The organism is Micromonospora sp. NPDC049801, assembly GCF_040656575.1.
Lineage (GTDB): Bacteria > Actinomycetota > Actinomycetes > Mycobacteriales > Micromonosporaceae > Micromonospora.
The window spans coordinates 1-56,083 of the sequence record NZ_JBFAMS010000027.1 but is presented as its reverse complement, the minus strand read 5'-3'; the positions used below and the strand labels follow the sequence as shown (position 1 = coordinate 56,083).

The 56,083-nt window shown below is 72.2% G+C and carries 54 protein-coding genes and 2 pseudogenes (1 of these 56 cut by a window edge); 18 read left to right on the top strand and 38 right to left on the bottom strand.

Annotated features, from left to right (window positions below; translation table 11 throughout):
- From AB0I89_RS31870 to AB0I89_RS31855, 4 genes are all read right to left on the bottom strand, one after another.
- Positions 1-2,242 carry the 5' portion of a nitrate- and nitrite sensing domain-containing protein gene (locus tag AB0I89_RS31870; RefSeq protein ID WP_357134349.1) on the bottom strand. 311 nt of this gene lie to the left of the window's left edge, so only the first 2,242 of its 2,553 coding nucleotides appear in the window; the start codon lies at positions 2,240-2,242; its stop codon lies beyond the left edge, outside the window.
- A gap of 124 nt (positions 2,243-2,366) precedes the next feature.
- Complete coding sequence (locus AB0I89_RS31865; protein ID WP_357134348.1) at positions 2,367-3,971, bottom strand: prenyltransferase; 1,605 nt, start codon at positions 3,969-3,971, stop codon at positions 2,367-2,369.
- Positions 3,964-4,881: a terpene synthase family protein gene (locus AB0I89_RS31860; protein WP_357134347.1), complete on the bottom strand. Its 918-nt coding sequence runs from the start codon at positions 4,879-4,881 to the stop codon at positions 3,964-3,966. Before AB0I89_RS31860 ends, AB0I89_RS31865 begins: the two co-directional genes overlap by 8 nt.
- Positions 4,878-6,215 carry a cytochrome P450 gene (locus AB0I89_RS31855; RefSeq protein ID WP_357134376.1) on the bottom strand — a complete coding sequence of 446 codons (1,338 nt, stop codon included), beginning with the start codon at positions 6,213-6,215 and terminating at the stop codon, positions 4,878-4,880. The genes AB0I89_RS31860 and AB0I89_RS31855 overlap by 4 nt, the downstream gene beginning before the upstream one ends.
- Before the next feature lie 463 nt (positions 6,216-6,678).
- On the opposite strand from AB0I89_RS31855, the gene AB0I89_RS31850 reads away from it, so the two are divergent.
- Positions 6,679-6,927 (top strand): DUF2630 family protein, encoded by a 249-nt coding sequence (locus AB0I89_RS31850; RefSeq protein WP_355053546.1) that lies wholly within the window; start codon positions 6,679-6,681, stop codon positions 6,925-6,927.
- 49 nt (positions 6,928-6,976) lie between these two features.
- Here AB0I89_RS31850 and AB0I89_RS31845 read toward each other — a convergent pair whose 3' ends face one another.
- From AB0I89_RS31845 to AB0I89_RS31835, 3 genes are all read right to left on the bottom strand, one after another.
- Positions 6,977-7,909, bottom strand: coding sequence for an RIO1 family regulatory kinase/ATPase (locus AB0I89_RS31845; protein ID WP_357134345.1), 933 nt, complete (start codon positions 7,907-7,909; stop codon positions 6,977-6,979).
- A gap of 276 nt (positions 7,910-8,185) precedes the next feature.
- Positions 8,186-8,830, bottom strand: a complete 645-nt coding sequence (locus tag AB0I89_RS31840) for an HAD family hydrolase (RefSeq protein ID WP_357134343.1) — start codon at positions 8,828-8,830, stop codon at positions 8,186-8,188.
- Positions 8,831-8,894: 64 nt separating this feature from the next.
- Complete coding sequence (locus AB0I89_RS31835) at positions 8,895-9,755, bottom strand: carbon-nitrogen hydrolase family protein (protein WP_357134341.1); 861 nt, start codon at positions 9,753-9,755, stop codon at positions 8,895-8,897.
- Positions 9,756-9,811: 56 nt separating this feature from the next.
- Here AB0I89_RS31835 and AB0I89_RS31830 point away from each other — a divergent pair.
- Positions 9,812-10,006: pseudogene (locus AB0I89_RS31830) on the top strand (helix-turn-helix domain-containing protein); the annotation flags it as partial.
- A 324-nt stretch (positions 10,007-10,330) separates the two neighbouring features.
- On the opposite strand, the pseudogene AB0I89_RS31825 reads toward AB0I89_RS31830, so the two are convergent.
- Positions 10,331-10,471 (bottom strand): annotated as a pseudogene (locus AB0I89_RS31825) (hypothetical protein); the annotation flags it as partial.
- Between the two features lie 38 nt (positions 10,472-10,509).
- On the opposite strand from AB0I89_RS31825, the gene AB0I89_RS31820 reads away from it, so the two are divergent.
- The 5 genes from AB0I89_RS31820 (at position 10,510) to mug (ending at position 14,300) form a co-directional block, all read left to right on the top strand.
- The gene (locus AB0I89_RS31820; protein ID WP_357134339.1) at positions 10,510-11,430 is read left to right on the top strand and encodes a TIGR04222 domain-containing membrane protein; all 921 of its coding nucleotides are present in this window, start codon (positions 10,510-10,512) and stop codon (positions 11,428-11,430) included.
- Positions 11,427-12,245 carry a DUF692 domain-containing protein gene (locus AB0I89_RS31815; protein ID WP_357134337.1) on the top strand — a complete coding sequence of 273 codons (819 nt, stop codon included), beginning with the start codon at positions 11,427-11,429 and terminating at the stop codon, positions 12,243-12,245. Before AB0I89_RS31820 ends, AB0I89_RS31815 begins: the two co-directional genes overlap by 4 nt.
- Before the next feature lie 107 nt (positions 12,246-12,352).
- On the top strand, positions 12,353-12,838 hold the full coding sequence (locus tag AB0I89_RS31810) for a hypothetical protein (protein WP_357134374.1): 486 nt from the start codon (positions 12,353-12,355) through the stop codon (positions 12,836-12,838).
- On the top strand, positions 12,823-13,584 hold the full coding sequence (locus AB0I89_RS31805; RefSeq protein WP_357134335.1) for an SDR family oxidoreductase: 762 nt from the start codon (positions 12,823-12,825) through the stop codon (positions 13,582-13,584). The genes AB0I89_RS31810 and AB0I89_RS31805 overlap by 16 nt, the downstream gene beginning before the upstream one ends.
- Before the next feature lie 143 nt (positions 13,585-13,727).
- Positions 13,728-14,300 (top strand): G/U mismatch-specific DNA glycosylase, encoded by a 573-nt coding sequence (gene mug / locus AB0I89_RS31800; protein ID WP_357134372.1) that lies wholly within the window; start codon positions 13,728-13,730, stop codon positions 14,298-14,300.
- Positions 14,301-14,402: 102 nt separating this feature from the next.
- Here the strand turns inward: mug and AB0I89_RS31795 are convergent, their stop codons facing one another.
- From AB0I89_RS31795 to AB0I89_RS31785, 3 genes are all read right to left on the bottom strand, one after another.
- A complete protein-coding gene (locus tag AB0I89_RS31795; protein WP_357134370.1) occupies positions 14,403-16,379 on the bottom strand; it encodes an ABC transporter ATP-binding protein in 1,977 nt (658 codons plus the stop codon).
- A gap of 113 nt (positions 16,380-16,492) precedes the next feature.
- A complete protein-coding gene (locus AB0I89_RS31790) occupies positions 16,493-17,260 on the bottom strand; it encodes an enoyl-CoA hydratase/isomerase family protein (RefSeq protein ID WP_357134333.1) in 768 nt (255 codons plus the stop codon).
- A 46-nt stretch (positions 17,261-17,306) separates the two neighbouring features.
- A complete protein-coding gene (locus AB0I89_RS31785; protein WP_007462679.1) occupies positions 17,307-17,534 on the bottom strand; it encodes a helix-turn-helix domain-containing protein in 228 nt (75 codons plus the stop codon).
- A 212-nt stretch (positions 17,535-17,746) separates the two neighbouring features.
- Here AB0I89_RS31785 and AB0I89_RS31780 point away from each other — a divergent pair, with 212 nt between their 5' ends.
- Positions 17,747-18,346, top strand: coding sequence for a cadmium resistance transporter (locus AB0I89_RS31780; protein ID WP_357134331.1), 600 nt, complete (start codon positions 17,747-17,749; stop codon positions 18,344-18,346).
- A 72-nt stretch (positions 18,347-18,418) separates the two neighbouring features.
- Here AB0I89_RS31780 and AB0I89_RS31775 read toward each other — a convergent pair whose 3' ends face one another.
- Positions 18,419-20,023 (bottom strand): ABC-F family ATP-binding cassette domain-containing protein, encoded by a 1,605-nt coding sequence (locus AB0I89_RS31775; protein ID WP_357134329.1) that lies wholly within the window; start codon positions 20,021-20,023, stop codon positions 18,419-18,421.
- 245 nt (positions 20,024-20,268) lie between these two features.
- Here AB0I89_RS31775 and AB0I89_RS31770 point away from each other — a divergent pair, with 245 nt between their 5' ends.
- Positions 20,269-21,186 carry a neutral zinc metallopeptidase gene (locus AB0I89_RS31770; protein WP_357134327.1) on the top strand — a complete coding sequence of 306 codons (918 nt, stop codon included), beginning with the start codon at positions 20,269-20,271 and terminating at the stop codon, positions 21,184-21,186.
- Between the two features lie 65 nt (positions 21,187-21,251).
- Here the strand turns inward: AB0I89_RS31770 and AB0I89_RS31765 are convergent, their stop codons facing one another.
- The 13 genes from AB0I89_RS31765 to AB0I89_RS31705 all read right to left on the bottom strand — a co-directional run bounded on the left by AB0I89_RS31765 (position 21,252) and on the right by AB0I89_RS31705 (position 31,564).
- Positions 21,252-21,617 (bottom strand): SgcJ/EcaC family oxidoreductase, encoded by a 366-nt coding sequence (locus tag AB0I89_RS31765; protein ID WP_357134325.1) that lies wholly within the window; start codon positions 21,615-21,617, stop codon positions 21,252-21,254.
- A 2-nt stretch (positions 21,618-21,619) separates the two neighbouring features.
- The gene (locus tag AB0I89_RS31760; protein WP_357134323.1) at positions 21,620-21,919 is read right to left on the bottom strand and encodes a muconolactone Delta-isomerase family protein; all 300 of its coding nucleotides are present in this window, start codon (positions 21,917-21,919) and stop codon (positions 21,620-21,622) included.
- A 194-nt stretch (positions 21,920-22,113) separates the two neighbouring features.
- A complete protein-coding gene (locus tag AB0I89_RS31755; protein WP_357134321.1) occupies positions 22,114-22,773 on the bottom strand; it encodes an acVLRF1 family peptidyl-tRNA hydrolase in 660 nt (219 codons plus the stop codon).
- A 37-nt stretch (positions 22,774-22,810) separates the two neighbouring features.
- The gene (locus AB0I89_RS31750) at positions 22,811-23,443 is read right to left on the bottom strand and encodes a LysE family transporter (protein ID WP_357134319.1); all 633 of its coding nucleotides are present in this window, start codon (positions 23,441-23,443) and stop codon (positions 22,811-22,813) included.
- A 533-nt stretch (positions 23,444-23,976) separates the two neighbouring features.
- Positions 23,977-24,585: a TIGR03086 family metal-binding protein gene (locus AB0I89_RS31745; RefSeq protein WP_357134316.1), complete on the bottom strand. Its 609-nt coding sequence runs from the start codon at positions 24,583-24,585 to the stop codon at positions 23,977-23,979.
- 180 nt (positions 24,586-24,765) lie between these two features.
- Positions 24,766-25,200: a metal-sulfur cluster assembly factor gene (locus AB0I89_RS31740; RefSeq protein ID WP_357134314.1), complete on the bottom strand. Its 435-nt coding sequence runs from the start codon at positions 25,198-25,200 to the stop codon at positions 24,766-24,768.
- Positions 25,197-25,670 (bottom strand): Fe-S cluster assembly sulfur transfer protein SufU, encoded by a 474-nt coding sequence (gene sufU / locus AB0I89_RS31735; RefSeq protein WP_355049630.1) that lies wholly within the window; start codon positions 25,668-25,670, stop codon positions 25,197-25,199. Before sufU ends, AB0I89_RS31740 begins: the two co-directional genes overlap by 4 nt.
- 2 nt (positions 25,671-25,672) lie before the next feature.
- Complete coding sequence (locus AB0I89_RS31730) at positions 25,673-26,977, bottom strand: cysteine desulfurase (protein WP_357134312.1); 1,305 nt, start codon at positions 26,975-26,977, stop codon at positions 25,673-25,675.
- Positions 26,978-26,997: 20 nt separating this feature from the next.
- Positions 26,998-27,771 carry a Fe-S cluster assembly ATPase SufC gene (gene sufC, locus AB0I89_RS31725; protein ID WP_357134310.1) on the bottom strand — a complete coding sequence of 258 codons (774 nt, stop codon included), beginning with the start codon at positions 27,769-27,771 and terminating at the stop codon, positions 26,998-27,000.
- The gene (locus tag AB0I89_RS31720; protein ID WP_357134308.1) at positions 27,771-28,097 is read right to left on the bottom strand and encodes a non-heme iron oxygenase ferredoxin subunit; all 327 of its coding nucleotides are present in this window, start codon (positions 28,095-28,097) and stop codon (positions 27,771-27,773) included. The genes sufC and AB0I89_RS31720 overlap by 1 nt, the downstream gene beginning before the upstream one ends.
- The gene (sufD, locus tag AB0I89_RS31715) at positions 28,097-29,242 is read right to left on the bottom strand and encodes a Fe-S cluster assembly protein SufD (RefSeq protein ID WP_357134306.1); all 1,146 of its coding nucleotides are present in this window, start codon (positions 29,240-29,242) and stop codon (positions 28,097-28,099) included. Before sufD ends, AB0I89_RS31720 begins: the two co-directional genes overlap by 1 nt.
- 97 nt (positions 29,243-29,339) lie before the next feature.
- Positions 29,340-30,770 (bottom strand): Fe-S cluster assembly protein SufB, encoded by a 1,431-nt coding sequence (sufB, locus tag AB0I89_RS31710; protein WP_357134304.1) that lies wholly within the window; start codon positions 30,768-30,770, stop codon positions 29,340-29,342.
- Entirely contained in the window at positions 30,767-31,564 is a 798-nt protein-coding gene (locus tag AB0I89_RS31705; RefSeq protein WP_357134302.1) for a transcriptional regulator, read from the bottom strand. The genes sufB and AB0I89_RS31705 overlap by 4 nt, the downstream gene beginning before the upstream one ends.
- A 116-nt stretch (positions 31,565-31,680) precedes the next feature.
- Between AB0I89_RS31705 and AB0I89_RS31700 the strand changes: the two genes are divergently transcribed.
- Complete coding sequence (locus tag AB0I89_RS31700) at positions 31,681-32,622, top strand: COX15/CtaA family protein (RefSeq protein ID WP_357134300.1); 942 nt, start codon at positions 31,681-31,683, stop codon at positions 32,620-32,622.
- Between the two features lie 1,019 nt (positions 32,623-33,641).
- Here the strand turns inward: AB0I89_RS31700 and AB0I89_RS31695 are convergent.
- The 3 genes from AB0I89_RS31695 to AB0I89_RS31685 all read right to left on the bottom strand — a co-directional run bounded on the left by AB0I89_RS31695 (position 33,642) and on the right by AB0I89_RS31685 (position 36,151).
- Entirely contained in the window at positions 33,642-34,562 is a 921-nt protein-coding gene (locus AB0I89_RS31695) for a hypothetical protein (RefSeq protein WP_357134298.1), read from the bottom strand.
- A gap of 14 nt (positions 34,563-34,576) precedes the next feature.
- Positions 34,577-34,912, bottom strand: coding sequence for a hypothetical protein (locus AB0I89_RS31690; protein WP_357134296.1), 336 nt, complete (start codon positions 34,910-34,912; stop codon positions 34,577-34,579).
- 285 nt (positions 34,913-35,197) lie between these two features.
- Entirely contained in the window at positions 35,198-36,151 is a 954-nt protein-coding gene (locus AB0I89_RS31685) for a heme o synthase (protein ID WP_357134294.1), read from the bottom strand.
- 265 nt (positions 36,152-36,416) lie between these two features.
- On the opposite strand from AB0I89_RS31685, the gene tkt reads away from it, so the two are divergent.
- The 6 genes from tkt (at position 36,417) to pgl (ending at position 44,959) form a co-directional block, all read left to right on the top strand.
- Positions 36,417-38,555 carry a transketolase gene (gene tkt, locus AB0I89_RS31680; protein WP_357134292.1) on the top strand — a complete coding sequence of 713 codons (2,139 nt, stop codon included), beginning with the start codon at positions 36,417-36,419 and terminating at the stop codon, positions 38,553-38,555.
- Positions 38,556-38,570: 15 nt separating this feature from the next.
- Complete coding sequence (gene tal / locus AB0I89_RS31675; protein ID WP_357134290.1) at positions 38,571-39,746, top strand: transaldolase; 1,176 nt, start codon at positions 38,571-38,573, stop codon at positions 39,744-39,746.
- A 117-nt stretch (positions 39,747-39,863) separates the two neighbouring features.
- Complete coding sequence (locus AB0I89_RS31670; protein WP_357134288.1) at positions 39,864-41,513, top strand: glucose-6-phosphate isomerase; 1,650 nt, start codon at positions 39,864-39,866, stop codon at positions 41,511-41,513.
- 23 nt (positions 41,514-41,536) lie between these two features.
- On the top strand, positions 41,537-43,051 hold the full coding sequence (gene zwf, locus AB0I89_RS31665; RefSeq protein WP_357134368.1) for a glucose-6-phosphate dehydrogenase: 1,515 nt from the start codon (positions 41,537-41,539) through the stop codon (positions 43,049-43,051).
- A complete protein-coding gene (locus tag AB0I89_RS31660) occupies positions 43,048-44,064 on the top strand; it encodes a glucose-6-phosphate dehydrogenase assembly protein OpcA (RefSeq protein WP_357134286.1) in 1,017 nt (338 codons plus the stop codon). Before zwf ends, AB0I89_RS31660 begins: the two co-directional genes overlap by 4 nt.
- A gap of 124 nt (positions 44,065-44,188) precedes the next feature.
- Positions 44,189-44,959: a 6-phosphogluconolactonase gene (pgl, locus tag AB0I89_RS31655; RefSeq protein WP_357134284.1), complete on the top strand. Its 771-nt coding sequence runs from the start codon at positions 44,189-44,191 to the stop codon at positions 44,957-44,959.
- A 54-nt stretch (positions 44,960-45,013) separates the two neighbouring features.
- Here the strand turns inward: pgl and AB0I89_RS31650 are convergent, their stop codons facing one another.
- The 10 genes from AB0I89_RS31650 to AB0I89_RS31605 form a co-directional block, all read right to left on the bottom strand.
- Positions 45,014-45,355, bottom strand: a complete 342-nt coding sequence (locus AB0I89_RS31650) for an RNA polymerase-binding protein RbpA (protein ID WP_357134282.1) — start codon at positions 45,353-45,355, stop codon at positions 45,014-45,016.
- A gap of 139 nt (positions 45,356-45,494) precedes the next feature.
- Entirely contained in the window at positions 45,495-45,755 is a 261-nt protein-coding gene (gene secG, locus AB0I89_RS31645) for a preprotein translocase subunit SecG (RefSeq protein ID WP_357134280.1), read from the bottom strand.
- 95 nt (positions 45,756-45,850) lie between these two features.
- Positions 45,851-46,642: a triose-phosphate isomerase gene (gene tpiA / locus AB0I89_RS31640; protein WP_357134278.1), complete on the bottom strand. Its 792-nt coding sequence runs from the start codon at positions 46,640-46,642 to the stop codon at positions 45,851-45,853.
- Between the two features lie 2 nt (positions 46,643-46,644).
- Entirely contained in the window at positions 46,645-47,844 is a 1,200-nt protein-coding gene (locus AB0I89_RS31635; RefSeq protein WP_357134276.1) for a phosphoglycerate kinase, read from the bottom strand.
- On the bottom strand, positions 47,841-48,845 hold the full coding sequence (gene gap / locus AB0I89_RS31630; RefSeq protein WP_357134274.1) for a type I glyceraldehyde-3-phosphate dehydrogenase: 1,005 nt from the start codon (positions 48,843-48,845) through the stop codon (positions 47,841-47,843). Before gap ends, AB0I89_RS31635 begins: the two co-directional genes overlap by 4 nt.
- Before the next feature lie 265 nt (positions 48,846-49,110).
- Positions 49,111-50,091: a DNA-binding protein WhiA gene (gene whiA / locus AB0I89_RS31625; RefSeq protein ID WP_030337350.1), complete on the bottom strand. Its 981-nt coding sequence runs from the start codon at positions 50,089-50,091 to the stop codon at positions 49,111-49,113.
- Positions 50,092-50,145: 54 nt separating this feature from the next.
- A complete protein-coding gene (locus AB0I89_RS31620; protein ID WP_357134272.1) occupies positions 50,146-51,297 on the bottom strand; it encodes a 2-phospho-L-lactate transferase CofD family protein in 1,152 nt (383 codons plus the stop codon).
- Positions 51,294-52,199, bottom strand: coding sequence for an RNase adapter RapZ (gene rapZ, locus AB0I89_RS31615; RefSeq protein ID WP_151489637.1), 906 nt, complete (start codon positions 52,197-52,199; stop codon positions 51,294-51,296). The genes AB0I89_RS31620 and rapZ overlap by 4 nt, the downstream gene beginning before the upstream one ends.
- Positions 52,200-52,355: 156 nt before the next feature.
- Positions 52,356-52,559 carry a DUF397 domain-containing protein gene (locus tag AB0I89_RS31610; protein WP_357134270.1) on the bottom strand — a complete coding sequence of 68 codons (204 nt, stop codon included), beginning with the start codon at positions 52,557-52,559 and terminating at the stop codon, positions 52,356-52,358.
- 23 nt (positions 52,560-52,582) lie between these two features.
- Positions 52,583-53,431, bottom strand: coding sequence for a DUF5753 domain-containing protein (locus tag AB0I89_RS31605; RefSeq protein ID WP_357134268.1), 849 nt, complete (start codon positions 53,429-53,431; stop codon positions 52,583-52,585).
- A gap of 149 nt (positions 53,432-53,580) precedes the next feature.
- Here AB0I89_RS31605 and AB0I89_RS31600 point away from each other — a divergent pair, with 149 nt between their 5' ends.
- Together AB0I89_RS31600 and recQ are read left to right on the top strand one after the other, a co-directional pair.
- Positions 53,581-54,069, top strand: a complete 489-nt coding sequence (locus AB0I89_RS31600; RefSeq protein ID WP_357134266.1) for a hypothetical protein — start codon at positions 53,581-53,583, stop codon at positions 54,067-54,069.
- 72 nt (positions 54,070-54,141) lie between these two features.
- Positions 54,142-55,983, top strand: a complete 1,842-nt coding sequence (gene recQ / locus AB0I89_RS31595) for a DNA helicase RecQ (RefSeq protein ID WP_357134264.1) — start codon at positions 54,142-54,144, stop codon at positions 55,981-55,983.
- Positions 55,984-56,083 lie beyond the last annotated feature (100 nt).

Sequence of the window (56,083 nt, the reverse complement as noted above, 5' to 3'; positions counted from 1 at the left end):
GCTCCACGGCGGGCAGGCCGGTCGGCACGGTCGGGCCCTCCAGGGCCGGCTGGCCCAGGACACGCCGGGCCCGGGTGGGCAGGTCCGCCGCCGCGGTCCGCTGGCGGGTGGGGAGTACGACGTCCTTGTCGCCCTCGTCCGTCTGCTCGGTGGTGGTACTGCTCTCGGCCAGCGCCGGGGCGACCGGGGTGACCGGCTGCGCCGCGCCGGGGGCGCTGGTGTCCGTCGCCGCGGTGGCGACCGCGACCGTCGAGAGGCTGGCGGGACGACCGCCCTCGACGGGGCCGGCGGCGGTCGGGCCGGCCGGCAGCGCGATGGCCGTCGGGCCGGCCGGGATCGCGCCGGAGTCCTCCGGGGCGGCGCCGTTCGCCGTGATCAGCTCCAGCGGGATGAGGACGACGGCGGTGGTGCCGCCGTACGCCGATTCCTTGAGGCGGACCCGCACGCCGTGCCGCTCGGTCAGCCGGCTCACCACGTAGAGGCCCAGGCGGGCGGCGTTGGCCAGGTTCAGCTCGGACTGGTCGACGATGCGGTGGTTCGCCGCCGCCAGGTCCTCCTCGCTCATGCCGAGGCCCCGGTCCTCGATCTCGATGGCGAAGCCGTTCGCCACGAGCTGGCCACGGACCTCCACGGTGGTGTGCGGTGGCGAGAACGACAGGCCGTTCTCGATCAGCTCGGCGAGCAGGTGGATGATGTCGCCGACCGCCCGGCCGGCGAGTGAGACGGCCCCCAGCGGCAGCACGTTGACCCGGGTGTAGTCCTCCACCTCGGCCACCGCGCCGCGTACGACGTCCACCATGGGGACGTTGCGCCGCCAGGCCCGGCCCGGGGTGGAGCCGGAGAGCACGATCAGGTTCTCCGCGTTGCGCCGCATCCGGGTGGCCAGGTGGTCGACCCGGAACAGGTCCTCCAACTCCTCCGCGTCGTGCTCGCGCCGCTCCATCGCGTCGAGCAGGGTGAGCTGGCGGTGAACCAGCGCCTGGGTTCGTCGGGCCAGGCTGAGGAAGACCTCGCGGACGTTGCGGCGCAGGTCGGCCTGCTCGACGGCGGTGCGCAGGGCGGTCTCCTGGACGGCGTTGAACGCCTTGCCGACCTGGCCGATCTCGTCGGTGCCGAACTCCAGCGGGGGCGCTTCGGTGGCGACGTCGACCTCCTCGCCTCGGCCGAGCCGGTCGACCACGCGGGGCAGCCGCTCGTCGGCGAGCTGCCAGGCGGCCTGCCGCAGCCGGTCGAGCTGGCGCAGGAGGGTGCGGGCCGTGGTGATCGAGACGACGACCGAGGCGATGACGGCGAGCAGACCCAGGCCGGTGGCGAGCACGAGTCGGACGACGACCATCACGGCCACGCCGGTGGCCCGGCCGACGATGTCGTCGCCGCCGTCGACGACGGCGTCGTTCACCTCGGCGAGCGCCGGCTCGACGGTGCCGCGCCACTGTTCGGAGCCGACCGGCAACTGGGTCGCCGGCCGGCCCTCGCGGATGATGCTGTCCTGGACGGCGCGCAGCCGGCTGAAGGCCTCACCCTCGACGAGCTCTTGGTAGCGCCGCTGATCGGCGTCGGCGAGCCGGGCGCGGGTCTCCTCGCCGAGGAACCGCTCGGCGCCGACCAGGCTGACGTAGCGGGCGTACTCGGGGCCGCTGATCCGACCGGTGCCGAAGAGGCCGCTGAGCAGCGCGTCCTCCTGCGAGATCAGCTCCTTCATCCGGTTGAGCTGGATCAGGGCGGCCGCGTCGGCGGCGATCTCCTTGTCGTCGAGGCTGCCGGTGACGTCGTAGATCCGGAAGATCGATTCGATGGCGTCCGTGTAGGCGTCCGCGGCGGAGATCCGGTCGACCTTGCGGCCCAGCACGTCGGCCCGGGTCTGTTTCAACTCGTTGATCTGCGCGATCGTGTCGTCGAGCTGGACGTCGAGGGCGGAGCTGCCGGCCACGTCGACCTGCCAGTTGCGGACCGAGTCGGCGAAGTCGTCCGCCAGTTGGGTGGCCTTGCGCTGCTCGGCCTCCAGGGCCGCGCGCTGCGCGGCGTCGGGGTTGCTGAGGTACGCCTGGGTCAGCCGCCGCTCAAGCTGAAGCTCCTGCAGCAGGGGTTCGCTGGGCGCGTAGACCCTGCTGTTGAGCAGCTGGACACCGAGCAGGTTGAAACCGTCCCGCAGGGTGACCCACGCCGCGAACATCCAGAGCGCGACCAGGGAGAGCAGCAGGGCGACAACCTTGGTGCGGATACTCGTACCGCGAGAACGCATTGAACCGTCCCAGGCAGGGCGTTGACTCAGCTCATCAACGGGTGATCATGGAGGACGACGTCCCGCCACGGCGGGGCGTACGGGGCTGAGGCTCTGCGTACGCTAGCAGTGTCCACACAACCCCTCAAGTCGCTGTTTTTGTTGCCTGGTAACCACAATCCACCACCGAACGGTCGACCCCGCCCAGATGGGCGGAGGCGAGCCGACAGGCAGCCAGGACAGCCGCGCGAACGATCGCGGTAGGACAGTACAGCTCTTTTCCGTACCACAGTGGAGGGTCCGACCGGTCGGACCGTTGGTGGAGATAGGCGTGGCCGCGCGCCACCGCGTCGTCGACCCGGGGCGCTCCGGTCGGCACGGCCACCAGCACCTGCAGGGCGTACGCGGTCTCCTCGACCGTGCCGTCCCACCGCCCCCACGACCCGTCGGCCCGCTGCCCGTCCAGCACCCAACCGGCCGCCCGGTCGAGCGCCTCGGCCGCCACGCCGCCGCGACCGAACTCCGCCAGGGCCAGCACGCAGCAGGCCGTCGCGTAGTACGGCGAGGCGTGCCACCGGTCCTGCCAGCGGCCGTCGGCGAGCTGGTGCGCCGGCAGCACGGCGCTGAGCCGGTCGACCGTCCGGTGGTACCGCGCGTCCGCGCCGGGGTGCCCGGTCACGTACTGGCCGAACGCGTCCAGCACGTGCGCGTTGGTGGTGACCGAGAAGCCGTCCTCACTCCCCGGCCAGGTGCAGAAACCGTCCGCCGTCTCGTACGCCCACAGGCCCGCCGGGTCGGCGAGGTGGCCGAGCCGGGCCAGCGCGTCCAACGTGACCGAGGTGGTGTCGGCGTCGGTCGGCAGCCCCTCGCCGGTGGCGATGCCCTCGGCGGCGGTGGCGGCGGCCAGGGTGCGCAGCACGGCCGCCGGCGGGTTGAGCGCGACACCGGCACGACGCAGGCCGCCGAGCACCCAGGCCCGCTCGAACACGGTGATCGGGGTCGGACAGGGCACCGGACCGTCGCCGTCGCGGATCAGCGTCCGCAGGAACGTGTACGCGGCGGGGCCGGCGTCCGGGCCGGCGGCGCTCAGCCACGCGGCGGTCGCGGCGGGTGACGCGCCGACCGCGGTGAGGGTCGGCCCGGCGTCGGCCGGCGTCGCGCCCAGCACCTCGTAGAAGTGGGCCAGCTTCGCCGGCAGCGGCGCCCCGGCGGCGACCGCGCCGCGTACCGCCCGCAGCCGGTCGGGGCCGAGCCCGGCGGGCAGCGCGAGCGGCGGACGGGGCAACCGGTCGGCGACCGCCCGACCCAACCGGGTCAACCGCCCGTTGATCGACTCGACCAGGGCGGGAACGATGAGGTCCAGCGCCGGCGTGTCGGGCAGCGCCCGCGCGTGCGTGGCGAGCAGGCGGCCGGTGAGCGCGTCCAGCCCGCGCCGCACCGGGGTGAGCAGGTGCGGACCGGCAGACTTTCCGTCGGCCAGCGCCGCGAGCAGGGCGTCGACGGCGCTGAGGGTGGGCACCAGGGCGTACCCCTCGGGCGGGCCCCACGCCCCGTCGGGGCGCTGCCCGCGCAGCAGGAACCCGATCCGCTGGTGGTGCCCCGGCAGCCAGGGCGCGTCGGCGACCAGCCGGCCGCTCTCGTACACCGAGGGGGCTACCTGCCCCCACGGGCGCAGCGCCAGGCCGGCGATCAGCTCGCGCGCGGCGTCGGTGGGGGGTTGGACCAGCACGTGCCCCGGGCCCTCACTCATCGCGTGCTCCCCAGAAGTCCGAGAGCTGGTAGAAGCCACCCGTGAAGGAGATCTGCCGGTGCAGGTAGTCCGCCTGGCGAGGGCAACGCTCGGCGAGGGCGGCGAGGTCGCCGCGGGACCGGGTGGTCAGCTCGGCGAGCCGGGCGTGCACCCGCGCCGGGTCGTCGACCAGCAGCAGGGCGTTCAGGTCGCCCCACTCGGCGTCCCGCTCGTGCGTGGCGAGGTCGTTGACCAGCCGCAGCACCCGCTGCACGCCACGGCCGGCGTCGAGCAGGTCGGTCAACTGGGCGAGGGTCCTGTCGTCACCGGTGGCGATCCAGTGGGTGACGTTGACGAAGGAGCAGGCGAGGTTGTCGGCGTTGTCCAGGTAGCGGTCCAGGTCCGGCAGGCGCTGCCCGGTGGTCGGGTCGGTCGGCAGGTTCTTCCAGTCCCACTCCCGCGACACGGCGGCGAGCATCCGGGCCAGCTCCTCGCGCCAGATCGGGCGCAGCCGGCGGAACGCCGGCACGGCGGCCAGCTCGTCGCGCAGGTCGGCCAACAGTCGCGCGAGGTGCCGGCCGGGCGGCGGCGCGGCGCCGTCGGCGACCGCCAGGCAGTCGGTCACGATCGCCCGGACGTCGTCCGCCGACCGGGCGAGGTAGTCGACCTGCCAGTCGGCGGCGAAGACCCAGAGCAGGGTACGGGTGGTGAGCCGCAGTTCGGCGGCGGTGTGCCACGGCGCGGTGAACGCGATCGCGGTGGCCACCGAACTGAGCAGCGCGGCGTCGAACGGCGCGGCGTCGAAGAGTTCCGGGTGGGCGGCGGTGACGCCCTGCAGGTCGCGGACGCCTCGTACGGCGAGCGCGCACACCCGGCCCTGCTCGGCGACGGCGTCGGGCCCGGCCTGCACCGGCCACGGCGCGCCGGTCACGAGACGACCGGGCGTTCGACCGGAGTGACGATCAGCTCGGCCCGCTGCTTGGGTTGCAGCGAGGCGCCGAGCCGGGGTGTCAGGCCGACGGGCTCGCGCAGCCGGAACCGGTAGCGGCTCAGCACGGTGCTGACGATGAGCTGCGCCTCCAGCAGGAACAGGTACTGCCCGAGGCACTGGTGCGGCCCACCACCGAACGGGAAGTACGAGTAGCGGTAGCGCCGGCGGGGCTTCTCCGGCGCGAAGCGCTCCGGATCGAACAGCGTCGGATCGTCCCAGAAGGTCGACATCCGCTGGGTGACGTACGGGCTGACCAGCACGGTGCCACCCGCCTTGATCCGCGCACCGCCCAGCACGTCGTCCGCGACGGCGGTACGGGGGATCATCCAACCGGCCGGGTAGAGCCGCAGCATCTCGTCGAGCACCATCCGGCCGTAGCGCAGTTGCGGCAGGTGCTCGCGGCCGACCCGTTCGGAGCCCACCACCCGCTCGATCTCGTCGGTCATCAGCTCCGCCACGTCGGGCCGGGACGCCAGCACCGGCCACAGCCAGGAGAGCAGCGCGATCGTGGTCTCGGTGGCGGTGGAGAACATCGCGACCACGTCGCCGCGGATCGCGTACTCGTCGGGCTCGCTGCCGTCGGCGCGCGGCCGGCAGAGGGTGGAGATGATGTCGTCGCCGTCGGTGGGCCGGGCGCGGGCCTCCCGGATGATCGGCAGCACCACCTCGTCGATGGTCCGCACCGCCTCGCGGAAGGGCCGGTCGCCGGGCATCGGCACCGCGTACGGCACGAACGGCACCAGCAGACGCGGGAGCATCGCGGTGGTGACGGTGTCCAGCGCGGCGCTGATCCGCAACGCGTCCGGCACCGAGATGCGGTCGGCGAAGAGCACCCGCATCGTGGTCCGCAGCACGATCCGGGTGAGTTCCGCGCCGCCGTCGATCGGGCGGCCGTCGCGGGCCGGCTCCAGCCACTCGTCGACGGCCTCGTTGATCGCCTCGGCCATCCGGTCGACGAGCGTCTCGGCGCGCTTGGCGGTGAACAGGGGTTGCAGCGCGCCGCGGCTGGACTCCCAGATCTCACCCTCGGCGACCAGGATGGCGTCGCCGACGATCCGCCGGACCGGCCGCCACAACAGGCCCTCCCCGTCGCGGGTGTAGTTGGCAACGTTGTCCCTCAGCACTCGTTGCAGGTGCTCGGGATGGCTGACCAGGTAGGGACGGAACGAGCCGAGGTTCAGCCGGACGACGTCGCCACCGGCGGCGTCCGCGAAGCCGACGAGCGCGCCGAGCGGATCGCGGACCAGCGCGGGCAGGGCACGACGGAGTGGGATCATCCGGGGTTCGGTGCTGACGGGGGCGGGGCCGGCATCGGACACCTGGGACATGCGCTGTCTCCTCGTCGCCCCGGCGGCCTGGGCGGTCCACTTCGGCCGGTCGGGACTGTGGAATTTTCACCTTCTGGGCGTCGGAAGCATCTCACCAAATCCGGGACACCTCCAGACCTGTGACCGGTGAGATTCGATCGTTGCCCTAGACGGGCATCGATGTCTGCGCCCTGGTCGGTCCTGAGTGGATTGTCAGGACCCGGCACCGGCGCAGGTCGCGCCCGTAGATCGATCCGCCGCCGCCGTCGGCCGGTCCGGACGACGACGGTTCCGCGGTCGGTCGTCCACCGGACCCGCCGGGGCGGGCCACGTCCGGGCAGTCCCAGAGGGCGGGCAGCGCAGTGAGCAAGGACGCACCGGTACCCCCGAATCCGGGCGATGACGGGCACCCTGTGCCAGGCTCTGTGGCATGGACGACAAGACCATCCTGAACCGGATCTCCGAGCTGGTCGACGAGGAGCACCGGCTGCGCGCGGAGGCCCAGGCCCACGAGTCCGGCACCGAGGGCGAGACCAGCGAGCGGCTGCGCGCCCTGGAGGAATCCCTCGACCAGTGCTGGGACCTGCTGCGCCGCCGCCGGGCCGCCCGATCCAGCCACGGCGACCCCGACTCGCAGGGCGAACGCCCCAAGCCCGAGGTGGAGCGCTACCTGCAGTGATCGACACGGGCGGGTCGGGCGGCCACCCCGGCCACCCGACCCGCTCCGGTCAGCGGATGCCCGCCTCGCGCAGCAACTCCCCCGTCAGCGCGCCGGGATCGGCCTGTTCGGCGCTCAACCCCCGGGCCACGAACCAGGCGCCGACCACCCGTACGTCGCGGGCCAGGAACTCGGGCCCCTGCGGGTTCGCCACCACGTCGACCACCTGCGGCAGATCGATCACGACCAGCCGCCCGGAGTGCACGAGCAGGTTGTACGGCGACAGGTCGCCGTGCGCGTAGCCCGCCCGGGCCAGCACGCGCAGCGCCTCGACCAGCTGGCCCCACAGGTCGCGCAGCTCGGCTGGGCCGGGCCGCAGCTGGGCCAGCCGGGGCGCCGCCAGGCCCGACCCGGCGTCGCCGACGAACTCCAACATCAGCTCGGTGCCCCGCAACTGCACGGGGTACGGCACGGCGATCCGGTCGTTCCCGGCGCCGATCTCCCAGAGCCGCGCCAGCGCCGCGAACTCGGCCGCCGCCCACTGCCCGGCGATCATCTGGCGGCCGAAGGCCGTCCGGCCGACCATCGCCCGCATCTCCCGGGAACGCCGCACGCGGCGGCCCTCCAGATAGCCGGCGTCACGGTGGAACAGCCGATGCTCGGCGTCCCGGTACCGCTTCACCGCCAGCAGGCAGGACCGGTCCGTGTCCGGCACCGCCCGGCGGACCAGGTGGACGTCCGCCTCCTTGCCGGTCTTCAGCACACCCAGCTCGGTGTCCTTGGCGGCCAGTTCGGTGACCAACCAGTCCGGGTACGGCTGTGGCCCGTGCACCGCGTCGTCCCAGGACGACCAGCGTTCGCCGGTGTCGGGATCAGGCTCGGTGTCGGGATCGGCGGGCGACTCGGTGGACCGGGCCCGCTTCAGAAACTGCGGTTCGTCGTCGTCGAAGCGGCGCTTGCCGCGGGTCCGGCGCTCCAGCGCCGGGAGGTCATGATCGCGCACTGTGGTGAGGTTCCCTTGGTCGAGGCTGAGATAGGCAGCGGAAAGCGACCTGCGAAGACGGCCATGACCGGCCTCCTCTCCTCGAACGGGCGGTACGCCCGGTGCACGATGCGCCGCCCATCCTCGCCGCGGCTCGGACAGCGGGTCAACCGAATTACGACGGCTTTCCCACGTCAGCCAGCGGCGGAAGCGTCAGCTCGACAGCGGTGGCCGCGTCAGCCAGCGCCGGAAGTGTCAGCCAGCGGTGGCCGCGTCAGCTCGACTGCGGTGGCCGCGTCAGCTCGCGAGGACCGTGGCGACGGCGGCGATCAGCCCGTCCACCGTGCGGCTCGGCGCGAACCGGACGTCCGACCAGGTCCGCCCCCGGTGCAGCCAGACGCTGGGCAACCCCACCGCGGCGGCGCCGCCGATGTCCGCCTCCGGGCTGTCGCCGACCACCCACGCGCCACGCAGCGGCATCCGGACCCGCTGCGCGGCGAGCGCGAAGATCCGCGGGTTGGGCTTGCTGACCCCGGCCTCCTCGGAGATCACCCAGTCGGCGACGTAGCGGTCCAGGCCGGTACGACGGATCTTGGCGTCCTCCAGGCGTACCGTGCCGTTGCACACCACCACGGGCACCCACCCCGCGTCGTCGGCGATGCGCAGCGCGCAGGCGGTCAGCGGGTCGAGCCGGGTCTGCGCCACCACCCCGTCGTGCAGCTCCTCCACCAGGTCGATCGAGGGAATGCGCAGCTCGTAGCGGTCCCGGATCGCGTCGGCCAGGTCCCAGCGGTCGGTCAACCCGTCCGCGTCGAGCGAGACGAGCCAGTCGATGTCGGTGGAGGGCGCGCCGATGCGGTCCAGGAAGCGCTCACCCCAGCGGCGGAAGGGCCCGGCCCGGTCCAGCAGGGTGTTGTCCAGGTCCAGCAGGAGCAGTGGCACTCGGGCACCCTACGGGACCGACGTGTCCGCCAACAGACCCGCGTGTTTCGAGTTGACGATGGGCTTAACCGGTCAGCGACATCCGCGCGCCGCCCTGGCCCGGCAGCAGATCGGCGAGCATCGAATGGGCTGCCCGGGTGGCCGTCAGCACGGCCGGCTCGAGGGTCGCCACGAGCGTGTCCGTGCCCTCGTCGGCGCCCCGGGCGAGCGTACGTCCCTGCGGGTCGTAGATCGCCGCACCGCCGTTGAACCGCCACGGGTCGCTGCCGCCGACAGCGTTGGCGAAGACCACGAACATCGTGTTGTCCAGTGCCCGCGCCGCGTAGTACAGGTCCCGGCGGTGCTCCGAGCCGGCCAGGTAGCCGCTGGGACACAGGTAGGCGTGCGCGCCGTCGCGCGCGGCGGCCCGGCCGTGCTCCGGGAAGCAGCCGTCGTAGCAGATGCCCAGCCCGAGCCGCCAGTCGTCGACGAGCAGCGTGGCGCCCCGCCCGCCGGGGCTGAACAGGTCGCGCTCGTCGCCCCAGAGCTGCTGCTTGTCGTACCCGACCCGGACGGCGCCAGCGCGGTCGACCACGAGGGCGGCGATGGTCCGCCGGTCGTCCGGGTGCCGGACCGCGGCGCCGACCACCACGGTGACCCCGGCGGTCCGTGCCGCGGCGCGCAGCGGGTCGAGCCGACCGTCGGCGACCAGCCCGGCCGGGTCGGCCGCCACGTGGGTGCCGACCGGATCGGCGGCGAGGGTCGGCGGGTGGTACGCGCACAGGTACAGCTCGGGGAGGACGACCACCCGGGCGCCCTGCCCGGCGGCGAGCCGGACCAGCTCGGCGGCGGCCGCCGCGTTTCCGGCGACGTCACCGGGCGCCGGGGTGGCCTGGACGGTGGCGACGGTCAGCGGGCCGGACGGCGCGGGGTACGAGCGGGTCACCGCTGGATCGTAAACGTCGCGTTACCAAGCCGTACGTACGGTTTGCACCGCCCGAGGTGACCTGCGACGATCGAGGTGTGCCCAGAGTAAGTCAGGACCAGCTCGACGCGCGCCGGCAGGAGATCCTTGCCGCGGCCCGGGCGTGTTTCGCCCGACTCGGCTACGAGGGGGCCACCGTCCGCCGCCTCGAGGAGGCCACCGGCCTGTCCCGGGGCGCCATCTTCCACCACTTCCGCGACAAGGACTCGCTCTTCCTCGCCGTCGCCGAGGACGACGCCGCCGCCATGGTCGAAACGGTCGCCCGTAACGGTCTGGTGCAGGTGATGCGCGACCTGCTGGCCCGCGCCGTCTCGCCGGACACCACCGGCTGGCTGGGCAGTCAACTGGAGGTGTCCCGCCGGCTGCGCACCGATCCGGCGTTCGCCAAGCGCTGGGCCGAGCGGTCCGCCGCGATCGCCGAGGCGACCCGGGACCGGCTGGCCCGTCAGCGCGACGCCGGGGTGCTGCGCGAGGACGTACCGATCGACGTGCTGGCCCAGTTCCTGGAGCTGGCCTACGACGGCCTGGTGCTGCACCTGGCCATGGGCCGACCGGCCGGTGACCTGGGCCCGGTGCTGGACCTGGTCGAGGAGGCGGTCCGCCGCCGCTGAGCGGTGTTCGCGCCACCGCCGACGGCGCGGGTGCCCCGGCCCGACCGGATGGCGACGGTGCTCCACAATGGGGCCGCCGACCCCTCCGGCGACAGGAGCAACCGATGATCGTCCACGCCGCCTCGGGCGACACCTGGGGTGTCCCCGGTCCGACCTTCCTGCGGCTCTACCTCGTGGCGGCCGTCGTGGTGGCCGCCGTCGCGGTGCTGCACCGGGTGCGCCTCGGCACCGGCGCGGAACCCCCCGTCACCAAGCGACTCGACCCCGAGGAGGTCGGCTACCTCAACGGTGGGCCGACCCTCGCGGTGCACGCCGCGCTGGGCGGCCTGCGGAGCAGCGGCGCGATCGACGTCGGCCCGGATCGTCACCTGCGCACCACCGGCCCGGCCCCGACCGGGCTCACCCCACTGAAGCAGGCGATCCACTGGGCCGCCCACCAGGGCGTCCGAGCCCGGGACCTGGCCCAGGACGAGCGGGTGGCCGCCGCGCTCGACCAGCTCGGGGCCCGCCTCGAAGAGCGGGGACTGCGAGTGAACCCGGCGCGGCGGGTCACCGCACAACAGTGGCGGCTGCTCCTCGCCGCCCTGCTGGTGTTCGGCGTCGTACGGCTGTTCGCCGGGCTGGCCAACGGCCGACCGGTGGGCTTCCTGCTGCTCACCCTGGTCGGCGTGGCGGTGGCGGTGCTGCTGCTCTGGCGGGTGCCGGAGACCACCCCGGCCGGTCGCAGCGCGCTGCGCGACCTGCGGAACCGACACCGCCACCTCGCACCCGACTCGTCCCCCGCGTACGCCACCTACGGCGCGGCCGGCGCGGCGATGGGCGTGGCGCTGTACGGCACGGTGTCGCTGTGGGCCATCGACCCGGGCTTCGCCGCGCAGGCCGAGATCCAGCGCCAGGCGATCGCCAGCAGCGGCTGGTCGTCGGGAGCCGGCACCGGGTCCTCGGGTACGACCGGCAGCTCCTGCGGCGGTGGCAGCTCCTGCGGTGGAGGCGGCGGGTGCGGCGGCGGTGGGTGCGGCGGGTGACCGGCCCGTACGGCGTCGGCATCGGCTGGCGTCCCGAGATCGCCGGTTTCGTGGCCGAGCTGCCCGGGTTGCGCTTCGTCGAGGTGGTGGCCGAGTCCGTGGCGTCGGCCGGGCCCCTTCCGGTCGGGCTGACGGGGCTGCGCGAGCGCGGTGTGACAGTCGTACCCCATGGGGTGCGGCTCTCCCTCGGCGGCGTCGAACCGGTCGACCCGGCCCGTGTCGCCCACCTGGCCGCCGTCGCGCAGCGGGTGGACGCCCCGCTGGTCAGCGAGCACATCGCGTTCGTGCGGGCCGGTGGGCTGGAGGCCGGGCACCTGCTGCCGCTCCCTCGCAGCCGGGAGGCGGTCGACGCGGTCTGCGCGAACGTGGCCCGCGCGCAGGCCGAGCTGCCGGTGCCGATCGCGCTGGAACCGATCGCCGCCCTCTTCGACTGGCCCGACGACGAGCTGGACGAGGCGGACTTCCTCACCGAGATCCTGGACCGGACCGGCGCGCTGCTGCTGCTGGACGTCGCCAACGTGCACGCCAACGCCCGCAACCGGGGCACCGACCCGCTCGCGCTGCTCGACCGGCTGCCGCTGGACCGGATCGGCTACGTGCACGTGGCCGGCGGGGCCGAACACGGCGGCTTCTACCACGACACGCACACCCATCCCATGCCGCCGCAGGTGCTGGAGCTGGTCGGCGCGCTCTGTGCCCGGCGACGGCCGCCGGCGCTGCTGCTGGAGCGCGACGGCGGGTACCCGCCGGCCGCCGAGCTGCGCGCCGAACTGGACGCCCTGGCCGCGGCGTCCGGCTTCCCGGCCGTGACATGACCGGCGCTGCCGGCCGTGACCTGACCGGCGCTCCCGGCCGTGACCTGACCGGCGCTGCCGGCGGCGACCGGGACGGCGCACCCGAGCGGCCCGCACCCCGGCCCGGCCTGGCCGCGCGGCAGGCGGAGCTGGTCGCGGCGCTGGTCGCCGGAGGTCCGTCGCCGGCCGGATTCGCGGTGGGGCCGCTGGCCGCCGCCCGGGCGGCGCTGCTGAACAAGCGCGCCGGCGAGGTGGCCCGGCACTGGCCGCTGCTCGCCGCCGGCCTCGGCCCGGCGTGGCTGTCGACCTTCGTTGACTGGGCCGCCGGCCGCCCCACGACCGGCTCGCTGCGCGACGGCTGGGATCTGGCCCGGACCCTGCGCGGGCGGGCCGCGCTGCCGCCATCGGGCGCGGAGGAGCTGGCGGTCCGGGAGGCGGCCCTGCGCTACGACGGGCACACCGCGCCACGTCCGCGCCGGCTGCCGGCCGTCGCCCGCGCCGGCGGCGCCATCGCGGTGCAGGTCGCCGGTCGGGTACGTCTGCTGCGCCCCGCCGCCAACGTTGGCGGGGACGCTCCGGATCGGGCAGGATCGGCGTTATGGATCTCGGACTGACCGACCGCGTGTACGTGCTGACCGGCGCCTCCCGCGGCCTGGGTTACGCGACGGCGCAGTGCCTGGTCGCCGACGGTGCCCGGGTGGTGCTCTCGGCGCGGGACGCGGACGCGGTGGCCGCCGCCGCCGAGCAGCTGGGCGGTCCGGGCAAGGCGGTCGGCGTCGCCGCGGACCTGACCGACCCGCAGACCCCGGAGCGGCTCGTCGCGGCGGCCCGCACCCACTTCGGCCGGCTCGACGGCGCGCTGATCTCGGTCGGCGGCCCGCCCGCCGGCAACGCCGCGTCGATCACCGACGAGCAGTGGCGGAACTCCTTCGAGACCGTCTTCCTGGGCACCGTCCGCACCGCGCGCACCGTCGCCGGGGCCCTGCCCGACGGGGGCGCGATCGGGCTGGTGCTGTCCACGTCGGCCCGTGGGCCGGTGCCCGGCCTCGGCATCTCCAACGGCCTGCGGCCCGGCCTCGTCGGCGTCGCCAAGGACATCGCCGACGACTACGGCCCACGCGGCGTACGCGTCGTCGGCCTGCTGCCCGGCCGGATCATGACGGACCGCAACCGGGAGCTGTTCGCCGCGACCGGCGACCCGGAGCGCGCCCGCGCCGAGGCGGAGGCCCTCATCCCGTTGCGACGCCTCGGCGACCCGGCCGAGTTCGGTCGGGTGGCCGCGTTCGTGCTCTCCCCCGCCGCGAGTTACCTGACCGGCCTCACCGTGCCGGTCGACGGCGGCGCGTTGCGGGGCCTGTGAAGCCTGACCGACCGCGAGCTTCCCGTGCGGTCACGCCGCACGGGCCGACCCAGCCCGGTCACCCGGCCGTTGATCGACTCGGCTCGCAGGAAGTCGGGCCGTCGACGCGACCAGGACACCCCGACTTCCAAGAACCCGGGTCGATCAACACGCGGTCCCGTCCGACCAAGACGGACCTGGCCGCAGCCGCGGACCGGACCATCCCGGACGTGCTCGCGCCAGCGCTGTCGGTGCTCTTCGTCGGCATCAATCCCGGCCTCTGGTCGGCCGCGACCGGGTGGCACTTCGCCCGGCCCGGCAACCGGTTCTGGCCGGCGCTGCACCTGGGCGGGTTCACCCCCCGACTGCTGCACCCGAGCGAGCAGGTCGAGTTACCGCCCCTCGGCCTCGGCATCACCAACATGGCCGCCCGGGCCAGCGCCCGCGCCGACGAGCTGAGCGCCGCGGAACTGCTCGACGGCGCCGCGGTCCTGACCGACAAGGTGGCCCGATTCACACCGCGCTGGGTGGCCGTGGTGGGGGTGACCGCGTACCGGATCGGTTTCCAACGGCCGAAGGCGGCCTTCGGGCCGCAACCGGAGTCGCTGGCCGGCTCCCGGCTCTGGGTGCTACCGAACCCGAGCGGGCTGAACGCCCACTTCACACCGGTCACGCTGGGCGCGGCGTTCGCCGAGCTGCGCGCGGCGACGGGCCTGCGGGTGCGCCGCCCGACCTGACCGTGTCGCCGTTGATCGACTCGACGTCAAGGAAGTCGGGCCGTCGACGCGACCGGGAGACCGCGACTTCCAGCAACCCGAGTCGATCAACCAAGGCGTCCGTCAGTTGGCGGCGGCCGGCGGCATCGCCTCGTCGGCGACGTAGGTGCCCAGGGGCATGACCACCGGCTCGGGGCCGGTCGCGTCCACGAAGGGGCGGGGCGAGTCGGCGACCGCGAACTGGGTGCGGTACAGCTCGGCGTAGAGCCCGCCGACGGCGACCAGCTCGTCGTGCCGGCCCCGCTCGACGATCCGACCGCCGTCGAGCACGAGGATCTGGTCGGCGTCCCGGACGGTGGAGAGCCGGTGGGCGATCACCAGGGCGGTACGTCCGGCCAGCGCCACCGACAGCGCACGCTGCACCGCGGCCTCGCTCTCCGAGTCGAGGTGTGCGGTCGCCTCGTCGAGGATGACGATCGACGGGGCCTTGAGCAGCAGTCGGGCGATGGCGATGCGCTGCTTCTCGCCGCCGGAGAAGCGGTAGCCGCGCTCCCCCACCGTCGTGTCCAGACCGTCGGGCAGCGACCGGACCAGGTCGGCGACCTGGGCGCCGGCGAGCGCGGCCCAGATCTCGTCGTCGGTGGCGTCGGGCTTGGCGTAGCGCAGGTTCTCGGCGATGGTCTCGTGGAACAGGTGCGAGTCCTGGGTGACCACACCGATCTCGTCGCGCAGGGAGGCGAGCGTCGCGTCGCGCACGTCCACCCCGCCGACCAGGACCTGGCCGTCGGAGACGTCGTAGATCCGGGAGACGAGCATCGACAGCGTCGACTTGCCCGCGCCCGACGGCCCCACCAGGGCGACCATCTGCCCCGGCTCGACGCTGAACGAGACGCCCTTGAGCACCGGCTCATTGACGGTGCGGTCGAGGGTGGCGACCTCCTCCAGCGAGGCGAGGGAAATCTCGGCCGCGCTGGGATAGCGGAAGCGCACGTCGCGGAAGTCGACCCGGCCGGCGCCCCGGGGCACCGGGACGGCATCGGCCTTCTCCACGATGCCGGGCTTGAGGTCGAGCACCTCGAAGACCCGGTCGAAGGAGACCAGCGCGCTCATCACGTCCACGCGGACGTTGGAGAGCGCGGTGAGCGGCCCGTACAGGCGGGTGAGCAGCAGCGCGAGGGTCACGACGGTGCCCGCGCTGACGCCGCCGGTGACGGCGAGCCAGCCGCCGAGACCGTAGGTGAGCGCCTGCGCCAGCGAGGCGACCAGCAGCATCGCCACGAAGAATGTCCGGGAGTACATGGCGGACTGGATGCCGATGTCACGCACCCGCTCGGCCCGGTCGGCGAACCGGCGGGCCTCGATCTCGGGCTGCCCGAACAGCTTCACGAGCAGCGCGCCGGCCACCCCGAACCGCTCGGTCATCGTCGCGTTCATCTTGGCGTCGAGGTTGTACGCCTCGCGCGTGATGTCGGCCAGCCGCCGGCCCACCCGGCGTGCCGGGATGATGAAGATCGGCAGCAGCACCAGCGAGAGCGCGGTGATCTGCCAGGAGAGGGTGAACATCACCGCGGCGGTGAGCACCAGTTGGATGACGTTGCTGACCACGCCGGACAGGGTGGAGGTGAACGCGCGCTGGGCGCCGAGCACGTCGTTGTTGAGCCGGCTGACCAGGGCGCCGGTCTGGGTGCGGGTGAAGAACTGCAACGGCATCCGCTGCACGTGGTCGTAGACGCGGGTGCGCAGGTCGAGGATGATGCCCTCGCCGATGCGGGCGGAATACCACCGCTGGGCCAGGGACAGCAACGCGTCGGCGACCGCCAGCCCGGCGATGAACAGGGCCAACCGGACGATGAGCCGACCAGCCTCGGTGCCGCCCCGGTTGATCGCGTTGATCACGTCACCGGCGAGCACCGGCGTGGCGACGCCGATGATGGCGGCGAGCACGACCGTGGCCAGGAAGACGACGATGTCGCGCCGGTAGGGCTGGGCGAAGGCGACGATGCGGCGGGCCACCCCGCTCTTGAGCCGGTGGGTGGAGACTTCGTCGCGGTTGCGCATCGACCGGAGCATGCTCCACCCGGCCATGCCACCGCCGGACATCGGGCTGGACACCACTCACCTCCGGGTCGTCGGGCGGACCGCGCTGTCGGGTCAATTCTCCCGACAGGTGTGACAACCTCGGTCGTAACCCGGATCTTCCCGCGCGGTCCTTACTATTCGCCCCGGCCGGCGAGATCGCGCAGGCGGCGGGTCTGCGCCTCACGCTCGGCCCGCTGCTGGTCGGCGTGCGACCGCCCGGCCGCGCCGGCGAGCAGCGCCTTGATCTCCACCACCGCGTCCCGCGGGCCGGCCAACAGGCCCGCCGTGAGGTCGCGGACCGCGTCGTCCAGCTCTCCCGAGGGTACGACGAGAGTAGCCAGCCCGATCCGGTCGGCCTCGGCGGCGTCCAGCCGGCGGCCCGTGGCGCAGATCTCCAGCGCCCGGGAGTAGCCGACGAGCTCCACGAGACGCTTCGTGCCAGCCAGGTCGGGCACCAACCCGAGCGTCACCTCGGCCATCGAGAACCTCGCGTCGGCGGCGAGGACCCGCAGGTCGCAGGCGAGGGCAAGCTGGAAGCCGGCACCGATCGCGTGCCCCTGCACCGCCGCCACGGAGATGACGTCCGGCCGGTGCAGCCAGCTGAAGCCGCCCTGGAACTCGGCGATCCGGTCGGCGCACTCGTCCTCGGGCAGCGTGGCCAGCTCGGCGAACGACCCCGGGCCGGACGCACCGGCAACCGCGAGGTCGAGACCGGCGGAGAACGCACGCCCCTCGCCCCGGACCACCACCACCCGTACGTCACCGGGCAGGTCGCGCGAGAATTCGCTCATCGCGCGCCACATGGCCGGTGTCTGGGCATTGAGCACGTCGGGCCGGCACAACGTCACCGTGGCGACCGGCCCGTCGCAGGTCAGCCGAACCCCGGTCGCCTCGGCGGTCACCGGACTGCCCGGGGAGCGGCGTTGGTCAACGACGCTAAGGGGCGGGTCACGCCTTCTTGCGGCGCCGGGCACCGCCGCGCTGACGCAGCTGAACCCCGGACTCGGTGAGCACTCGGTGGATGAACCCGTAGGAACGGCCGGTCGAGGCCGCCAGCGCGCGGATGCTCTCCCCCGAGGTGTACCGCTTTACCAGGTCCTTGGCGAGCGTCTGACGCTCGGCTCCGACGATCCGGCGACCCTTCTCAGTGCTGGTGGCTGTGCCAGTGGCTGCCATGCTGTGTCCTCACGTCCCAGACTGTGCGGTTCGGATACGGTCCCACCTATTAGACCGCCTCGGACGATCATGCGCCAGATATCAACTCTTCGCCAACCGACACGCTATGCAATGTCAGGTTCCCGATAGAGTGATCCTCCCGAACCGTCCCGCTCTGCCACCCGAACGGTCCACACGAGCGCGGTGACACCTCCACCCGTACGCTCCCGGACGTGATCGACCTGTTCGGCACCGCAGCCGGCGCGGCCGTCGTCTTCGCCGCCACCGACATCGACGACATCGTCATCCTCACGCTGTTCTTCGTCGCGGCCCGCACCACCGGCCGCCCGCGCACCGCGCAGATCGTCGCCGGCCAATATCTGGGCATCGGCGCGCTCGCGCTGGCCAGCGCGGTGGTCGCCGCCGGGTTGCTGGCCGTGCCGGACCCGTGGACCGGGCTGCTCGGCCTGCTGCCGATCGCGCTGGGCGTCCGCGCGCTGTGGCACCGGGACGACGACGAGCCGGCCACCGTGGTCACCGGCACGCTCGGCGTGGCCGGGGTGACGATCGCCAACGGGGCCGACAACGTCGCCGTCTACGTACCCGTGTTCCGGGCTCTCGGCCCCGGCGACAGCGCGGTGTTCCTGCTGATCTTCGTGGTGCTGATCGGCCTGTGGTGCGCCGCCGCGGCCTGGCTGGGCGGCCACCGGCGGGTGGTCGCCCTGGTGGAGCGTGCCGGGCACTGGCTGGTACCGGCGATCTTCGTCGGCATCGGTGTGGTGATCCTGGTCAGCTCCGGCGTGCTGGGCCGGCTCGTCGACCTGCTGGGCTGAGACCGGTCCGGCTGGTCGACCCTGCTGGGCTGAGGCCCGGCGGTCCGGCCACCCGACCGCCCGGCGCAGCGGTCAGGCCAGCTCGACCAGTTCGAGGAGGTCGTCGCTCCAGGCGTCCTCGTCACCGTCGGGCAGCAGGATCGCGCGGTCCGGCTTGAGCGCGAGCACCGCGCCCGGGTCGTGCGTGACCAGCACGATCGCGCCCGGGTAGTTGGCGATCGCGTCGAGCACCTGCTCGCGGCTGACCGGGTCGAGGTTGTTCGTCGGCTCGTCGAGCAGCAGCACGTTGGCGCCCGAGCAGACCAGCGTGGACAGGGCCAGCCGGGTCTTCTCGCCACCGGAGAGCACCCCGGCCGGCTTGTTCACGTCGTCGCCGGAGAAGAGGAACGCGCCGAGGATCTTGCGCAGGTCCGTGTCGGACTGCTCGATCGCGGCGGCGCGCATGTTCTCCAGCACCGTCCGCTCCACGTCCAGCGTCTCGTGCTCCTGCGCGTAGTAGCCCAACCGCAGGCCGTGCCCCGCGTGCACCTCGCCGGTGTCCGGGCTGAGCAGCCCGCCGAGCATCCGCAGCAGCGTCGTCTTCCCCGCGCCGTTGAGCCCGAGGATGGCCACCCGGGAACCCCGGTCCACCGCCACGTTGACGTCGGTGAAGATCTCCAACGAGCCGTACGACTTGGAGAGGCCGGTCGCCGTCAGCGGCGTCTTGCCGCACGGGGCGGGGCTGGGGAAGCGGACCTTTGCCACCCGGTCGGCGACGCGTACCTCCTCCAGGCCCGAGATCAGCTTCTCGGCGCGGCGGGCCATGTTCTGCGCGGCGACGGTCTTGGTGGCCTTGGCCCGCATCTTGTCGGCCTGCGCCATCAGCGCGCCAGCCTTCTTCTCGGCGTTGGCCCGCTCGCGGCGGCGACGTCGCTCGTCGGTCTCGCGGGCCTCCAGGTACGCCTTCCAGCCCAGGTTGTAGACGTCGATCACGCTTCGGGTGGCGTCGAGGAACCAGACCTTGTTGACCACCGACTCCAGCAGCGCGCCATCGTGGGAGATCACGATGAGCCCGCCCTTGTGGTTGGCGAGGAAGCCGCGCAGCCAGGTGATCGAGTCGGCGTCGAGGTGGTTGGTCGGCTCGTCGAGCAGCAGGATGCCGCCGCCGTTCTCACCGGCGTCCCGGAACAGGATCCGGGCCAGCTCGATGCGCCGGCGCTGACCACCGGAGAGGGTGCCGATGGTCTGGGCGAGCGCGCGGTCCGGCAGCCCGAGGTTGGCGCAGATCCGGGCGGCCTCGGCCTCGGCGGCGTACCCGCCGAGGGCGGCGAACTGGTCCTCCAGCGCGCCGTAGCGGCGGACCAACTTGTCGCTGGCGTCCTCGGCCAGTTGGGCCTCGATCTCCTTCATCTGGGACATCAGCACGTCCAGGCCGCGGGCGGAGAGCACCCGGTCGCGGCCGGTGACCTCCAGGTCTCCGGTGCGGGGGTCCTGCGGGAGGTAGCCGATGGCGCTGCGCTGGTCGATCTGGCCGCCGTACGGCTGGCCCTCACCGGCGAGCACCTTGAGGGTGGTGGTCTTGCCGGCGCCGTTGCGGCCGACCAGGCCGATCCGATCACCAGGCTGCACGCGCAGGGTGGTGTCGGACAGCAGGATCCGGGAGCCGGCACGCAGTTCCAGGCCGGTGGCAGTGATCATCTTGTGGGACTCGCTCTCGGGGTCTGGAAGGCTGACACAGGGCACGCGAAAGCGCCGGCGGGCGGTGGGCCCGTCGGCGCGGGGCGGTTCAGCCTTCGCAGCGCGGCACGGCGACAAGTGTACCGGGGCGCGGTCGAGCAGCCGGGCCGGATTACCAATCAAGATCATCGGGTACCGAATCGCCGTCCGGACCCGGTCCGGCGCTGACGGCCTATCACAGGACATTTCACGCGATCGAGGTCATCATGGAGCTGAACGAGAACGCGCAGGTCGACACCAGTCAGGTAGAGGACATGCGTGGATCCGGCGGAGGCGGCGGGGGCGGAGGCCTCGGGATCCCGATCCCCGGGGGCGGCGGCCGGGGCGGCGGCCTGATCGGCATCATCATCGCCGTCGTGCTGGCGTTGGCCGGTGGCGGGTTCGGGCTCAGCCAGCTCGGCGGCGGAGGCGGCAGCGACCAGCCAGCCGACAACTCCAGCCTGGACGCCGAGTGCTCCGCGAGCGCGACCAAGACCGAGGACTGCCGCAACACCCTCTTCATCAATTCCATCCAGGCTTACTGGAAGGACGCCATGCCGAAGGCGTTCGGCGACCAGTACCAGCCGGTCACCACCCGGTTCTTCAGCAACAGCGTGAACACCGGCTGCGGTCAGGCCGACTCGGGTGTCGGCCCGTTCTACTGCCCGGCGGACAAGCATGTCTACATCGACCTGACCTTCTACGACACGCTCAAGTCCGAGTTCGGCGTCACTGGCGAATTCCCCCAGCCGTACGTTCTCGCGCACGAGTACGGCCACCACGTGCAGGACCTGCTCGGCACCGAGGCCAAGGCGCAGGACGGCAAGACCGGGCCTACCTCCGGCTCGGTCCGGCTGGAGTTGCAGGCGGACTGCTTCGCGGGCGCCTGGGCCAACCACGCCACCGAGACCAAGTCGAAGAACGACAAGGCGATCTTCAAGTCGATCAGCGAGCAGGACATCCAGGACGCGGTGGACACCGCTGGCGCGATCGGCGACGACGCCATTCAGCAGAAGTCCGGCCGGGGCAGCGACCCGAGCTCGTACACCCACGGCACCGCCGCCCAGCGGCAGAAGTGGTTCGAGCAGGGCTACAACAGCGGCGACCCGAAGACCTGCGACACCTTCGGCACCAACCAGCTCTGACAGCTCCACCCGACTCGTGGCAGGCCCGCCCAGCGGGGGCCTGCCACGACTGTCGTTGGCCCACTTCAGTCGAGCTTTGACACCTGGTAGTGCCCGATCAGCCAGGCATCCCCGACCCGCCGCACGACCACGCCCAGGTGCACGGTCAGCGCCGGCCGGTCGGTGAAGCCGAACTCGACCTCCAGATAGCCGAGGACCACGTCGGCGGCGAGCCGCCGGGTCTCCCGGATCTCGTACGCGGCGGTCAGGCCCAGCGGCTGTGCCGCGTAGTACGCCGCGATGCCGTCCCGGCCGACGGCGTACGGGTGCAGGCCCTGGAAGATCGCGTCATCCGCGAAGACCGACGCGACGCGGTCCGGCTCGTGCGCGTCGACCGCCGACCTCCACCGGTTCAGGACCGCGCGCAGGATCTCCACCTCGTCACCGGCCACGGTCACCGCCCCGGCCGACCGGGGTCGTTCGGGTGCGGCGTCAACGGCGTCACGGTCTCCCGCCGCCAGGCGCGCAGCGGCATCGACGCGAGGACCGCCTCCAACTCGTCCGCGTCGGCAGCCTCGAAGAGCCCCCACGTACGCCACTCCCCCGGCGCCAGCGGCGGCCGCCACAGGCGCAGCAGACTGCCCCGCGCCGTCAACTCGGCCGAACGCGCCGCCTCACGCGCACGCATCTCGGCAACCCCGTCCTCCGAGGTGCCGGCGGGCACCGTCGTCACCATGTCCACCAGGAACTCCACGCGCCCATCCTCCGACGATGCGCGCCGCACCACGCCCCGAACCCCCGTTCGGGTGGCGGTCATCTCTGCTCCGGCTCGACCGGGCGGCCAGCCGAGAGCAGTCGCCGCCGCCGTGATCCGGCACGGGTAGCGTCGCCGCTGACCACACGCCGCCCGTTCGGGGCGGGGGTAGCGTCTCCGCTGACCAGACGCGGTCAGTCTGCGGCCGGGGCGGGGTCGCGCAACCGGATCCGTACCGCCCGGGCCGCGCTCACCGCCGCGACCAGGACCGCGTGTCGAGGCTCCGGCACGTCGAGCAGCCGCTCGGCCCGCAGCGGCAGCAGCGGGGCCAGCCGCCGGTCCGCGAGCACCGTGTCCACGGCCCGCCGGTCACCGCCGCAGACGAGGGCCGCCAGCTTCGCCGCCTCCGGCAGCAGCAGCCGTACGGCCAGGTCCGCCGCGTCACCCAGCGCCGCCTTGGCCTGGTTGTCACGCCGCCGGGCGAACCGGTGCTGCGACCACCCACCGGCCGCGGTGCGCCCCTGCACGTACCGGGTGTCCACCTTGGAGACCACCAGCTCGGCGCCGAGCGCCACGCCGATCGCCACCGCACCCTTGCGGGCCAACAAGAGACCGATCCGGTACGGCGTGCCGGCGGCGGCCACGAAGGCGGCCACGTCGCCGCTGGCGGGTGACCCGGGTGGCGTGTGCAACTCGGCGGTGGCTCCGTCGGGGGCGGTCAGCAGCAGCCCGTACTCCCGTGCGGTGGTGGTGGGCGGGCCGTGCCGGTCGGCGAAGCCCTCGACCCAGCGGCCGACGCGGGCCGGGTCGACCTCGACCCACCGGCCTCCCCCGGCAGCGGGTCGACTGGTCACCGCCCGACCGTACGCCACCGCCGGCGCACCCGGACCGTCAGCCCGGCACCACCGCGGCCACCGCCAGCGCGGCGATGAGGACGCTGGAGAGCACGCCCGTGACCAGCCGGCCGCGCGGGCCGGTCAGCGCACGGCCGACCACCGTGCCGCCACCGGCGATGAGCAGCTGCCAGCTCGCCGACGCCAGGAACACTCCGGCCACGAACAGGGCCGCCGGCAACGGTCCCGCGTCGGCCGTGTCCGGACGACCGAGGACCAACGCGACGAAGTAGAGCACCGTCGTCGGGTTCAGCAGGGTCAATCCGAGCAGCGCCGCGTAGGCGCGGCCCGGAGTATCCATCCCCCGACCGCCCCGCGCCGTCGGCGCGCGTCGGGAGCGGTGGGCAGCCCAGGTCCGCCAGAGCCCGTGCGCGGCCAGCCCTAACAGGACCACGGCGGCGGCCACCCGCAGCGGACCGGCGGCCGGCGCGATGACCCCGGCCAGGCTCGCGCCGCCCAGCGCGGCCACCGCCGCGTAGAGCCCGTCGGCCGTCGCCACCGCGAGGGCCGCTGCCGCGCCGACCCGGAACGAGGTACGGGCACTGAGCCCCAGGATGAGGATCGCGATCGCGCCGACCGGGATGGCGACGCCGTAGCCGGCCACCAGACCGGCGAGGAACGCCCCGCTCATGGCCGTCGACGCAGGATCGAGGCCCGCCCCGGTACCGGCCGCTGTCGACGACCGGCAGTCGTCGCAGGGACCAGAACCCGCATCGCGTACGCCTCGATCACATCGGCATCCTGCGCGCCGGCAGTCGTCCCCGCAACGGATTTCCCCGCAGCGCCGTCGCATCCGCCCGCCGATCTTGCACTTAGCGACGCCGAAATGTTCACCTTCGCGAATTAAGTCGGCACAGAAAGCGCAAGATCGGCGTCGTAGTCCGCCCCGCGCCCCGCGCCCCGCGCCCCGCGCCCCGCGCCCCGCGCCCCGCGCCCAAGATCCTCACAACTTCACCGATGTTGCTGCATCCGCCACGCGGGAAACCGCAACATCGGTGAAGTTGCGCAGATCTTGCCGGGATCGGGCGCCCGATCACTCCCACCCGGCGGGCGAGCCGCGGGCGCCAATCGAAGATCGTGCTCGCACCATGTTGTAGTGGCCTCGGCGAGACACCGAGGCCACTACAACAATGATCGAGCACGATCTTGGCGGATCGGGACCGGTCAGTGCCGCGACTCGGCCCACCGGGGGTCACGGCCGAGGTAGGAGAGCAGCGCGCTCACGTCGTCGGCTTCCGCTCCCGGGTCGAGCGCCGCCGCGTACGCGCCGTAGGACCGCAGCGGCTCGACGATCTGCCGCGCGACCTCGAACAGGGGGCGGGCCAGGTCGTCGTGGAGCGGGGACGGCTGACCGGTGGCCACCGCGATGTCCCAGGCGTGCACCGCCGCGTCGAGGGCGGCGGCGACGGCAGCCAGGTGGGCCGGCAGCGCGCCGTGCGGCAGCGGTGTCGGCACCTGCGGATCCTCGTCGGCGACGCCCACCCAGGCGAGGGCGGACGCGTCGAGGGCGGCGTACAGGCCGGTCAGCTTGTCCCCCTCGATCCGCCCGGAGGGCGCGAACGGGTCCTCCTCCGGCCCCGATCCGCCGGTGATCGCCGCGACGTAGGCGAGCTGGTCGCCGGTCGCGTGCTGGAGCACCTGGGTGACCGTCCACCGCTCGCAGGGGGTGGAGAGGTCCCAGGCCTCGGCCGGGATCCCCTCGGCGGTCGTCCGCAGCGCCCGGTGCGCCTCGTCGAGCACGATCCGCCACTGTCCCGCTGCCGTCTCGTTCATTGTCCCGACCCTCTCCGCTGATCCGCCGAGTTTCCCCGTGAAACGGAACGTTCCGCTCCGTTTCAAACTCAGCTTAGCAGACCGGAACGATCCGTTCCACAATAGATTTCACCTCTAAACACGACGAGCGCGGCACCCCGGAGGGCACCGCGCTCGAACGGAGAAGGTCGGGAGTCGGGGTCAGACGTTGAAGCCGAGGGAACGGAGCTGGTCCCGACCCTCGTCGGTGATCTTGTCCGGGCCCCACGGCGGGAGCCACACCCAGTTGATCCGGATGTCGTTGACCAGGCCGCCACCGGGGCCGGTGGTGAGGGCCTGCCGGGCCTGGTCCTCGATCACGTCGGTCAGCGGGCACGCCGCCGAGGTGAGCGTCATGTCCAGGGTCGCGACGTTCTCGTCGTCGACGTGCACCCCGTACACCAGGCCCAGGTCGACCACGTTGATGCCCAACTCCGGGTCGACGACGTCCTTCATCGCCTCCTCGATGTCGGCGATCATGGCCTTGCTGACGCCACCCGCCGGGGCGGCGGCGTCGCCACTCACCGCGCCGGTCTGCGCCGCGACGGTGTCGCCGGCCTCCGGCGTCGCCGCAGTAGCCGTATCCTCGCTGCTCATGCCTTCACCTCCGGGCTCACGCCCACACCGGCGCGTGCCGCGGCGTCCTTGAACGCCATCCACGGCAGCAGCGCGCACTTGACCCGGGCGGGATAGCGGGCCACGCCCGCAAAAGCGACCCCGTCACCGAGTACGTCCTCGTCCGGCGTGACCTGGCCACGTCCGGACATCAACTCGACGAACGCCTCGTGCACCTCGAATGCTTCCCCGGCGCCCCGACCGCGCAGCAGTTCGTGCAGGACGCTCGCCGAGGCCTGGCTGATCGAGCAACCCATGCCGTCGTACGAGATGTCGTGCAGAACGGTGCCGTCGGTGGCCACCCGGACGGTGACCTCGTCACCGCAGGTCGGGTTGACGTGGTGCGCCTCGGCGACCTGGTCGCCCGGGTCGTCGGCGTCACGCAGGCCCCGCCCGTGCGGGTGCTTGTAGTGATCCAGGATGATCTCCTGGTAGAGCTGGTCGAGCTGCACCATCAGTCGAACACCTTCCGTACCTGCTCCAGACCGCCCACCAGGGCGTCGATCTCTCCGGTGGTGGTGTAGAGGTAGAACGACGCCCGGGTCATCGCCGGAACGCCGAACCGGCTGCACACCGGCTTCGCGCAGTGGTGACCCACCCGCACCTGCACGCCCAGCGAGTCGAGCACCTGGCCCACATCGTGCGGGTGCACGTCACCGAGGGCGAACGAGATGGTGCCGCCCCGGCCGATCGGTACGGTCGGGCCGAAGATCCGCAGGTCGGGCACCGACCCGAGGGCGTCCAGCGCGTACGCCGTCAGCTCCTTCTCGTGCCACTGGATGGCCGGCATGCCGATCCCGGTGAGGTAGTCGACCGCCGCGCCGAGCGCGACCGCCTCGGCGATCGGCGGAGTTCCCGCCTCGAAGCGGGCCGGCGGGGCGGCGAACGTCGACCGGGCCATGGTCACCGTCTCGATCATCGAGCCGCCGCCCATCACCGGCGGCATGGCCGCCAGCAGCTCGCCCCGGCCCCAGAGCACGCCGATGCCGGTCGGACCGAGCATCTTGTGCCCGGTGAACACGATGTAGTCGGCGTCGAGGTCGACCACGTCGATGGGCAGGTGCGGCACCGACTGCGAGCAGTCCAGCAGCAGCAGCGCGCCCACCTCACGGACCCGCGCGGTGATCCGGGAGGTGGCGTTGACGGTGCCCAGGATGTTCGACATGTGCACCAGCGAGACGATCTTCGTCCGTTCGGTGACCAGATCTTCCAGGCCCGACTCGTCCAATCGGCCCTGGTCGGTGACCGGGAACCAGCGCAGGGTCGCGCCGGTGCGCTCGCAGAGCAGCTGCCACGGGACGATGTTCGAGTGGTGCTCCATCTCGGAGATCACCACCTCGTCCCCGGGGCCGAGCCGGAACCGCGGGTCGCCGTCTGGACGCAGCGAGGCGTTGGAGAAGGCGTACGCCACGATGTTGATCGCCTCGGTGGAGTTCTTGGTGAACACCACCTCGTCGACGCTCGGGGCGTTGATGAACGCGGCGAGCTTGGCCCGCGCCCCCTCGTACGCCTCGGTGGCCTCGGTGCCCAGCGTGTGCACCGAGCGCGAGACGTTGGCGTTGTGCCGCGCGTAGTGCTCGTCGAGCACGGCGAGCACCTGACGCGGTTTGTGCGAGGTGTTGGCGCTGTCGAGGTAGACCAGCGGGTGCCCGTTGATCTCCCGGTCGAGGATCGGGAAGTCGGCGCGCACCCGGGCCACGTCGAAACGCGGCACGTCGTCGTACTGCGGCATCCCCTCGGGGATGGCGATGCTGGTCATCTCGACAGCGCCTCTCGCACTCAGGCCTTGGCCGAACCGGCCCCGGCGGCGTACCGCTCGTAACCCTCGGCCTCGAGCTTGTCGGCAAGCTCCGGGCCGCCCTGCTCGACGATCCGACCGGCGACGAAGACGTGCACGTGGTCCGGCTTGATGTAGCGCAGGATCCGCGTGTAGTGGGTGATCAGCAGCACGCCGGTGTCGCCGGTGTCGCGGACCCGGTTGACGCCCTCGCTGACCACGCGCAGCGCGTCCACGTCGAGACCCGAGTCGGTCTCGTCGAGGATGGCGATCTTCGGCTTGAGCAGCTCCAGCTGGACGATCTCGTGCCGCTTCTTCTCACCGCCGGAGAAGCCCTCGTTGACGTTGCGCTGGGCGAACGCCGGGTCCATCTGCAGGCGCTCCATCGCGCCGCGCAGCTCGCCGCCCCAGGTGCGCAGCTTCGGGGCCTCGCCGTCGATGGCGGTCTTCGCGGTGCGCAGGAAGTTCGCCACCGAGACGCCGGGGACCTCGACCGGGTACTGCATGGCCAGGAAGAGGCCGGCGCGAGCGCGCTCGTCGACGGTCATGGCGAGGACGTCCTCGCCGTCGAGGGTCACCGAGCCGCCGGTGATCTCGTACTTGGGGTGGCCGGCGATCGAGTACGCCAGGGTGGACTTGCCGGAGCCGTTGGGGCCCATGATGGCGTGGGTCTCACCGGACTTCACAGTCAGGTTGACGCCGGCCAGGATCGGCTTGAGCTCACCCTCGGGCAGCTTGACCGACACCTTCAGGTCGCGGATCTCCAGGGTGCTCATTATCGGGTCACTCCATTACTCGGCGTCAGGCTCAGGTAGATGTCGCCGTCGCGGACTTCGACGGGGTAGACGGGTACGGGTTCGGTGGCGGGCAGGCCGGTCGGCGCGCCGGTGCGCAGGTCGAAGCGCGAGCCGTGCAGCCAGCACTCCAGCGTGCAGCCGTCGACCTCACCCTCGGAGAGGGCGACGGCGGCGTGCGAGCACTCGTCGTACGCGGCGTAGAACTCGCCGTCCTCACCGTGCACCAGGGCGATCGGGGTGCCGTCGACGTCCGCTCTGATGGCGGTGCCCTTCGGCACGTCCTCGGTGGAGCAGATCCGGATCATCAGGCGCCGGCCTTGCTGAGCCGGGCCTCGATCGCGTCGCCCAGGCGCTCGCGCAGCGACTCCACCGGGATCTTGTTGATCACCTCGGCGAAGAAGCCACGGACCACCAGGCGACGGGCCTCACCCTCCGGGATACCCCGGGCCATCAGGTAGAACAACTGCTCGTCGTCGAAGCGGCCGGTCGCGCTGGCATGGCCAGCGCCGGCGATCTCGCCGGTCTCGATCTCCAGATTGGGTACGGAGTCCGCGCGCGCGCCATCGGTGAGCAGCAGGTTCCGGTTGATCTCGTACGTGTCGGTGCCGGTCGCCTCGGCCTGGATCAGCACGTCGCCGACCCAGACGGTGTGCGCGTCCGCGCCCTGCAGCGCGCCCCGGTAGCCGACGTAGCTGCGGCAGTCCGGCACGTTGTGGTCGACGAGCTGCCGGTGCTCCAGGTGCTGGCCGCCGTCGGCGAAGTAGACGCCGTACAGCTCGGCCTCGCCGCCCCGACCGGTGTACTCCACCGAGGTGAACTGCCGGACCAGGTCCCCGCCCAGGGACACCTGGATGTGGATGACCTTGGCGTCCCGACCCAGCCTGACCTTCAGGTGCTGGGCCTGGACCGCGTCGTCGGCCCAGTCGGCGACGGTGACCAGGGTCAGCTTCGCGCCGTCGGCCACGACCACCTCGACGTTGTCGGCCAGGGTGGCCGATCCGACGTGCTCCAGCACCAGGGTCGCCTCGGCGAAGCGGCCGATCTCGACGAGCGTGTGCCCGAACGCCGGCTGCCCCGCGCCCGTGCCGACCACCCGCAGGCCCACCGACTGGCCGAGCACCACGTCCGGGGCCACCCGCACCAACAGGGCCTCGGCGGCAGCGCCGTACGCCAGCGCGCTGACCCGGTCCACCGGGGTGAGCACGCTGCCGATCCGCTCGTCGTCGCGGCCGATGCGGCTGATGGCCACGCCCTCGGGCAGGTCGCCGTACTCGTGCCGGACCGTGCCGGTCTCGGCCGGCACGTCGCCCGAGAGGCCGCGGAGGCGCTTGAGCGGGGTGAAGCGCCAGTCCTCCTCCAGGCCGGTGAGGGCCGGGAAGTCGGCGACGTCGTACGAGCGCAGCGCCTGCGACTTGGTGCTGGGCGGCGGCGCGGAAGCCTGGGTAGTCATGTCTTCCTTGGTCTGTCATGGATCGGAGGGTCGAAGCGGGCTGGACCGGACCCGGCGTACCGGGTCCGGGTCCGGCCGTGGCCGGGCGGAGGCGGCGTCAGCCGACCGCGCCCTCCATCTGGAGTTCGATGAGCCGGTTCAGCTCCAGGGCGTACTCCATCGGGAGTTCCTTGGCGATCGGCTCGATGAAGCCGCGCACGATCATCGCCATCGCCTCGTCCTCGCTCAGGCCCCGGCTCATCAGGTAGAAGAGCTGGTCGTCGCTGATCTTGGAGACGGTCGCCTCGTGGCCCATCGACACGTCGTCCTCGCGGATGTCGACGTACGGGTACGTGTCGGAGCGGGAGATGGTGTCGACCAGCAGCGCGTCGCACTTGACCGTGCTGCGGCTGTGGTGCGAGCCCTCCAGCACCTGCACCAGACCCCGGTACGAGGTGCGGCCGCCGCCCCGGGCGATCGACTTGGAGATGATGCTCGAGGAGGTGTGCGGAGCCGCGTGCACCATCTTGGCGCCGGCGTCCTGGTGCTGACCCTCGCCGGCCATCGCCACCGAGAGCACCTCGCCCTTGGCGTGCTCGCCGGTCATGTAGACCGCCGGGTACTTCATGGTCACCTTGGAGCCGATGTTGCCGTCGACCCACTCCATGGTCGCGCCCTCGTGGCAGACGGCGCGCTTGGTGACCAGGTTGTAGACGTTGTTCGACCAGTTCTGGATGGTCGTGTAGCGGCAGCGCGCGTTCTTCTTGACGATGATCTCCACTACCGCGCTGTGCAGCGAGTCGGAGGAGTAGAGCGGCGCGGTGCAGCCCTCGACGTAGTGCACGTACGCGCCCTCGTCGACGATGATCAGCGTCCGCTCGAACTGGCCCATGTTCTCCGTGTTGATCCGGAAGTAGGCCTGCAGCGGGATCTCCACGTGCACGCCCTTCGGCACGTAGATGAACGAGCCACCGGACCACACGGAGGTGTTCAGCGCGGCGAACTTGTTGTCGCCGACCGGGATCACCGTGCCGAAGTACTCCTTGAAGACGTCCTCGTGCTCCCGCAGCGCGGTGTCGGTGTCCAGGAAGATGACGCCCTGCTCCTCAAGGTCCTCACGGATCTTGTGGTAGACGACCTCCGACTCGTACTGCGCCGCGACACCCGCGACCAGCCGCTGCTTCTCGGCCTCCGGGATGCCCAGCCGGTCGTACGTGTTCTTGATGTCCTCGGGCAGGTCCTCCCAGCTGGTGGCCTGCTTCTCGGTGGACCGCACGAAGTACTTGATGTTGTCGAAGTCGATGCCGGTGAGGTCCGCGCCCCAGGCCGGCATCGGCTTGCGGCCGAACAGCCGCAGGCCCTTCAGGCGCAGGTCGAGCATCCAGGCCGGCTCGTTCTTCTTGGCCGAGATGTCCCGCACCACCGCCTCGTTGATGCCGCGCTGGGCAACCGCCCCGGCGGCGTCCGGGTCGGACCAGCCGTACTCGTAGCGACCCAGGGCGGCGAGCTGCTCTTCCTGGGTCAGGGGCTGGACGATCTGCTCGGTCATCTATCTGTCCTCACAGTGGTGACGGGATTACCGGATGAAGCACGGCCCGGCTGGGTCGGGATGTGCGTGGTGCACACCCCGTCGCCGTGCGCGATGGTGGCCAGGCGCTGCACGTGGGTGCCGACCAGACGGGAGATAACCGCAGTCTCGGCCTCGCACAGCTGAGGAAACTCGGCGGCCACGTGCGCCACCGGGCAGTGGTGCTGACAGAGCTGGCCGCCGGAGGCGATCGTGGTCGCGTTGGCAGCGTAACCCTCGGCGGTCAGCGCTCCGGCGAGCGCCTCGGCCCGCGCGAGAGGGTCGTCGCCGGCGTCCTCCATGGCGGCGCGACAGCGCGACTCGAGCGCGGAGACCTGCTCGGCCGCGAACGTCTCGACCGCGTCCGCACCACCGTTGCGGGCGATCCAGCGCAGCGCCGCGGTGGCCATGTTGTCGTAGTGGTGTGTGCCACAGCGAACCCGAGCCGCCTCGGTCAGGACGAACACCTTGGCCGGACGACCCCGACCCCGGCTGCCCTGCACTGCCTGCTCGCGGGCGACGACGTCACCGTCGGCGAGCATCGCGTCCAGGTGCCGGCGGATCGCCGCCGGGCTGAGGCCGAGCGCGAGACCGAGCTGCGCGGCGGTCGTCGCGCCCCGCTCCAGGAGCAACTGGGTGACGCGGTCCCGGGTGGAGGTCTCCGTCGCGGAGCCACCCAGTACGGACGGCGAGGCCCCGACGAGGGCGGACGCGGACGCGCCGACGGCCGGGACAGCCGCCGGCTGGTGCCCGGAGAGCGCCGCCGCGTTTTTCACAACGCCAACGTTACGTAATTGCCCGGAGGGTCGCAAACCCGGGCCCCGGTGATCCGAACCACCGAGCCGACGGAGTCGGACGGACCTCGATCACTACAGTGCGTAGGATTTGCGCCGTGAACCGATTCGTCCGTCCGGTATCCAGCGTCCTGCTGCGCCGCCTCGCGCTCGCCTCGATCATCGCGAACGTGGCCATCGTCGTCACCGGCGGGGCGGTCCGGCTGACCGCATCGGGCCTCGGCTGCCCCACCTGGCCCCGGTGCACCGACGACTCGTACGTCACCACACCCGAGATGGGCGTGTACGGCGTGATCGAGTTCAGCAACCGGATGCTGACCTTCGCGGTCGGTCTCATCGCGCTGGCCACCGTGCTGGCAGTGCTGATCCACCGGCCCCGCCGGCCCGGGCTCCTCGCGCTGTCCGTCGCCGTGTTCCTGGGCATCCCCGCCCAGGCGGTGATCGGCGGCATCACGGTGCTCACCAACCTCAACCCGTGGGTGGTGGGGCTGCACTTCCTCTCCTCGATGGCGGTGATCGCCGCCGCGTACGCCCTCTGGCGGCGGATCGGCGACCCGGACGGCCCGACGGTCGCCGCGGTACCCACTCCCCTGCGCGCGCTCGCCCGGATCACCACCGGCGTCACCGTCGCGGTACTGGTGATCGGCACCTGGGTCACCGGCAGCGGCCCACACGCCGGCGACCACGGCGCGGCCCGCAACGGCCTGGACCCGGAGGCCATCTCCCAGGTCCACGCCGACGGGGTATTCCTGCTGATCGGCCTGTCGGTAGCGCTCATCTTCGCGTTCCGCGCGGCGGAGGCGCGGCGGGCCACCCGGGCCGCCGTCGTCCTGGTGGCGGTGGAGTTGGGTCAGGGACTCATCGGCTTCGTGCAGTACTTCACCCACGTGCCGGCGCTCCTGGTCGGCGCGCACATGCTGGGCTCGTGCCTGGTGCTACTGGCCGCCCTGTCCGTCCAGTGGTCCACCCGCGAACGCCACCCGGTCCCCCCGGCACCCCAGCCCACCACAACGACGGAAGCCCAACCCGTCCCCGCCTGACCCCCGCGCCCCGGCCCACCCCCGCGCCCCGCCCCGCGCGCCTCGCCGGGCCCCGCGCCAAGCACGCCCCGCCCTACACGCGTCGATCTTGCACTTACGAACGCCGAAGTGCCCATATTCGCGCGATAGGTCGGGACAGAAAGTGCAAGATCGGCGCGATGGGCGAGACGTGCGGGGCGCAGCCCTTGCGTCCTGCGCCCGCCGGTGTCCCCTCTCAGGTGCACGCCTGCGCCTCGCGCGCTGTCGTGCGTCCGCGCCTGCGCGCCGCCCCGCCTGCGCTATCGCGTCTGCACGCCTGCCCAAGATTTACGCAAGTTCAGGGTTGTTGCTGCCTCCGGGACGCGGGAGGCAGCAACATCCCCGAAGTTGCGCGGATCTTGACGAGGGGCGAGAGGGGCGAGGACCGAGAGGTGGGAGGGGCGAAGGGCGATAGGTGCGCAGGTGCGCGGGTGCGCGGGTGCGCGGGTGCGCGGGTGCGCGGGTGCGCGGGTGCGCGGGTGCGCGGGTGCGCGAGGACTGGCGGGCGTCGCGACAGAGCCGGCGCGGCGGCGGGGCACCCCGCAGGGCTCATGGTCACGCTCGAACCAGGATGTAGTGGCATCGACGTGTCCGCGATACCACTACATCCTGGATGCAGCGCGACCTTGCGGGCGCCGCCGCCGTCGAGGCGGTGCTGGGCCAGCCGCCAACGTCGAGGCAGCGCCGCATCGGCGCCCCGCCCGGCATCCGCGCACCTCCAGGGCGGTCACCGCCTCGCCACGCCACGACACGGCACGACACGACACGGCACGGCACCCACGCCACGGCACGGCACCCACGCCAGGGCACGGCACGGCACGCCACGGCACGCCACGACGCGGCACGGCACGCCACGACGCGGCACGCCACGGCACGGCACGGCACGGCACGCCACGGCACGGCACGGCACGCCACGGCAGGGCGCGACACGGCACGGCGCGACACGCCACGCCACGGAGCTCGTAGGGGGCACGCCGGGACACCGCCCTACCTCGACGTGGTCAGGCCGGGTGGGTCAGGTGGGTGGCGATCGCGGTGGCCAGGCGGTCGGGGGCGTTCTCGGCGTACCCGAGGAAGAGCGACGGCTCGGTCAGCTCCAACTCGACCAGGACCGGGTCGCCGGCCGGGCCGGAGATCAGATCCACGCGGGCGTAGAGCAGCTGCCGGGTGCCGCCGGGGACCGCCGCTAGGGTCCGGTCCGCGACGGCCAACTGCTCGACCGCGGCGGTACGGGCGGTGATCTCCTCGGCCTTGTACAGCTCGTCCGGACCGAGGTCGGGGCCGGTCAACATGGCGCCCTTGCGGATGGCGTGGCTGAACGCGAGACCGTCCGGGCCGGCCAGGAAGAGCAGCGCGGTCTCGCCCTCGGTGTCGACGGCGCTCAGGTACGGCTGGACCATCGTCGTCCGGCCGGCGGCCGAGAGGCGACGTACGTGCGCGTCGGCGAGGGCCCGGTGCTCCGGGTCGGCCAGGTCGTAACGGCCGGTGTCCTGGCTACCGGAGCTGACCGCCGGTTTGATCACGTACTCGCCGGTGTCGGCGGGCGGCGACCAGCTCGCGCCCGGCTCGACCCAGGCGGTCGGCACGGTGGGTACGCCGGCGGCGCTCAGCTCGCCGAGGTAGCGCTTGTCGGTGTTCCACCGCACCACGTCGGCGGGGTTGACCAGGGTGGGCACCGTGGCGGCCCAGGCGACGAACTCGTCGCGGCGCAGCGCGTAGTCCCACGGCGAGCGGAGCACGACAAGGTCGTACGCGGACCAGTCGACGTCCGGGTCGTCCCAGACCGCCGCTTCGGCGATGATCCCCCGCGCGGCGAGCGGGTCGAGGACGAGGCGGTCGTCGGGGTCAAGGTCGACCAGGCGGGAGCAGGTAACGAGAGCGACCCGGGGTTCCCCCCGGGTCGACTGGTGGTGGTTGGTCAATCCAGCTAGCTATCTCAGCGGGCCATCGTGCGCCGGGCCATCGACCGCCAGAGGTCGTTGCTCGGTCGCATCTGGTCCATCAGTTCACGCTCCCAGGCGTTCTCGACGGTGACTCCCGCCTTGGCGCACGCCTCCCGGGCCGTGACGGTGTCCTCGGCGAACTGGTCGCCCCACTCACCGTCGGCGCCCACGAGGACGATCCGCGCGCCGCGCTTACCGACGTACTCGATGACGGCCTTCGCGCCGCCGTGCCCGGCGGCGAACGACTTGAGACCCGCGACCAGACCCTGCGGGGCCTGCTCGCCGGAGCTCTGCTCGGCCGTCAGCGTCGTATCGGAACCATCTGCCATGACGCGAAGCCTAAGCAGAGTTCCACTCGCGCGGGCGAGAACCATGAAGCTTTTGTGATGCCAATTACCTAGAGGTTTAAGGAACAGCAGGGACACTTTGTCCGCTTAAATCAGGACTTTCCCGCCTCAACTTCCGGAGCAAACCAGGCTGCAACTCCCGCAGGTTGAGCCGATCCGGCTCATGCCGAAAGTTACTCTGATGTGACGTTAAAGCGGGACAACTCATCCATGACGATGACTGTTCGCAGGATTGTTGGCGAAACGCGGGCCGCGCGCCGGGCGGCGTCAGATCAGCGCGTCGAGCGCGACGGCCACGAACACGATCGTCAGGTACGTCGTGGACCAGTGGAACAGCCGCATCGGCTTGACCGCTTCGCCGCGCGTCGCCCGCCGGCAGAGCTTGTGCGCCTCAAGGATGAAGATGGCGCCCACCACCAGGGTCGGCACGCCGTAGATCGCGCTGAGCCCCAGCGGCCAGACCGCCAGGGAGGTGAGCACCGTGAGCCAGGCGAAGATCAGAATCTCGGCGTTCACCCGACGGGTCGAGGCCACCACGGGCAGCATCGGGATGCCGGCGCGGGCGTAGTCGTCCTTGTACTTCATGGCGAGCGGGTAGAAGTGCGGCATCTGCCAGAAGAAGACCACCGCGAACAGCGCCCAGGCCGCCGGAGCGAGCCCACCGGTGACCGCCGCCCAGCCGATGAGCACCGGCGCCGCGCCGCAGGCCCCACCCCAGAACGTGTTCGTCGGGGTGGAGCGCTTGAGCCACATGGTGTAGACGACGTCGTAGTAGACGATCGCGGCGAGCGTCAGCCCCGCGGCGAGCAGATTGGTGAACGCCGCCATCAGGACGATCGAGACCGCCGCCAGCACCAGACCGAAGACCAGCGCGTTACGGGGCGACACGGTGTGCGCCGGCAGCGGACGCCGCTTGGTGCGCCGCATCAACTGGTCGATGTCGCGGTCGATGTAGCAGTTGAGGACGCTGGCCGCCCCGGCCGCGAGCGAGCCACCGACGAGCACGACAGCCATCAGCCACAGCGACGGCAGGCCGCCCTCGGCGAGCATCATCGCCGGGACGGTGGTGACCAACAGCAGTTCGACGATGCGCGGCTTGGTCAGCGCCACGTACGACGACACGATCGCGCGCACGTCCCGCCGCGCCACCGGACCCTCGGCCGCCCGTGCCGGGGGCTGCCCGGCGGGGTTGCTCGCGGGGCGCTCGGTGATCATGCTCACGGATTGCCACCTTCCGGCATCGGCACGGGGAGATCGGATCGGCGGGGCCCCGCTCGGGCACCGCACACCGACCCACACACTACGCGTCGTCGTTTTGGCTGCCCGGCCGACCCGACAACGGTGCGGGCCGTCACACCACCGGGTTGAACGACCTGGGCCGCCGTCACGTACCGCACACCATGCGAGATCCCCGGGCGGACGTTTAGTCACGCTCGATAGGGTCACCAGTGAGGGTTCCGCCCATCTGCCGAGGAGCACAACCATCGTGGCTGCCAACCGACCCGAGCACTCCGCACTCAACTGGTCCGACCTCGATCGCCGGGCCGTCGACACCGTCCGCGTGCTGGCCATGGATGCCGTGGAGAAATCCGGCAACGGCCACCCGGGCACCGCGATGAGCCTCGCGCCCGCGGCCTATCTTCTCTTCAACCGGGTCATGCGGCACAACCCGGCCGACCCGAACTGGCCCGGCCGGGACCGGTTCGTGCTCTCCGCCGGCCACTCCAGCCTGACGCTCTACATCCAGCTCTTCCTCTCCGGCTACCCGCTGAGCCTGGACGACCTGAAGTCGCTGCGCCAGTGGGGCTCGATGACCCCGGGCCACCCGGAGCACGGCCACACGCCGGGCGTCGAGACCACCACCGGCCCGCTCGGGCAGGGTCTGGGCAACGCCGTCGGCATGGCCATGGCGGCCCGCCGCGAGCGGGGCCTGTTCGACCCGGAGGCCGAGCCGGGCACGTCGGTCTTCGACCACAACATCTGGTGCATCGCCTCCGACGGCGACATCGAGGAGGGCATCAGCCACGAGGCCAGCGCCCTCGCCGGGCACCAGCAGTTGGGCAGCCTCACGCTGATCTACGACGACAACGAGATCTCGATCGAGGACGACACCCGGATCGCCAAGAGCGAGGACGTGGCGGCCCGCTACGAGGCGTACGGCTGGCACGTGCAGACCGTCGACTGGCGCAGCGGGGACGCCGACCAGGGCGACTACCACGAGAACGTCGAGGCGCTGTACGACGCGCTGGTGGCCGCCAAGGCGGAGACCACCCGCCCCTCGTTCATCGCGCTGCGCACCATCATCGGTTGGCCCGCGCCCAACAAGCAGAACACCGGCAAGATCCACGGCTCCGCGCTCGGCGCCGACGAGGTCAAGGCCACCAAGCGCATCCTCGGCTTCGACCCGGAGCAGACCTTCCAGGTCGACGAGGAGGTGCTGGGTCACGCCCGCACGGTGATGGGTCGCGGCTCGGACGCCGAGCAGGCGTGGACCGCGTCGTTCGACGCCTGGAAGAAGGCCAACCCCGAGCGCACCGCGCTCTACGAGCGGCTCGCCGGCCGGGTGCTGCCCGACGGCTGGACCGACGCGCTGCCGGTCTTCCCCGCCGACGCCAAGGGTGTGGCCACCCGGGCCGCGTCCGGCAAGGTGCTGGAGGCGCTCGCGCCGGTGCTGCCGGAGCTGTGGGGCGGCTCGGCCGACCTGGCCGAGAGCAACAACACCACCATGAAGGGCGAGCCGTCGTTCATCCCGGCCTCGCACGCCACCAAGGACTTCCCGGGCCACGAGTACGGCCGCACGCTGCACTTCGGCATCCGTGAGCACGCCATGGGCGCGATCCTGAACGGCATCGCCCTGCACGGCGGCACCCGCCCGTACGGCGGCACGTTCCTGGTGTTCAGCGACTACATGCGCCCCTCGGTGCGGCTGGCCGCGCTGATGAAGCTGCCCGTGACGTACGTCTGGACGCACGACTCGATCGGTCTGGGCGAGGACGGCCCGACCCACCAGCCGGTGGAGCACCTGACCGCGCTGCGCGCCATCCCGGGCCTGGACGTGGTCCGCCCGGCGGACGGCAACGAGACGGTGTGGGCCTGGCGGCAGGCGCTGGAGCACACCGACCGACCGACCGCGCTGGCGCTGAGCCGCCAGGCCCTGCCGACCCTGGACCGGGAGGTTCTGGGCGATGCGTCAGGTGTGGCCAAGGGCGGTTACGTGCTGGCCGAGGCGTCCAACGGCAAGCCCCAGGTGATCATCATCGGCACCGGGTCCGAGGTGCAGCTCGCCCTGACCGCCCGGGAGCGGCTGGAGGCCGACGGCACCCCGACCCGGGTGGTCTCGATGCCCTGCCAGGAGTGGTTCTACGAGCAGGATGAGGCGTACCGGGAGTCGGTGCTCCCGCGTGGGGTAAAGGCACGGGTGAGCGTGGAGGCGGGCATCGCGATGTCCTGGCGCGGGATCGTCGGCGACCTGGGCGAGAGCGTCAGCATCGAGCACTACGGCGCGAGCGCCCCGCACACCGTGCTCTTCGAGCAGTTCGGGTTCACCCCCGACCGGATCGTGGCGGCGGCGCACGCCTCGCTGGCCCGGGTGGGCGACATCACCGGTTTCACCACCGGCAACTGAGGGAGCGTAAACGGCATGACCGACAAGCTGAATGAGCTCACCGCCGCGGGTGTGGCGGTCTGGCTCGACGATCTCTCCCGGGTGCGTCTGAGCTCCGGCGGGCTGGACCAGCTCCGCCGCGAGAAGCACGTGGCCGGGGTCACCACCAACCCGACGATCTTCGCAAAGGCGCTCAGCGACGCCGACGAGTACAACTGGCAGCTTCGCGACCTGGCCACCCGTGGCGTGGACGTCGAAGAGGCCGTCCGGATGCTCACCACGTACGACGTACGGTGGGCGTGCGACGTGATGCGCCCGTCCTACGACGGCAGCGCCGGCGTGGACGGCCGGGTCTCCATCGAGGTGGACCCGCGCAGCGCGCACGACGCCGACAAGACGGTCGCCGAGGCCAAGGCGCTGTGGTGGCTGGTCGACCGGCCCAACCTCTTCATCAAGATCCCGGCCACCGAGGAGGGCCTGTCGGCGATCGCCGACACGCTCGCCGAGGGGATCAGCGTCAACGTGACGCTGATCTTCGGCCTGGACCGCTACTCGGCGGTGATGGAGGCGTTCCTGGCCGGCCTGGAGCGGGCCAAGGCCAACGGTCACGACCTGTCCACCATCGGCTCGGTCGCGTCGTTCTTCGTCTCCCGGGTGGATTCCGAGGTCGACAAGAGGCTCGAGAAGATCGGCTCGGACCAGGCCAAGGCGCTGCGCGGCAAGGCCGCCGTGGCCAACGCGCAGCTCGCGTACGAGCGGTACACCGAGGTCTTCTCCTCGGACCGCTGGAAGGCGCTCGAGGCCGCCGGCGCGCACCCGCAGCGGCCGCTGTGGGCCTCCACCTCGACGAAGAACCCGGACTACCGGGACGTCATCTACGTCGAGGAGCTGATCGCCGCCGGAACGGTCAACACCATGCCGGAGTCGGTCATCCACGCGTACGCCGATCACGGCGAGACCCGCGGCGACACCGTCACCGGGTCCTACGACGCGGCCCGGAAGGTCTTCGCGGACCTGGAGTCGGTCGGGGTGGACATGGCGGACGTGATCGTCACCCTGGAGCGCGAGGGCGTGGAGAAGTTCGAGGCGAGCTGGCAGGAGCTGCTCGACGGCGTCAGCAAGTCGCTGAAGGCCGCGGCGAAGGGCCAGGGTGCGCCGAACAAGGCCGCCGAGGGCAACGCCAAGGCCGCCGAGAAGGCCGGTGGCGCGTGAGCGAGCCGATCAGCACCCAGCGAAGTGGAGTGGCGGCATGAGCGAGCGCAGCGAGCGAATCGGCAAGCCCAGCGTGCAGGCGCCTCATGACGGCACGGAACGAAGTGGAGTGGCGGCATGAGTGATCTTCTTGCCGGGCCGGCGGAGGCCGCCGCCGGGCTCGCCGTCTACGGCGCGGACGCGGTCGACAAGGCCGCGCCCGCCTCGACCCGGGAGGCGCTGGTCAAGGCCGGCGTCCCCGGGCGGCTGGCCGCCAAGGACACGACCCTGTGGGGTTCGGACGCCGAGGCCGAGGCGAAGATCCGGCTCGGTTGGGTGGATACCCACCAGCGCAGCCGGGAGCTGCTGGCGCAGCTCGCCGAGCTGAAGGCGGAGCTGGCCGACCTGGACCACGTCGTGCTCGCCGGCATGGGTGGCTCGTCGCTCGCCCCCGAGGTCATCACGCGGACCCTGGGCCGGCCGTTGACGGTGCTGGACACCACCGACCCGGGCCAGGTCCGGGCGGCCCTCGGTGACCGGCTGGAACGCACCGTGGTGGTGGTCGCCAGCAAGTCCGGCTCGACGGTGGAGACCGACAGCCACCGCCGCGCCTACTGGCAGGCGTTCCTGGACGCCGGGATGACCGAGGCGGAGGCCGGCCGGCACTTCGTCATCGTCACCGACCCGGGCTCGCCGCTGGAGGCGACCGCGACCGAGATGGGCGCGTTCACCGTGCTCGCCGACCCGAACGTGGGCGGCCGGTACTCGGCGCTGACCGCGTTCGGGCTGGTGCCGTCCGCGCTGGCCGGCGTCGACGTGTCGGAGCTGATCGACCAGGCCGACGCGTTGGCCCGGTCGCTCGCCGCCGACAGCGACAACCCGGCGCTGGCGCTGGGCGCCGCGCTGGGCGCCGCCGCCACGCTGGCCCGCGACAAGGTCGCCCTGGTGTCCGACGGCACCGGCATCGACGGTCTGGGCGACTGGGCCGAGCAGCTCATCGCCGAGTCGACCGGCAAGGCCGGCGTGGGCATCCTGCCGGTGGTCGTGGAGTCACCGCAGAGCCCCGGCGCGACCGGCCCCGACGTGCTGACCGTCAGCTACGGCGGCGCGCTGGCCGCCGGTGACGTGCCCGGCGGCGGCGCCGACCCGGACGTGGCCGTCAACGGCCCGCTCGGCGCGCAGTTCCTGGCCTGGGAGTACGCCACCGCGGTGGCCGGCGTGGTGCTCGGCATCGACCCGTTCAACCAGCCGAACGTCACCGAGTCCAAGGAGAACACCAACAAGATCCTGGCCTCGGGGCTGCCGACGGAGGAGCCGTCGTTCACCGAGGGCGCGATCGAGGTGTACGCGCCGCAGGGCGCCCCGGGTGACCTGGCCGGGGTGCTGCGGTGGCTGCTCGACGGGCTGGGCGACGACGGTTACCTCGCGGTGATGGCGTACCTCGACCGGTTCGCCGACGCCGACACGGCCGGGTTGCGGCCGTTGCTGGCCGGCGCGTCCGGCCGGCCGGTCACCTTCGGCTGGGGGCCGCGGTTCCTGCACTCCACCGGCCAGTACCACAAGGGCGGCCCGCAGGTGGGCAGCTACCTGCAGGTGACCGGCGCGGTCGCGGAGGACCTGGACGTGCCGGGCAAGCCGTACACCTTCGGCGAGTTGCAGGCGGCGCAGGCCGCCGGCGACCGGCAGGCCCTCGCCGGCCGGGACCGGCCGGTGCTGCGACTGCACCTGACCGACCGGGCCGCCGGGGTCGCCCAACTGCTCGACGCGGCCGGTCAGCTGCGCACGTGAGGATGGACGACGTGACCCAAGGCGTGAACCCGCTACGCGACCCGCAGGACCGCCGGTTGCCCCGGATCCCCGAGCCGTGCGCTCTGGTGATCTTCGGGGTGACCGGCGACCTGGCCCGCAAGAAGTTGCTGCCCGCGGTCTACGACCTGGCGAACCGGGGGCTGCTGCCGCCCGGTTTCGTGGTGCTCGGCTTCGCGCGCCGCGACTGGGGCGACGGTGACTTCGAGACCCTGGCCTGCGAGGCGGCCAAGAAGCACGCCCGTACGCCGTGGCGGGACGAGGTCTGGGCGCGGCTGGCCGGCAACATCAAGTTCGTGGGCGGCTCGTTCGACGACGACGCCGCCTTCGACCAGCTCGCCTCGACCTTGGACGACCTGCGCCAGACCCACGGCATCGCCGGTAACGCGGCGTTCTACTTCTCCATCCCCCCGGCCGCCTTCCCCGTCGTGCTCAAGCAGTTGGCCCGCACCGGGATGGCCGACAACGACAAGTCCGGCGGTTGGCGGCGGGTCGTGGTGGAGAAGCCGTTCGGCAACGACCTGCCGTCGGCGAAGGCGCTCAACGACCTGGTCGACGACGTGTTCACCCGGCAGGACGTCTTCCGGATCGACCACTACCTGGGCAAGGAGACCGTCCAGAACATCCTGGCCCTGCGGTTCGCCAACAACCTGTTCGAGCCGCTGTGGAACTCCAAGTACGTCGACTCGGTGCAGATCACCATGGCCGAGGACGTCGGCATCGGCACCCGGGCCGGCTTCTACGACACCGTCGGCACCGCCCGCGACGTGCTGCAGAACCACCTCCTGCAACTTCTCGCCCTGGTGGCGATGGAGGAGCCGACCAGCTTCGACGCCGACGAGATCCGGGCCGAGAAGCTGAAGGTGCTCAAGGCGATCACCCTGCCGAAGGACGTGGCCCGGGACACCGTCCGGGGCCAGTACCTGCCCGGCTGGGTGGGCGGCGAGCGCGCGGTCGGCTACCGGGAGGAGCGGGACGTGCCCGCCGACTCCACCACGGAGACGTACGTGGCGGTGCGCCTCGGCATCCAGAACCGGCGCTGGGCCGAGGTGCCGTTCTACATCCGGGCCGGCAAGCGACTCCCCCGGCGGGTCACCGAAGTCGCCATCATGTTCAAGAAGGCGCCGCACCTGCCGTTCAACGACGCCGACATGGAGTCGCTGGGCAACAACCAGTTGGTCATCCGGGTGCAGCCGGACGAGGGCGTGGTGCTCAAGTTCGGCTCGAAGGTACCGGGCACCACCATGGAGGTCCGCGACATCGCCATGGACTTCCAGTACGGCGAGGCGTTCACCGAGTCCAGCCCGGAGGCGTACGAGCGGCTCGTCCTGGACGTGCTGATCGGGGACCGCACGCTGTTCCCGGACGCCGCCGAGGTCGAGCAGAGCTGGCAGGTCATCGACCCGCTGGAGCACGCCTGGGTGGGCACCACCCCGGAGCCGTACCGGGCCGGCGAGTGGGGTCCACGGGCGGCTGACGAGATGCTGGCCCGTGAGGGCCGCGCTTGGAGAAGAGCATGATCGGGCTGTGGGACACCACCGGCAACGAGGTGGTCAAGGCGCTGGCCGCCGAGCGGCGTAGCGCCGGTGGTGTGGCCAGCGGCATGGCGCTCACCCTCATCGTGGTGGTGGACGAGAAGCGCGTGCGCGAGGCGGAGGCGGCGGCGACCATCGCCGCCGCCGCCCACCCGTGCCGGCTGGTGGTCGTGGTCCGCTCCGACATCGAGCGGGACCGGAACCGGCTGGACGCGGAGATCGTGGTCGGCGGTCGTCTCGGCCCGTGCGAGGCGGTCGTCACCCGGATGTACGGGCGGCTCGCCCTGCACGCCGAGTCGGTGGTCATGCCGCTGCTGGTGCCGGACGTACCGGTGGTGACCTGGTGGCACGGTGAGCCGCCCGCGGAGATCGCTACCGACTTCCTCGGTGTGGTCGCGGACCGGCGGATCACCGACTCCGCGCAGGCCGCCGACCCGGTGGAGGCGCTGCGCCAGCGGGCCCGGGACTACGCCCCGGGCGACACCGACCTGGCGTGGACCCGGATCACCCCGTGGCGGACCCTGGTCGCCGGGGCGTTCGACACCACCAGCGAGCAGGTCACCGAGGCGACCGTCGTCGCGCCACCCAGCGACCCGACGGCGGCCCTGATGGTCGGTTGGCTGTCCAGCCGGCTCGGCATCACCCCGCGCCGGGTGGACACCGACGAGTTCCCCCGCATGCGCGAGGTGCAGTTGACCTGCGCCAACGGCGACAAGCTGACGCTGACCCGCGAGGACAGCCTGGCGGTGTTCCGGCGGACCGGTCAGGAGGATCGGGCGCTGCCGCTGGTCCGTCGGCCGCTCGGCGACGAGCTGGCCGAGGAGCTGCGCCGCCTCGACGCCGACCAGGTGTACGCGGAGGCGTTGGGCGCGACCGCCGGCCTGCGCGGTCTGGAGCAGCGCCCGCCGCAGCGGGTGCACGTCTGGAAGGATCCGGCCACGGCCCAGCGCGCCGAGGCCGGGGTCACCGCGCACACCGGCACGAGCGGCGAGAGCTGAGCAGTACGACACCGGCAGGGCCGGGACGCACCGTCCCGGCCCCGCACCGCCACCTCCGGACGCTCGGCGTCCGGGCACGACGCGACAGCGACCGCCCAGCGGTCCGGAAACGAAGGCACAACCCATGAGTGAGGCGAGTGTCGCCGTCCACGCCGACGCCGATCTGCTGGCGCAGGCCGTGGCGGCCCGACTGCTGGTGAAGGTGCTCGACGCCCAGGCCGACCGGGGCGAGGCCGCGGTGGTCCTCACCGGTGGTCGGGTCGCCGCCGCCGTCTACCGGGCGGTGGCGCAGCTGCCGGCCCGCGACGCGGTCGACTGGTCCCGGGTCGACGTGTGGTGGGGCGACGAGCGGTTCCTGCCGTCCGGTGACCCGGAGCGCAACGAGACCCAGGCGCGGGCCGCCCTGCTGGACTCGGTGCCGCTGGACCCGGCCCGGGTGCACGCCATGCCGGCCTCCGACGGCCCGGCCGGCAACGACCCCGAGGCGGCCGCCGCCGCGTACGCCGAGGAGCTGGCCCGCGCCGCCCGGCCGGGGCACGCCGCGCTGCCGCACTTCGACGTGCTGATGCTCGGTGTGGGCGAGGACGGGCACGTCGCCTCGGTCTTCCCGGAGCACCCGGTGCACCACGACACGCGGCCGGTCAGCGCGGTGCGGGGCAGCCCGAAGCCGCCGCCGGTGCGGACCACCCTCACCCTGGGGGCGATCAACACGGCCGAGGAGGTCTGGCTGGTGGCCGCCGGCGCCGACAAGGCACGCGCGGTGGGCATGGCTCTGGCCGGCGCGGGGCCGGTGCAGCTCCCGGCCGCCGGGGTGCACGGCGTGGACCGTACCCGCTGGTTGCTGGACCGCGCGGCCGCCGCGGACGTGCCGGCCCGCCTGCGCAGCCTGCGCTAAGTGAAAGGAAGGGCCCCTTATTACCGCCTGGCGTTGAATAAGGGGCCCTTCCTTTCACTCGCCGCGTCGGCGGCGCAGCGCGGCGAGGGCCTCGGCCAGCAACGCCTCCCCCTCCTCGGCGGTACGCCGCTCCTTCACGTACGCCAGGTGGCTCTTGTAGGGCTCGGCGCGGACCCGTCCGGGCGGGTTCTCGGCGTCCAGGCCGGCGGGGAGCCCGCAGCGGGGGCAGTCCCACAGCGGCGGCGCCGTGGCGTCGGCCGCGATCCTGATGTCGGTCTGGTGATCGTTGCGGCACCAGTAGGTGACGGCCTGTCGGGGGGCCGGCTGGTGCCGCTCGTCCGGGCGCATGGGCGCGGACCCGACGCGGGCGCCACGGATGACATTGCCACTGGGCACGGCTGCTCGCTCCTGTCGTCGGAGGGGACCCGCCGCCGTCGGGGATGGGCGGCGGGCGACGCGGTGCAGCGGAGAAAATACTGCGCGCGGCCCGTCGAGTGACGGACCGCGCGCAGATTGTACGACTTGGCGGGCTTGCTCAGGTGCCGCTGTTCATCTGGAGACGGAGCCAGAGACCCAGCCCGACGATTGCCGCGAACCAGACGACACCCACCAGAACGGTGTACCGATCCAGGTTCTTCTCGGCCACCGAGGAGCCGGCGAGGCTGGAGCTGACACCGCCGCCGAACATGCTCGACAACCCGCCGCCCTTACCGCGGTGCAGCAGGATGAGCAGGGTGAGCAGAATGCTCGTGATGACCAGCAACACGATCAACGTGTATGCGAACCAGATCGGCATGGCTGGGGGCAGTCCTCTCGTAGCGATCCTCGCCCGGACAGGTCGGGCACTCCGGCACCGGCCGGTGGACGGGCGGTGTCCAGAATAGCGAGCGATCAGCGAGCGATGTGCTCGGGGAAGCGGCAGATCTGCGCGAATTCCTCCGCGTCCAGGCTCGCGCCGCCCACCAGGCCGCCGTCCACGTCCGGCTGGGCCATGATCGAGGCGACGTTTGACGCCTTGACCGAGCCGCCGTAGAGGACCCGGACGGCGTCAGCGGTCTCGGCGTCGAAGCGCTCCGCCAACCGCTGGCGGACCGCGCCGCAGACCTCCTGGGCGTCCTCCGGCGTGGCCGTCTTGCCGGTGCCGATCGCCCAGACCGGCTCGTACGCGATGACGACCTGGCGTACCTGCTCGGGCGTGAGCCCGGCGAGGCCCCCGTCGAGCTGGTCGGAGCAGTGCGCCACGTGGGTGCCCTGCTCGCGCACGTCCAGCCCCTCCCCCACGCAGAGGATGGGGGTCAGGCCGTGCGTGAGCGCCGCCTTCACCTTCGCGTTGACGACCGAGTCGTCCTCGTGGTGGTAGGCCCGCCGCTCGGAGTGCCCGACCACCACGTACGTGCAGCCGAGCTTGGCCAGCAGCGGCCCGGAGATGTCACCGGTGTACGCGCCGGAGGCGTGCGGGGACAGGTCCTGCCCGCCGTAGCCGATCAGCAGCTTGTCGCCGTCCACCGCCGTCTGCACGGTGCGCAGGTCGGTGAAGGGCGGCAGCACCACCGTCTCGACCTCGGTGAGCTGCTTCTCGGTGAGGCTCGCGGCCAGCTTCTGCACGAGCAGGTTGGCCTCGAGGTGGTTGAGGTTCATCTTCCAGTTGCCGGCCATCAACGGCCGGCGGGTCGTGCTCGCCATGCTCAGTTCTCCAGGGCCGCGATGCCGGGGAGGGTCTTGCCCTCCAGGTACTCCAGGGAGGCGCCGCCACCGGTGGAGATGTGACCGAAGCTCGACTCGTCCAGGCCCAACGCCCGCACGGCCGCCGCGCTGTCACCGCCGCCGACGACGCTGAACGCGTCGGCCTTGGTGATCGCCTCGGCGACACCCCGGGTGCCGGCCGCGAAGGCGGCCATCTCGAACACGCCCATCGGCCCGTTCCAGAAGATCGTCTTCGCCTGGGACAGGGCGGCGGCGAAGCCGGCGACCGTCTCCGGGCCGATGTCCAGGCCGAGCCGGTGGCTCGGGATGCCGTCGACGCGGACCGTGTCGTGCGCGGCATCCGGCGCGAACGCGTCCGCGACCACCACGTCGACCGGGAGCAGGATCTTGCCGTCGGCCCGCTCCAGCAGGTTGCGGCAGGTCTCGACCATGTCCTTCTCCAGCAGCGACGTGCCCACCTCCAGGCCCTGGGCCTTGAGGAAGGTGAAGCACATCCCGCCGCCGATGAGCAGCCGGTCGACCGTCGGCAGCAGCGCCTCGATCACGGCCAGCTTGTCGGAGACCTTGGACCCGCCGAGCACCACCACGTACGGCCGCTCGGGCTCGCTGGTCAGCTTGGAGAGCACCTCGACCTCGCGCAGCACCAGCCGGCCGGCCACGTGCGGCAGCCGCGCCGGCACGTCGTACACGCTGGCGTGCTTGCGGTGCACGGCGCCGAACGCGTCGTCGACGTACGCGTCGCCGAACGCGGCGAGCTGGTCGGCGAACGCGCCCCGCTCGGCCTCGTCCTTGCTGGTCTCACCGGCGTTGAAGCGCAGGTTCTCCAGCAGGGCGACCTGGCCGTCGGCCAGGTCGGCGACGGTCGAGCGGGCGGACTCACCGACGGTGTCGGTGGCGAAGTGCACCGGCGCGCCGAGCAGCTCACCGAGCCGGTCGGCGACCGGGCTCAGGCTGAACTGCGGGTCCGGAGCGCCCTTCGGGCGGCCCAGGTGCGAGCAGACGACCACCTTCGCGCCGGCCTCGACCAGCGCGCCCAGGGTCGGCAGCACCGCGCGGATGCGGCCGTCGTCGGTGATGGCACCGGACTGCTTGTCGAGCGGGACGTTCAGGTCGGCGCGCACCAGCACGCGCCGACCCGACACCCCCTCGGCGAGCAGGTCGTCGAGGGTCCGGATGCTCACAGCGACGAACCGACCAGCTTGACGAGGTCGACGAGGCGGTTCGAGTAGCCCCACTCGTTGTCGTACCAGCCGACGACCTTGACCTGGTTGCCGATGACCTTGGTCAGCGGCGCGTCGAAGATGCACGACGCCGGGTCGGTGACGATGTCGGAGGAGACGATCGGGTCCTCGTTGTAAACCAGGATGCCCTTGAGCGGGCCCTCCGCGGCGGCCTTCAGCGCGGCGTTGACCTCGTCCACGGTGGTCTCCCGGCCGACCTCGACGGTCAGGTCGGTGGCCGAGCCGGTCGGGATCGGCACCCGCAGCGCGTACCCGTCGAGCTTGCCCTTCAGCTCCGGCAGCACCAGGCCGATGGCCTTCGCGGCGCCGGTGGAGGTCGGGACGATGTTCAGCGCGGCGGCGCGCGCCCGGCGCAGGTCCTTGTGCGGCGCGTCCTGCAGGTTCTGGTCCTGGGTGTACGCGTGGATCGTCGTCATCAGACCCTTGGTGATGCCGAACGTGTCCTGCAGGACCTTCGCCATCGGGGCGAGGCAGTTCGTCGTGCACGAGGCGTTGGAGATGATGGTGTGCTTCGCCGGGTCGTAGGTGTCGTGGTTGACACCCATGACCACGGTGACGTCCTCGTTCTTCGCCGGGGCGGAGATGATGACCTTCTTGGCGCCGCCGTCGATGTGCGCCTTGGCCTTGGTGCCGTCGGTGAAGAAGCCCGTCGACTCGATGACGACGTCGGCGCCGACCTCGCCCCACGCCAGCGCCGCCGGGTCCTTCTCGGCGAACGCCTTGATGGTCTTGCCACCGACGGTGATCTCGTCGGCGGTGGCCTTCACCTCGTACGGCAGGCGACCCAGGATGCTGTCGTACTTGAGCAGGTGGGCGAGCGTGCCGTTGTCGGTCAGGTCGTTGACCGCCACGACCTCGATGTCGGCGTCGGACGCCAGCACTGCCCGGAAGAAGTTACGGCCGATTCGGCCAAAGCCGTTGATGCCAACCCGGATGGTCACAGGTCCCATCTCCTCGCGTTCTGGTCCGCCGGCTTGACTCAACGGGCCGGCGGGAATGGTGTGCGCCGACCGTTGGAGCCGGCCGTCGACGGTTCATCTCGGCCACCCCGCCGCGCGGTCTGAGGACCTGACCGCCCGAGGCGGTGGGCACGACGAGAGGTGCCGATGTCGGCCCCCTTGCCGTACTCAGCGACCCTATCCGAGCGTGCGGGAGCACGCCGCGCCGGGGCGTGCTCCCGGCGCACCGTACGGGCCCACCGTCCTATCAGACCACGAGCATGTCGGGCGTGACGGCTGCTTCCGTATCCGGGATGCCGAGGTCCCGGGCCCGCTTGTCGGCCAGCGCCAGCAGGCGGCGGATCCGCCCGGCGATGGCGTCCTTGGTCAGCGGCGGGTCGGCCAGCGCCCCCAGCTCCTCCAGCGACGCCTGCCGGTGCTCCAGGCGCAGCCTCCCCGCGTCGGTGAGGTGGTTGGGGGCCTCGTCGGCCAGGATCTCCAGGGCGCGGGTGACCCGGGCGGCGGCGGCCACCGCGGCGCGCGCCGAGCGGCGCAGGTTCGCGTCGTCGAAGTTGGCCAGCCGGTTGGCGGTGGCCCGCACCTCCCGGCGTACCCGACGTTCCTCCCAGGCCAGCACGCTGGAGTGCGCGCCGATGCGGGTGAGCAGCGCGGCGATCGCGTCGCCGTCCTTGACGACGACCCGGTCCACCCCGCGTACCTCACGGTTCTTGGCCGTGATGCCGATCCGGCGGGCCGCGCCGACCAGCGCGAGCGCCGACTCCGGCCCCGGGCAGGTGATCTCCAACGCGCTGGAGCGGCCGGGCTCGGTGAGCGAGCCGTGCGCCATGAACGCGCCCCGCCACGCCGAGACCGCGCAGCAGACGTTCGCCGCCACCACGTGCGGGGGCAGCCCCCGCACCGGCCGGCCGCGCACGTCCAGCAGGCCGGTCTGCCGCGCGAGCGCCTCGCCGTCCTTGACCACCCGGACGATGAAGTGGCTGCCCTTGCGCAGCCCGCCGGAGGCGAGCACGTGGATCTCGCTCGGGTAGCCGTAGACCTCGGCGATCTCCCGGCGCAGCCGACGCGCCACCGCGCCGGTGTCCAGCTCCGCCTCCACCACCACCCGGCCGGAGACGATGTGCAGCCCTCCGGCGAAGCGCAGCAGCGCGGCCATCTCCGCCCGCCGACAGCAGGGCTTGGGCACGTCGACCCGACTCAGCTCGTCCTTGACCGCAGCCGTCATCGCCATTGTGCGTCCCCTCACGGACCTGTTCCGGCGTGTCGCCGGTGATTACGTACGTGTCTAACGATCGGCGCCCAGGACAGGCACCAGCGCGGCGCCCAGGGCAGCCGGATCATGGCGGGGAGTGCCGTCGGTGACGGCGACGGGGGCTAGGACCAGGCGGGCACCCAGCGATTCTGCCGCACGTTCGACCGGTTCCGGGTCACCCACCGCCTTGGCGTCCGCCAGCACGAGATCAACCTTCAGCTCCGGCAGGTACCAGTGCAGCGCCGCCAGATGATCGGCGACCGAGAGGCCGAGGGTCTCCTTCTCCGCGGCCAGGTTCAGCGTGACCAGGCGTCGGGCCGAGCTGGACACGATCGCGTCGGCCAACTGCGGCACCAGCAGGTGCGGCAGCACGCTCGTGTACCAGCTACCCGGCCCGAAGATCAACCAGTCCGCCGCGCCGATCGCGGCCAGGGCCTCGGCGCAGGCCGCCGGGGCGGCCGGCGTCAGGCGCAGCGACTCGACCCGCCCGGTCGTGACCGCCACCTGGTGCTGACCGCGCACGGTCCGCACCTCGTCCGGGGCGTCCGGGTCGACCCCGCGCACCCGCGCCTCGATGTCGACCGGCTGGCGCGACATCGGCAGCACCCGCCCGACCGCGCCGAGCATCGCCCCGGCGTGCTCCAGCGCCGCCACCGGGTCGCCGAGCAGCTCCATGAGGCCGCTGAGCACCAGGTTGCCCACTGCGTGCCCGGCCAGGCCGTCCGCGCGGGCCCCGTCACCCGCCGCCGGGTCCGCGTCTGTCGGCTTTCGGGCAACCGGGTCCGCGTCCGTCCGCAGCGCGTCGCCGGCTGCCGGGGTCGCGTGCGCTCGGGCAACCGGGTCCGCGCCCACGCCGGGCGCGTCGCGCGCCGCCGGGGCCGCGTCGGTCCCGGCATGCTGGGGTACGCGGACAGCCTGCGCCGCCGCGAAGCGGTGCTGGAAGAGCCCGGCGCTGCGTCGGGTGGCCGGATGGTCGCCGGCCAGCGCGACCAGGGCCTGCCGCAGGTCGCCCGGGGGCAGGCCACCTCGTTCGGCGCGCAGCCGGCCACTGGAACCGCCGTCGTCGCCGACCGTCACCACGGCGGTGATGTCCAGGTCGAGTTCGGGGGCGCAGTGCCGCAGCGCGCGCAGCGACGCCGACAGGCCGTGCCCGCCGCCGAACGCCACCACCCGGCGCGTCGTCATTCCCGCCCCAGGTCGCGGTGCTGGGCGTTCGCCGCCAGCCCCGACTGACGCAGCCGGCCGGCCAGCTCCTCGGCGATGGCCACGCTGCGGTGCTTGCCGCCGGTGCAGCCCACGGCCACGGTCAGGTACCGCTTGCCCTCCCGCTCGAACCCCGTGGTGGTGGCGTTGACCAGGTCGGCGTACGAGGCGACGAAGGCGTCCGCGCCCTCCTGCCCCAGCACGTACGCGCTGACCGCCTCCTCCCGGCCGGTGTGCTCGCGCAGCTCCGGCACCCAGTACGGGTTGGGCAGAAACCGGGCGTCCAGCACGAAGTCGGCGTCCGGCGGCAGGCCGTACTTGAAGCCGAACGAGAGCACGGTCACCCGCAGCCGACGGGCGTCCTCGCCGCCGAACAGCTCCTCGATGCGCCGGCGGAGCTGGTTGACGTTCAGGTGGCTGGTGTCGATGATCACGTCGGCCTGGTCGCGGGCCTCCTCCAGCAGCCCGCGCTCGACGGCGATACCGTCGGCGAGCCGCCCGTCACCCTGCAACGGGTGCGAGCGCCGGACACTCTCGAACCGACGGATCAGCACCTCGTCGTCGGCGTCGACGAACACCACCCGGGGCGAGAAGCCACGCTCCTTGAGCTCCCGGATAGCCCCCGCCAGGTCGGTGGAGAAGGCGCGCGAGCGCACGTCCAGGACCATCGCCGTACGCCGGGCGGCGCCGCCGGCCTTGAACGCCAGCTCGGCCATGTCGAGCATGAGCGCCTGCGGCAGGTTGTCCACGACGTAGTAGCCGACGTTCTCCAACGCGCGGGCGACGGTGCTGCGACCGCCACCGGACACCCCGGTGACCACCACCAGGGTGGTCTCCGACTCGGCCGTCGGCTGCCCGTCACCGACAGTGTGCGCCTCGCTCACCCGTACCCCCAAGACGTGGCGCCGCGGCCGCCATCGGCCGCGATTGGTCAATCAGCGACTCTATCCCGCCGGTCGGGGTGGGCACGGGCACGCCCGCCGCCGCGCGCCGCGGGCGGGCCGGGGGCGTGGTAGCGCTGCCCTCCGGCGACGGAACGTTCAGCCGCGCGGATCGCGTCGCAGGCCGGTCACGAACGACGACCAGGCGTCCCGGCCGAAGACGAGCGCCGGGCCGCCCGGGTCCTTGGAGTCCCGCACCGCCAGCCCCTCGGGGAGTACGGCCACCTCGACGCAGTTCGAGCCGCTTGCACTGCTCCGGCTGCTCTTACACCACGTGGCCGTGGGAGTGTCCGGAGCCGTCATCGGTCAAACCCCTTGCGTCCCGGTCAGTAGTCACCCGCCACCCGTGCCAGGAAGCCAGCCGACACGTCAGGGTCGAGCGCCTTGGCCATGAGGTGATCGAACATGAGTCTATATCGGGCGACGTGCCTCTCCTCTTCGAGCAGGAGCGTGCTGGAGTCGTTGTCGAGATAGACGACGGTGGGGTCCAGGCTCGGATCGGCGTAGTCGAGCAGGGTGAACGGGCCGCCCATTCCCGCGTGCGCGCCGGCGGCGAACGGCAGGATCTGGATCTCGACAGTGGGCAGCTCACATGCCTCGACCAGGCGGGCGAGCTGCGCTCGCATCACGTCCCTGCCACCCACGACGCGACGGACAGCCGCCTCATCAAGCACCATCCACAGCTTCGGCGGCACGTCGCGCGAGAGCATGGCCTTGCGGGCGAGTCGGGCCGCCACCCGCCGGTCGGTCTCGTCCTGGTCGGCGGTGCTGCGGCCCGCTCTGACGATGGCGCGGACGTACTGCTCCGTCTGCAACAGGCCGGGAACGTACAGACACTCGAACGCGCTGATCGACGTCGCCTCCGCCTCGAAGCCGACGAAGTCGTCCGGCAGCACGTCGCCGTACGCGCTCCACCACCCCTTCTGCCGGGACTGCCGCAGCAGCGCGTTCAGCGACTCCCGCTCGCCCTCGGATGCGTCGTAGAGGTCGAGCAGCGGGGGCAGGTCCTTGGGCATCACCCGCGAGTGTCCGAGTTCGAAGCGGATGACCTTCGTCCGGTGCCAGCCCAGGATCTTGGCAACCTCCTCGGCGGTGTGCCCGGTGCGGTCCCGCAGGCGGCGCAACTCGCGCCGCAGCCGGCGGGCTCTGATCGTCGGACTGGGCACCTGTGCCATCGCCGCCGTCACCTCCACTGTGAGTGATCGATTCTTACCCAAGAGCGACCACACCTCAAGCATCTGTTTCCAAAGAATGGCGACGTTGCATTTTTGCCTCGCCTGGTCCAGGCTCTTGACGAGGATCCGCTACGGAGAGGCAGGGCATCGTGACGGACAATCAATCGTCTCGTTGGGATGGTGAGTCCCGGCGACCCCGTGACGGCCAGGACGACCTGACCGACCTGCTCGACCGGGCCGACGTGTCCGAGCGGGTCCGGGCCGCCATCGAATTCGCGTTGGCAACGCCGGAGACACTGTCGTCGTACCTCATCGCTCTGGGTCCGACGGAGCGCGAGCGGCCGGCGGCCCGGCGCTGGACGCTGCACCTGTCCTACCTGGCGACGGACCTGACGGAGGCCCGCGACCAGGCCGTCGTCTACACGGAGGGGTTGACCACCCTGCGCCCCGAGGTGGCCGCCGGGGCCGCGCTGCTGTCCCGGGCCGACGCCTGGCACCACGTCGAGCCGGTGTTCTGCGGCCGGAGCGGCCCCGACAACGAAGTCTGCATGGACGTCAACGGACACCCCGGCTTCCACAGCGCGGCCGGCATCGGCGGGCTCTGCTGGGGCGACGGAGACGACACGTCGGCGCAGTGACCGTCGCGGCGCGGCGGACGCGCCGGCCGCCGTGCGGGCGATGCTGTCGGGGAGGGCTCGTAGACTCCCCGGATGGCTTCCCCGACCGAGCTGCGGACCGACGACGCGCTGGCGGCGCTGCGCCGGGTGTTCGGCTACGACGCCTTCCGCGGCTTCCAGCAGCAGGTCATCGACCATGTCGTCGCCGGCGGCGACGCGCTGGTGCTGATGCCCACCGGTGGCGGCAAATCGCTGTGCTACCAGATCCCGGCCCTGGTCCGCGACGGCGTCGCGGTCGTCGTGTCGCCGCTGATCGCGCTCATGCAGGACCAGGTGGACGCGCTCACCGCGGTCGGCGTACGCGCCGGCTTCCTCAACTCGACGCAGACCCTCGACGCCCGCCGCCGGGTCGAGGCGGCCTTCGTGGCCGGCGAGCTGGACCTGCTCTACCTGGCGCCGGAGGCGCTCGGCGTCCGGTCCACCCTCGCCCTGCTCGACCGGGGGCGCATCTCCCTGTTCGCGATCGACGAGGCGCACTGCGTGTCGCAGTGGGGGCACGACTTCCGGCCCGACTACCTGGCCCTGTCGATGCTGCACGAGCGGTGGCCGCAGGTCCCCCGCATCGCGTTGACCGCCACCGCGACGAGCGCCACCCGCCGCGAGATCGCCAGCAGGCTGGGCCTCGACGACGCGCGACACTTCGTGGCCAGCTTCGACCGGCCCAACATTCAGTACCGGATCGTGCCCAAGCGGGAGCCCCGCAAGCAACTGCTGGCCCTGCTGCGCGACGAGCATCCGGGTGACGCGGGCATCGTCTACTGCCTGTCCCGCGCCTCGGTCGACAAGACCGCCGAGTTCCTGACCGCCAACGGCATCGCCGCGCTGCCCTACCACGCCGGCCTCGACGCGGCGACCCGCGCCGCCAACCAGCACCGCTTCCTGCGCGAGGACGGCCTGGTCATGGTGGCCACCATCGCCTTCGGCATGGGCATCGACAAGCCCGACGTCCGCTTCGTGGCCCACCTCGACCTGCCCAAGTCGGTCGAGGGCTACTACCAGGAGACCGGCCGCGCCGGCCGCGACGGGCTGCCGTCCACCGCCTGGCTGGCGTACGGCCTGCAGGACGTGGTGCAGCAGCGCAAGATGATCGAGACGTCCGACGGCGACCTGGCCCATCGCCGCAACCTCGCCGCGCACCTCGACGCGATGCTCGCGCTCTGCGAGACGGTCCGGTGCCGCCGGGTGCAGCTACTCGAATACTTCGGCGAGAGCGAAACCTCGGCCTGCGGCAACTGCGACACCTGCCTCAACCCACCGGAGTCCTGGGACGGCACGGTCGCCGCCCAGAAGCTGCTCTCCACCGTCTTCCGCCTCGACCGCGAACGCAACCAGCGGTTCGGCGCCGGGCACTGCGTCGACATCCTGCTCGGCAAGCAGACCGACAAGATCAGCCAGTACGGTCACGACGCGCTGACCGTATTCGGTATCGGCACGGAGTTGAGCGAGGCCGAGTGGCGGGGCGTGGTCCGGCAGCTCCTCGCCGAAGGGCTGCTCGCCGTCGAGGGCGACTACGGCACGCTCGCGCTGACCGAGGCGAGCGCCGACGTGCTTGGCCGTCGTCGTACCGTCACCATGCGCCGCGAACCGGAGAAGCCGGCGTCGAGCCGCTCGTCGAAGCCGCGCGGCTCGTCCACCGTCGTGGCCGAGCTGACCCCGGCCGCCGCGTCCGTCTTCGAACGGCTGCGCGCCTGGCGGGCGGCCACCGCCAAGGAGCAGGGCGTTCCGGCGTACGTCATCTTCCACGACGCGACGCTGCGCCAGATCGCGAGCGACGAGCCCACCTCGCTGGCCGAACTGTCCCGCGTCAACGGCGTCGGCGAGAACAAACTCGCCAAGTACGGCGAGCAGATCCTGGCCGTCCTCGCTGGCGAGTGACCTTATGCCGAAAGGGCCGGACCCCGTGGGGTCCGGCCCTTTGCGGTGTGGTTGTCAGCTGGTGGCGTAGCCGCGGGTGGCGATCCAGTCGGCGAGGTGC

Bases quoted from the DNA above. Each gene is read 5' to 3' on its own strand.
- AB0I89_RS31865 (WP_357134348.1), bottom strand. From the start codon at position 3,971: ATGAGTGAGGGCCCGGGGCACGTGCTGGTCCAACCCCCCACCGACGCC.
- AB0I89_RS31850 (WP_355053546.1), top strand. From the start codon at position 6,679: ATGGACGACAAGACCATCCTGAACCGGATCTCCGAGCTGGTCGACGAG.
- AB0I89_RS31820 (WP_357134339.1), top strand. From the start codon at position 10,510: ATGATCGTCCACGCCGCCTCGGGCGACACCTGGGGTGTCCCCGGTCCG.
- AB0I89_RS31805 (WP_357134335.1), top strand. From the start codon at position 12,823: ATGGATCTCGGACTGACCGACCGCGTGTACGTGCTGACCGGCGCCTCC.
- AB0I89_RS31795 (WP_357134370.1), bottom strand. From the start codon at position 16,379: ATGTCCGGCGGTGGCATGGCCGGGTGGAGCATGCTCCGGTCGATGCGC.
- AB0I89_RS31785 (WP_007462679.1), bottom strand. From the start codon at position 17,534: ATGGCAGCCACTGGCACAGCCACCAGCACTGAGAAGGGTCGCCGGATC.
- AB0I89_RS31775 (WP_357134329.1), bottom strand. From the start codon at position 20,023: ATGATCACTGCCACCGGCCTGGAACTGCGTGCCGGCTCCCGGATCCTG.
- AB0I89_RS31770 (WP_357134327.1), top strand. From the start codon at position 20,269: ATGGAGCTGAACGAGAACGCGCAGGTCGACACCAGTCAGGTAGAGGAC.
- AB0I89_RS31750 (WP_357134319.1), bottom strand. From the start codon at position 23,443: ATGAGCGGGGCGTTCCTCGCCGGTCTGGTGGCCGGCTACGGCGTCGCC.
- AB0I89_RS31745 (WP_357134316.1), bottom strand. From the start codon at position 24,585: ATGAACGAGACGGCAGCGGGACAGTGGCGGATCGTGCTCGACGAGGCG.
- AB0I89_RS31740 (WP_357134314.1), bottom strand. From the start codon at position 25,200: ATGAGCAGCGAGGATACGGCTACTGCGGCGACGCCGGAGGCCGGCGAC.
- AB0I89_RS31730 (WP_357134312.1), bottom strand. From the start codon at position 26,977: ATGACCAGCATCGCCATCCCCGAGGGGATGCCGCAGTACGACGACGTG.
- sufC (WP_357134310.1), bottom strand. From the start codon at position 27,771: ATGAGCACCCTGGAGATCCGCGACCTGAAGGTGTCGGTCAAGCTGCCC.
- AB0I89_RS31720 (WP_357134308.1), bottom strand. From the start codon at position 28,097: ATGATCCGGATCTGCTCCACCGAGGACGTGCCGAAGGGCACCGCCATC.
- sufD (WP_357134306.1), bottom strand. From the start codon at position 29,242: ATGACTACCCAGGCTTCCGCGCCGCCGCCCAGCACCAAGTCGCAGGCG.
- sufB (WP_357134304.1), bottom strand. From the start codon at position 30,770: ATGACCGAGCAGATCGTCCAGCCCCTGACCCAGGAAGAGCAGCTCGCC.
- AB0I89_RS31690 (WP_357134296.1), bottom strand. From the start codon at position 34,912: ATGGCAGATGGTTCCGATACGACGCTGACGGCCGAGCAGAGCTCCGGC.
- tal (WP_357134290.1), top strand. From the start codon at position 38,571: ATGACCGACAAGCTGAATGAGCTCACCGCCGCGGGTGTGGCGGTCTGG.
- AB0I89_RS31670 (WP_357134288.1), top strand. From the start codon at position 39,864: ATGAGTGATCTTCTTGCCGGGCCGGCGGAGGCCGCCGCCGGGCTCGCC.
- AB0I89_RS31660 (WP_357134286.1), top strand. From the start codon at position 43,048: ATGATCGGGCTGTGGGACACCACCGGCAACGAGGTGGTCAAGGCGCTG.
- pgl (WP_357134284.1), top strand. From the start codon at position 44,189: ATGAGTGAGGCGAGTGTCGCCGTCCACGCCGACGCCGATCTGCTGGCG.
- secG (WP_357134280.1), bottom strand. From the start codon at position 45,755: ATGCCGATCTGGTTCGCATACACGTTGATCGTGTTGCTGGTCATCACG.
- tpiA (WP_357134278.1), bottom strand. From the start codon at position 46,642: ATGGCGAGCACGACCCGCCGGCCGTTGATGGCCGGCAACTGGAAGATG.
- whiA (WP_030337350.1), bottom strand. From the start codon at position 50,091: ATGGCGATGACGGCTGCGGTCAAGGACGAGCTGAGTCGGGTCGACGTG.
- AB0I89_RS31620 (WP_357134272.1), bottom strand. From the start codon at position 51,297: ATGACGACGCGCCGGGTGGTGGCGTTCGGCGGCGGGCACGGCCTGTCG.
- AB0I89_RS31610 (WP_357134270.1), bottom strand. From the start codon at position 52,559: ATGACGGCTCCGGACACTCCCACGGCCACGTGGTGTAAGAGCAGCCGG.
- AB0I89_RS31605 (WP_357134268.1), bottom strand. From the start codon at position 53,431: ATGGCACAGGTGCCCAGTCCGACGATCAGAGCCCGCCGGCTGCGGCGC.
- recQ (WP_357134264.1), top strand. From the start codon at position 54,142: ATGGCTTCCCCGACCGAGCTGCGGACCGACGACGCGCTGGCGGCGCTG.